Here is a 55,769-nt window from a genome sequence, read left to right on the forward strand (position 1 = left end):
AACATGAGCCTGCGTACCGATTTAGTGGACGGCTACCGGCTGGCCGGCACGGCGGCAGCGCTCAACCAAGTTGCAGCAGCCAGCCTAGGTGGAGCACCGGCGGCCGTGTTCGTCAACCTGGCGACTAACGTGGGCGGGGCGATGCTGCCGCCCGATTCTGACCTGGATTAAGTCTTTCTTTTCACTTTCAACTTTTCTCCATTATGGCACTTACAGCTTATCAACAGCAATTTAAGCGTCGCATGAAGCGCGCCATCAGCCTGCGGGCTAAAGCCGACCAGAAGGCTAGGCGTTATACCAAACTGCTATCGGATGCCATCGGCGCGGCCGAGGACGCGGCCATGCAGATGAACGCGCTGAACCAACTCTACAACGTGGACGTGAGCACCTACACGCTGCTCACGCAGGCGCTGCACGCCAACAGCGGGCAGGAAGTGCTGGAAGACCACCTGGCACAGAGTACGCCCGGCGAGGAGGCCATCATCTTCAACCAGGTGCCGGACGCCAACGGCGGGCAGCCGCTGCCGGCTAACCCGCTGTTTGGGGAACTGATGACGGGTACGCCAATTATTCCGCCGGCTCAGACAATGCTGGTAGGGGCCAAAGTCGTGGCCCCGAAACCGGCGCTCGTACCGGATGCAATTCCTGCTGCCTCGGAAACAACTGAGGCTTAACGACCGCATCTACCTCTGGTACTTCTGAAAAATACCAACCCCTGTCTACAGAGGTTGGTATTTTTTATTTATACCCGACCGGGTACAATATGTTGCTGAAGTCTATATTTACACCCGTTCGGGTACATCTATGGTCAATGCCACCCTCATCCCAAGGCTCTTATTTATATGGCTGAAAGCATTGCATAGTTCATAAAACAGCGGCGGAAAATGCTCCGGCTTACTCAACCTGATATGGCCGCCAAAGCGGGCGTGGGCCTGCGGTTTGTGCGGGAATTAGAACAAGGGAAAGCTACCCTGCAGCTGGACAAGGTCAATCAGGTTCTCGGATTATTTGGCCACGAACTGGGTCCGGTGCCGGTGGACAGGTCACGCTGGAATGATGAACTGTGAGAGACATCCAGCACCTCTGTGAGACAAAGTGACAAGCTGATAAACTTGGGGCTTACTGTCGGTTTCGACGGGCGCGGCGCTCGGCCACTTTCATGAAAAAGGATTCCAACTGAGTGTCGGGGTGGTTGCGCTGCTGCCAAGAGAGCAGCTCGGCGGCCGTGATGCGGTGGCCACGGGGGCTACCAGTACAATCCACGTAGCGCAGGCGGCGGGGGTGGCGAGCGGGCAGCTTGGTGTAATCGCGCAGCGTTTCGGGATGCAGCGCCAGCAGTTTGGCGGCTTGCGGGAAGGAAAACATTACCTCGGGGAGCGGCAACCGGGACAGAATGGTACTCACCTGGTGCTCGATTTCGCGCTGGATTGCCTGCTCTAGCTCTGCTTTCTGGTCTTCAGTGAAGGTGAGGGTAATTTCAGGTATCATGGCCTAACATTTTAAATAAATGCCACAAATCAGAAATACGAAAGTTAATAAGCTAAAGGACTATTGTCAAACACTTGAAAGCTAACACAGGTACGTAACTAACCTATTCTGTCAATTGGTCTACAATGGTTGAAATTGGGGTAGTTTCGCGGCTATGAAGCAAGGCCAACGACTCTGGACCCGCGACGAGCTGTTGCTAGCCATCAACTTGTACTGCAAGCTCACTTTCGGGCAGCTGCACAAGGGCAACCCGGCCATTATCGAGCTGGCGGGACTGGTTGGCCGTACGCCGAGCTCTGTGGCGCTGAAGCTGGTAAACTTCGCAAGCCTCGACCCGAGCCTGGACCGGGCGGGCATGAGCAATGCCAGCCACCTGGACCGGCAGGTATGGCAGGAATTTTACGCCGATTGGGCGGGGCGGGCGCTGGAAAGTGAGCGGCTGCTGGCCGATGCACAGCACCTCACCCTTGAAGACGTGGCGGCGGAATACGAGCCGCTGCCACCGGTACCGGTGGGCCGGGTGAAGGAGCAACTGGTGAACGTGCGGGTGAATCAGCAGTTTTTCCGGCGCACGGTGCTGGCCGCGTATGACAATACCTGCTGCATCACGGGCCTGCGGCAGCCGGCGCTGCTGGTAGCGGGTCATATAAAGCCCTGGGCGGTGGACGTAGCAAACCGACTGAATCCGCGCAATGGGTTGGCGCTAAATGCGCTGCACGACCGGGCATTTGAGCTGGGGCTGTTCACCATCCGGCCCGATGACTACGTGATTGAGGTAGCGCCGACCGTGCGGCAGCATAACCGGCCGGACGCTCAGGCGGCGGGGGAACTGCTGGGACAGTACCACGGGCAGGCGCTGCGGCTGCCACTGCGGCGGCGGTTTCTACCGGACCCCGCGTTTTTGAACTGGCACCGCAGTAAGTGGGTGCCGTAATTTTTGCAACAAGCTGTTGCAAAATTGTCCTTGGTCGAGGCAGGCCTAAATTGTGCAACAAGCTGTTGCACTTTTAACCAATCTGGACAGATGTTGAATTGTGCAGCAAGGTGCTACACAACTCGGCTTACCCTGCTTGCCGTTATTTCCGAACAAGTCAAAGCCCCGTCAGCCAGTAGCTGACGGGGCTTTGACTACCTGCACCGACAACAACTAGCTCAGGTCTTCGATGCGGGCGGTGGGTGCTTCCTGCAGCACGACCTGGATGCCGTCGTCGCGGGACTGGGCGGTGGTGTACTTCTCGCTGCGGCCGATAATTTCACCGTTGGCGGCAACGTGGTTGAAGCCGTACTGGCCGGCGTTGAAGAAGGGTTCGAAGCGTTGGGGCTGGCAATTGGCCTGGACGGACCGGATGCCGTTCTGGCAGCTGGCCTTGGTGGTGTAGCCTTCGCCGGACTGGACAATTTCGCCGTTGCCGGCGCGCAGGTGGTACCAGTACTGGCCGCTGCTGTGGAAGATTTGGAAGGTTGCCATAGCGGGAGTTAAAAGAGAGTTGGTGAAATGAATAGCAGCAAGTTAAGCGGCAAGTGCCAACGGCGCGGGCATGGTAAATGGAATGGACAAGCCGGGGGCTTGCCGGGCGTGGTGACGCAGCAGGGCCGCATACTTTTTGCGACCCTGCTCGATGAGTCCGGGCATGGCCGTTAGCTCAACGCGCCACACTTCGTTTGGGGCTTTCTTCTGCACACCGATAATGAGAAAGCGCGTGGCGCCGAGCACGTCCAGATATAGGGCAGCCTGACGGTCGTAGTCGTACTTCTCGATGGTGGTCAGGAAGTGGGCCCGGTCGGGGCTGCTGGTAGTTTTGAAGTCGATGAGCGTGAGCTGGCGGCCGGCGGGGCTGCGGACCAATAGGTCGGGGCGCAGCTTCACTCCTACCCCGGTGGCCGTGTGGGTGGCCGTGTAGGATTGTTCGGCTTGGCCCCGATAAAGCAGGTCGCGGCAGTAGCGTTGGCGGCGTACCTGGCGGGCCAGCAATTCCAGGTCGGTCCACTTAATACCGCGCTCCTCGGTGCGAACGTAGGTGGCCGGCTCCAGCACGGCAGAATGAAAATGGCTGCCGTAGGCCAGGGCCACGGGGTTGGGCCGGCGCAGCTGGCCCATGATGCCGGCTTTGAGCTCGGACAAGTCGGTGTTGGAAACCTGGGGCAGGGCGCGGTGCTGGGCCTGGGTCAGGGCGGGGTGATGCGTAAGGGCGTGAAACATGAGGGTTAAGAAAAGAGGGTTAGCGGATAAAGGCCAGGCGGTTGGGGTCAGCGGCGCGGTGCAACCAGATATGGGCGCTGCCACAGCCGACCAGGTACGCGGGCTCAGGAAAGAGTTGGCGCACCTGCGGGGCGAAGTCGCGCAAGTCGGGCAACAGGTCGGCAGCGGTTAAGAGCTTGGCCAACTGGGCCAGCAAGGCGGCCTCGGCGTCGTCGCGGGCCGGCTGCTCAAGGGACAGCTGGGGCAATTCGGTGGTGTGGTTCATCGGAAATGGCATTTGATGATAGGTATAGCCGGGTGGCCCCCACGGCGGGTACCATGGGGGCCAGGGCATTAGGCGGCCAGCGGCAATGCCGTAGGCTCAGCGGCGGCCGGCTCGGGGCTGGTGGGGTCGTCCTCGACGGGGACGGTGTAGCCGTGCTGGATGCGCATGTCGGCGTTGCCGGTGTAGGTTTCGGCGCGCCAGATGGGAAAGTCGCGGGCGAAATCGCGGCGGGCGGCTACCTCGGCCGCGTCGGCGGCTTCGTAGCTGAATTGGGCGATGTAGTAGGTAGCCGTCTTGCCGTCCTTGGTGGTCTGCTTCTTCTCGGCGGTGACTTTTACCGTCACGTCGGCCAGGGTCAGGTCGTCGTAAAACAGCGGCTCGATGAGGCGGTACAGGTTTTCGACGCTGTAACCGTGGAAGAGCACGGCGCAGATAGCGCCCTTGTCGTCGGCAAAAAACAGCTCGGCCCACAGCTTGCGGCCCATGTTCAGAATATCGTCCTGGAACACGCGCCAGGCCAGCGGGATGAAGGAAAGCGAATTGCCAAGGGGTACGGTGCCGCCGATGTTGAACTGGCCAGCTTTGGCGTCGAAACGCACTTGGCGCGGGTGGCCGGGCAGGTAGCGAAAGCGCGACACCTGCACGACTTCGCCGGTGGCCTCGTCGGTTTTCTCGATGAGGTAAGCGGGCACGGCTGTAATGGGGCCGCTGAGCACGAACATGGAAGCCTCGGGGGCGGTGGTGGATGCGGTACCGGCTTCGCTGGTGGCGGTACGTTGGGCTTTTACTTTGGTGGACATATGGAAAATGGTTGAGGTTGGAAATGAAAAAGGTGGGGCCTTTTGGCGGCCAGCCCCTGCGCCGTTGGTTTGTTAGCGGAATTGCTTGTCGTGGCACAGAATGGCGCGGCCAACAATGCAGTCGACGCCCCGGGCGGCGGGCTGGTGCTGGTGCCAGACGTAGGTGGCCAGCAGGTTGAGGTAGGCGGGGTTGCGGAACTTGCCTTCGTCGTCGATGATGAGAATCAGCTCCTCGGTGACGCGCACCACGTCGACGGTTTGGCAATCGAGCAGCTGGTACAATTCGGCCAGCTTGAAGCTGCGGCCGTTGGCGGGGCTGACCGGCTGCGGCTGGGCGCTGGCCGGGTCGAGCAAATGGGGCTGGTAGGGAGTAGCGGTTTTTGGCATGGTGGGGCGTGTTTAGTGGGGCCGCCCGGATTGGCGGCACCTGGTGACTTCTTGAAATGGTGCCTAGCGGCCCGCGCCGGGCGGGCGCGGGCCTGGTGGCTAAAAGCGGGGATACTTGGCGCGGGCGGCCTGCAAGGCGGCACCGGCAGGGCTGGCGTGGAAAGCGGCGGCGGCAGCTTGGTAAGTGGCCTGAACCTCGCGGCAGCGGAGGATGGCGGCGCGCAGCTGGGCAAAGCGGCCGGGCTGGGTGCGGTAGTCATCGCGCAGCGCATACTTGGCGGCGCGGGCATCGAAAAAGGCGGAGTGGGCACGGGCCAGCGCATGGCGGGCGGCGACAGTAGCCGGGTCGATGGGCGCGGGCGGCGGGACTACCTGGGGACGAGGTGGCTGCTTGGCCTCCAGCTTGGCCAGGGTGGCGCGCAGGGCAGCCCACTTGGCCGCGACCTGGCCACCAGCCGCACACACAACAGGCGCGGCTGGGGCAATGGCGACGCTAGGCACGGGCAGGAACACCGGCAAACTCATCCTCGGCCTTGATAACCTCCCACACGGCCGCAAAGGCAAAGCCGGGGTGCGCGGCGCGCATGGCACGGAAAGCCCGGCGCAAGGCCTCGAATGGGCAGGGCGATGAGCCGGCGAAGCCGCCCGAGGGCTGGCACTCCGGCCGCTGCTCTAAGCTGAGCATGACGTGCCACGAGGTGCTACCCTTGCCATAGGTGGCGGCAGACTGCGAAATGTAGATGCCCGAGAACGAGCACAGGGCGGGGCCTTTCCAGGCGGCAGCGGCAAGCTGCAAAAGTTGATTGGGTTGCATGGCTGTAAGAGTTAGCCGTGGGGTGCCCGCGCCGTAGGCCTCCGGGTGGGCAAGTAGCCAGGGCCTTCCTGACTACAAACCAAAGATACAAATTTACTTGAACAATGACAACTAATTTGACAAATAAATATGCTTGTTTAACAACTTTATTTGTCGTATATTGTAGTATGGAAAAACACAAAAACAAGGCGGTGGCGGTGGTGGGTAGCCGAGGCGTGAAAAGCTGCGCGGCGCTGACGCAGCGGCTGGCCGAACTGGAGCCGGCGGAAGTAGTGAGCGGGGGCGCGGCCGGCGTGGATGCCCTGGCGGCCAGCTGGGCCCGAGCCCACGGGGTGCCGCTGACGGAACTGCGGCCCGACTATGCCGCCCACGGCCCGACGGCCGCCACCCATGTGCGCAATGCCGAGATAGTGAGGCGGGCCGCGCTGGTGCTGGTGGTGTGGGATGGCCAGAGCAAGGGGACGCTGAGCACACTGCGGGCCGCCCGGCGGCTGGGCCGGCCGGTGGAACTGCTGCCCCTGGACTGAGCTGGCACCAGGCGGGCCAGCTGCCCCCCCCTGCCGGGCACCAGACCAAACACCCTGGATGCCTTGCCTTGGGGGTTTGGGGGCGGGCTGAGGCCCCCAATGGATACTCGGCGGAGCCGGCCTTGTGAGGCGGTAGTGGCCGACCAACGGGAGGCTGCGGAAGCCGAGGAGTATGACCGGGCGTTAGCCGGGGCATGATGGCGGGGGCTTGGGGTACTCCCCAATGAAACCCTCCGCGAAGCGGGCCTTGCTTCTGCCTGCGTGGCCTGAACGCAGACTTTACTGGCGGGTGGCGGGCTTTTAGGCCCGCGGCCTGCTGCCACTGCTAGGGGGTGCGGACCCGTGGCGTGGGGCCTTTTTTTGGCCCTGCGCGGCGGGACTGCGGTGCGGCGGGCTGGCGTTTGGGAGTTGCTTTTGAGGCTGTTGGTCCGGTAGTATCGGTGCGGTGGGGAGAGGGCCGGGACGGCGCTGCAATGACCGGAGCGACCGGAGCGCAGCAAGCGTGGGGAATGAGGAGCGCAGCAAGGCGCAGCGACGAATGAACGTAGCGCCGCGTCGCGTAGGGAGTGCAGGGAATGGAAGCGACGGCTGGCCCCGGGGCGGCTGGCACGGGCGGGGACGACGCGCTGCCTGGCGTGGGCTAATTGGTGCGGAAGGTTGGCCAGGCTGCGCGGCGGCGGGTGCGGCGGGCGGGCGTTTGGGAAGTATCAGGGGTAGCAGGTCCGACGCCCGCAGGAAGTCGGCCCGGGTGACTGGAGTAGCGGTGCGGTGGGTTGAGGCCGGGGCCCGGAGCGCAGTGACGCGGGGGCTGGTGCAGCAGGGCGTAGCGCAGGGGCTGGGCCGGGCGGTGGGTTACGGTAGCGGACGGGTGGCGTGGGGCCTTCTTCTAGGCCCGGCGCGGCCTGGCAGCGTGGGGCGGTGACACTGGAGAATCAGCTGAAACGGCCGTCGAGCTGAGGGATGGTAAGGGCGCGACCAACGGGAGCGGTGCACAGCACGGGAGCGTAGCGCACCCCTGGACAGCCCGACCCCGGCCAGTAGCAGCGCGAAGGGCCGGGGGCAGCCCCACATCATTGAAATACTTCGTTTAATGCAAAAATAACAAACCCAATGTGGTACTGCTTTCGTAAAATATGTTTGACATTAGCTAGCTTTGTACAAATAAATTTTACTTAACCTTTCAACATTATGTTTAGCAGCACGAAAGCAGGACATATCTCGCACATTGTGACCACGGCATTGCTGGGTCAGGTGGTGAGCAGCGGCCTTACGCCGCCCGACCCGTCGAAAATTGAGAACTACGGGCACTTGATAATTCAGGCCCTGGTGGCGCTGGTCACCATCTGGGCGACGGTGCGCAAGGCGCTGCAGAAGCCCGAGGAAGTCGTGAAGGTGCCGGTGGAAGTGGTACCTGTGGAACAGGCTGTTCCCCAACGTGAAAAGAGCAATGGCAACGGAGTTGAATAACCAGGCAGCGGCGCTACCAATGCTCCCGCCGCCGCGGTTGAACGTGGCGCAGCGGCTGCGGCAGGCCACGCGGCTGGCGCAGGTACGGACGGAGCTGGTGGAAGCCTATCAGCTGGCGTTGCGGCGCTGGATGGGTGACCCGGTGTTGATGACGCTGGGGCTGCCCTTCGTGAGCGAAGGGTACCGGTCGCCGGCGGCGCAGGATGAGCTGTACACCCACGGGCGGAGTGCGCCGGGGCCGGTGGTGACCTACAAGCGCGGTGGGGAGTCGAAGCACAACATGTTGCCGAGCCGGGCGCTGGACGTGGCGTTTCTGCTGGCCGATGGGACAGTGTCTTGGTCGGGGCTGCTGCTGAGCAAGTTTGCGCGGCTGATGAAGGCGGCCGATGCGCGGGTGCATTGGGGCGGCGACTGGCCAGGGTTTAAGGACCGACCGCATTTTGAGGTGTAGGGTGGAGATGAAACGAGCGGGCCAGATGGTCCGCTCGTTTCGTTTTATCAGGCCCTGCTTACTTGGCAGCCGGGTACCAGTTACGCAGCCGAACGTCAATTTTCTTATTGCCCGCATTCACCATCTTCTTGAAGGAAGCTACGTCACTCAGGCCATCCTGGCCTCGGTAGTGGTACGGGTAGACAATCCCCGGCTTGAAAGCCAGCACGCCCTGCGCGGCCTGGTTCACGTCCATGGTGTAGGGCAGGTTCATGCACACGAAGGCCACGTCGATGTTCTTCAGGCCGCGCATTTCGGCCGTGTCCTCGGTGTCGCCGGACAGGTACACGTTTTTGCCGCCCAGGTTCAGTAAGTAGCCATTACCGCGGCCTGCGGGATGCGGCGCGTCGGCTGCTTCGGGCAGGTTGTACATCGGAATGGCCGAAACACTCAGGCCCAACGTGTCGAGCTTCTGGCCGTTGCTAAGAATGCGGACCTGCGCTTTATACTCGGCCGGCAACTTTTCCGCTACGGCTTTGGGCACCACCATCAGGGCCTTGCCCACCGAGAGGCCCGCCAGCGTCTTGGGGTCCAGGTGGTCGCCGTGGATGTCGGTGATGAGGATAACATCGGGCGCGGCCAGGCCGGCGTAGGCTTCGGCCCCGCCGTAGGGGTCCACGTAAATGGTTTTGCCGTTCCAGGTAAACACCACGCTGCCGTGCGTGATGGGCTGCACCGTGAGCGGGCCTTTGGTTGTCGGAATCTGGTCGGCGGCCGCGCGCATGGTTGTGGCTGCGGTAGGGGCGGTTTGGGCCGGGGCCTGCACCGCGTAGGCTGCCAGCGCGGCCGTGAGGAGAAGAGTGGATTTCATCATTTTTCTGTCGGTTGAGTAAGTGTTAAAAGCGGATTGTTACGGGCGCAGGAGGCCATGAGGTGGCGGCCGTTACCGAAAACAGTGCCCGTAACCTAGTCGCCCCACACAAGTTCAGGCCAGCTATAAGCCAGGTTGGTCGGTTAGGGCCAACAGAAGACGAGCGGGTTGGCAGAACGTTGGCATTGATACGCAGGCCAGCAAGGTGTTTCATTTCTAAAAGTTGTTATAAATAACATCTTTTAGAAATAGGATGCGGGAAGACTAACCTGAATCGGAGCCGGAATCAGGAAAAAACTTTGCACATGAGCAATGTAATTTGACAGACTAAGTCACATTTTACTAATATTTTTGACAATTATGAAACTAATATTATTAGCAGCACCGTATACTTGCATACTAGAACAGGGCTCAACTATATGAAAAACGTGATTTTACTTGGTGAAGCACGAATAGAAGTGGTGCCATTGGCGGGGAATATAGCGGGATGCGGTAAGCCTGGGGTTTGCGATAAAGTGGAAAACTGTGGGGCGGGTGTTACTGGCAATGAAGATTATACTCACACTTTAATAACTACCGATAAATGGCTAATGCACGAGTATTGATGAATGTCCGGATTATGGAACATCAGGAAGGCGAGCGGACGGTGGAAATCACCCGGCCGAATACGGACGCTTGGCGGGTGGCGCTGCCAGCAGCTTTAGATAACGACGAGCGGCTGACGGAGCTGGTCAACTTTGTGACGACGCAGTACCTGGTGGAAATGCCGGCGGAAAGCATTCGGCTGGGCTGGGAAACCATCTATGCGCTGGTACGCACGGCACTGGCAGAGGCGGCCTGAGCAAACTAGCTTTCTGGTATGAGCCCATTGTGAGTCCTTTCGAAACTGGCCAACAGTGGAAGCAAATGGCTTTGAAACACGCTGCGGGCAAGAATTCGCGGTGCGGAGTTGGCGGCAGACTGGCATGGTGAGCCCATTGTGAGTCCTTTCGAGCAGGCGGCTGGCGTATAATTCCTACTAACCAGCACTTGCTGACTTAACCGGTTGAGAAATGAAAACGCCCGTCGAAGAATACAAAGAGCCAAGAGACTCTAAGCAGATGCTGCAAAGCCTGATACTGGTGAAGACGGCGTTGCGCAGACTGCCGCTGCCCGGGAAAGCCTACGCGCCACTGGTAGGGCTGATACTGGAGCTTAACTGGTCCGAAAAGCCACCGACGGCCAACGCCCTGCAGAAGCAGCTGAAGATTGACGGGAAGCTGTACCGGCGTTGGCTCGATGCGCTATTCACCGACTTTCTGGCTTTGATTGAGGCCGACACGGACGCGCTGCAGTTTACGGACGTGGAGCACGTATTTTTTGTGGATGGCTGGTTTGAGAACATTGAGTTCCGGTGTCGGCTGGCCGTAACCCCGCGGTTTGGCGAGAGCATCGAACTGCCATTTCTGGAAGCGGCGACGGGGTCTACCGCGTTTTATGTCAACCGCATCACGCACGAATACCAGCAGGGCAAAACGGTCATTACTTTGTCTCTGCGTGCGGGCAGGTTCAACTCGTATCTGCATCAAATGGGCCAGCGGGCACGGTATGATGACAAGTTTGAGCGCAAGGCCTGGGGAATGAGTGATACGGAGCTGACGGAGTATTACCGGGCAATGTATCCGGACTCACCGGCCCCTACCCTTGCACCTGGCGGACCTGGCGCGAAGCGAGCTGGTGGGTGGTGAGTTACATTAACGACAAAGTATGTACTGGGTAGCCCACTTCTTACTTTTACTTCGTTTGCTGCTGTATTAGCACCATTCCCTTATTGAAAATCCCTGTTTGTGATGCGTGGTCCTTACCCGGTTAGTGATGTATTGGTGGTGCTGGCGAAGGAGCCGAGTGACTTCTACATTGCGCAGACCCAGCAGTGGTACCGGATTCCGACCAGCAGCCGAATACCAGCCGCGCTGCGACAGGGAACGGTGCGGTTTCTAGCATTTTACTTTCCGAGGGCTTTCAAGAAGCAGCAGTATAGCGTGCGGTACTACGCGGCCGTGACGAAGGTAGAAGTAGTGACACGGGCGGAGTTGTTTCCTGAAGAAACTACCAGCAGCCGCTCGGAGCAGAAGTATCACAAAATTTCGTTTGGGCCGCTACAGGAGCTGGCGCAGCCGATAGTGAGTTATCGAGGACGGCGACTATTATTTGTGCCGACGACCTGGGCGAAGTTTTCGCAGGCAACAGAGGTCAATGACCTGTTCCACGAAAGCCCGTTAGAGGACGTGTTCTGGCAGGAGTTGCGGCGGCAGAATCTACCGGCTGAGCGGCAAGTTCTGCTGCAAACCAACGGCAAGAACTGGGTGTGTGACTTCGTTTTTTATTGCGCGAAGGGCAACGTAGACGTGGAATGCGACGGCGACACGTACCACATGAGCCCGGAGGCGGTGATTTACGACAAAGCGCGAAACAATGAAATCGCTGCGGCAGCTGATTGGGATGTGCTGCGCTTTACCACCCGGCACATCGAGCAGGAAATGCCGTGGGCCATCGGGCTGGTGAAGCAGAAGATTGACCGGCTAGGCGGCCTGCACTACGCGAAGGAAAACGTGGTGCGGTACGTGACGACGCAGAACAACCAACTGGGACTTTTCGATGGATAGTTGCGCCAAGTGTTATGCTGCCTACTCCTTTGAGTTAATAATTAAAGCGGCAGTAAACTGGTGGGGCATCCGGTCGTAGACGACCAGAGCAGGCTGCGAATGCGGCATTAAGTCAAGGCCACACGCTATGGCCACTGCAGATGGCACAGCGGGAAACATGTGGATGGCAGCCGCAAATTTGTGCTTGGTTTCCAGATATGCCAGCCAACGGCGGTAACACTGGCGGAACTCGTCTAAGGAAACCACCGAGAGTATTACATCGGGGTTAGGGTCGGCGCTCACAGGTTGGATAAGAAACACGTGGTATGTTTCATCGATATGAGCGGGCAGCTCTTGGCGGTGAATGGAGCCGCTTACATTGAGGATAACGGCTACCCGCGCCGGGTCGGGGCCATCCTGCAATACTTTCCAGTCGAATTGTTGAACTGTGGATTCTGGCAGCCAGTGCCAATGCTTTTCGTCAACACGCCGCCGTTGAAACAAAGTAGCGCTAACCTTATTGCCTAAGCTAAAACCCAAGTAAGTGAGAACGGGAATCCGTGCAAAGCCAAAGACTGATAGATGGTCAATGTGGCCTCCCTCAACGCCTTGACGAACTGTTGCCAACTGGTCGTTGATTTGTTTGCAAACTCCTTGATAATAAAGCTCCGGGCCATCTTCCGGCTCCCCAAGACGGGTCAGGTCAATTTCTGTTCCCTGGCGGTGAATATCGAGGGCAAAGTCAGCGAAGCGTGGCGGGGTGTGATGAAGGGTTGCGCTGTTGCACTCGGCACGGGTGAGTTGCACCGTGTTGCCCCGTATGCGCCCGACCAAGCGCACAATGCACGTATGGTTGCTATGCGGCAGGCCCGTAACGTAGCGAATGTGCTCTTCTTGCTTCCGCTTGATTTGGCGCAATAATTCAACTGGGAAATCTTGTTGGGCAGCCGGATGGTCAATTTTGTGGTGGTGGGTGGCGCACAGCAGCATGAAATTGTCGACTTCATCCCGCAACTCTTTGGCTAGTGGATAGCTGCTGCGAGGAGAAGCCTCATCTAAGCTCTGACCAACAATATGGGCCATTTCACCCCGATTGAGTGAATAATGACCAAAGTCTGCCGACTCACTCAAGTCATCGTTGCAGAACTGGCACCGGCCACCAGCCCGCAGATAGAGAAGCTGCTTCACTTCAGCGCGGGGCTTCTTACGTTGCGGGGCTTTCTTAGCCGGCAGTTCTGTGGTTTTGTCGGCGGCTGCTTTTAACGATTTCGAAGGACTCATTTCAGGTATTGCCAGGATTTTTGACTGGCCTTAATGGTTTGCGTGGGGTTAGGATGCAGGCCCCCACCCTGCCATTCGTTTGTGGTAAGCCAGTCCTCAAAATAGTAAAGCCAGGTTTTCGCCCATGGTACGAGGGTGCGAGAGAGCCGCTGATGTGGTTGCCATTCGCGCAACCAAGGCGTAAACAGGCACAGACGGATGGTACGCTGGCAGTACAAATGAGGAATGGTGCGGTCGCCGGCCAGCTCGCGTAGCGACGGGCTAACGACATGCACCTGTGGCCACGTGTTGGGCGAAGCGTAGGTAAGCCGAATGACATAGGTGCGGCTCAGCGAGGTAGGGCGTAGCGCCACCAGCCAAGTGAGGCCCTGCTTAGTAAGCTGGCCCTGCCCCTCGGGCCAGTCGCAACGCAAGGAAGCCAACTGCTGCGCCACAGACACACGCTTAATACCTTGGAACATGGCTTCGATTATTTGCCAAAGAAATTATTGCGAGGCACCGTCATGGCGGCAGCAGCTGAAGTAATGATGCGAGTAGGGGCCGGTATGGTCAAGCGGTTCTCAGTGCGTGCCTGGGATATAGCTTGTACGTCCCGAGAAAATACGCGCGTTACTTCAGTACCTCCTAGGGTAAGCTGCAATGACTTGCGCAACTCGTCTCGGCCCCGTAAATCCTTCAGTTTCAATAGGTCGTGCTGTACAGCACGGTGCCAGGCCATGAAGGTGTTGTAATACTCTTCTCCTTGCCATTTATCGGCAAAGTTCTCACCGTCGATGGTAGGGTTCGGCACGTTGTACACGCGCTTTCCCTGCCAATCGTGGCTTACTCCAATAAACTGCGGCATCAGCTCTATGACGGCATTCATCACGTCAAACGCTGATTCGTACTCGGTGAGTCCCACAGCCGTTTTGTAAGCGTGCGCCGCCAGCGTAGTGATGATGATGGAAATGGGCGCAAAGTCGGCCAGACGCGGGTGGCTTTCCCGGTATACGTCGCGGTGACGCTTCATGAACTGTACCGCCCGACGCAGGATGCCACGGGGAGCGTCCTGGGCGGGCACGGGTTCTGTAGTACCAAGCGCAACGAGGTGTCGGCCCTCCGAAAAGGCTTTGTCAAACTGCTTGGTGCGGGGCACCAAAGCTGCTATGGGAGTAAACCAGTTGACGTAACCTTCCGGATTGGACGGCTTCCAGATTTTCAGCTTGCGGTCGGGTACGTAGATGCTACCGTTGGGGCAAGTTGGGTTGCTGACGGCGGGCGTGATGTCCAGGTGGAACTCGTTGGCGTAAATGATACGAACGCAGCGTTTTTTCAATTCCACCATGCCCGCGTAAGTGGCGTGGGCTTTCAGACGCAGGAAAAGAAAGTCGTATATCTGCTGCTGGGTGTAAAGTTGGGGGTGCGCGCCGCGCAACAAGTAGATGAAATCGAGGTCGTACTCCTCGCCGTGAAGCGGCCTCACAGTGGTTCCCAACGCGAACGAGCCTTGAGGAAAGGAATGAGGATTGAGCCGGCTGAGCGTAGGGCAACCGTCCAAGTGAGCGATGACGCTATGGTAGCGTTTCTCCGCTTCCTGGTAGCGGGCTGGGGGAATTTCTAACTCCTTCCCTATCTGGTCGAGGAGTGCGAACAAGTCGTTTTTGCGCGCTGCACGCTGGGCAGGACTTTCGGCGGGAGTGAGGTAATCAAAGTTAGCCATAGCAACGAAGTACTTTTTTGGAAGCAGAATTGAAGTGAGTAGATTAGCCTATGGACCACCAGTTCATGCCGGTGGCCCATACAAAACGGCGTGACAAGCGCTTAACGCTTGTTGCTGATATACTGAATGCTATAGAGCAGCCCAAAGATTGAAGCAAGGGCAATGATGAGAACTTGGTTGTCCTTGCTCAAGGAGCGGAAGCCTTTCCAAGCCATTTTAGCGGGGTTGGCAAAAGCTTCTTGAATGGTCGACGAAACGCGGACGAGGTCGGTGATGGTGGGTTGAACTGTGGGGTACATAAAAATTACAATTAGTTAGCTGACGACTTATGCCAGATAGGTTTGAGATTGGGCCGGTAGAATGAGGCAGCAGGTACCGGCGCGACCAGCCAGGGCACGCGGGCACGAAGGCAGCTCCGCTCCAAAAGGGAGCGGAGCTGCACTTGATGAGATTAGCCCGGAATATTGCGGGGGTCGCGGCCGTGGCTGTCGCTGGCCCGAATCTGCCCGTTGGGGCGATGGATGACCAGCTCACTGCCGTTGCGAGCGGCTTGGGGGCGCGCTACGGCAATGGCCTGCGCCTGAGTGGGCATGATGACGGAGGCGCGCTGCGCGCCGGCTGAGATAACGGCGAAGCCGTTGGGGCGGGGGGTGACGTGGACGTTTTTGCCCATGATAGTTGTCGGGTTTTGAAGGTTTGTTACCCTTGCCAGAAGGGTACACCGAGCCAGACAACCGAACGCGAGGTTAGGAATTGCGTAAAAAGCAAGTACTTTCGCGGACGGAATTGTCCAAGAAGGGGTCACGGAGGTGGCTAAGCCTCCGGTCCCGGTCAGTTGCAGCAAGGTTAGAGGTCGCAATTCTTGCTTGCTGCAGTTGCGCAGAAGAAGCCGGTCGTCACATCCCGTGGCGGGCGGTTTTTGCCTTTAGGGCAGGTTGTAAAAATATCAGGTCATTAGCGGGCAGAAGTGATAAATGGTTTGACAGCAGCTGCGGTTAGCGGCTGCGAGGGCCAGCGTTCAGGTATTGCTGGTAAGTGGTAAAGCCTGGTTTGCTATTCCGTTTTTTTAGCAGCGCCAGGAAGGCATCACACTCAGTTGGGGTCAGATGGCCGTCCTGGATAGCAAAATGCAGAATATCGAGGGTAGTGTAGTACTTGATGCGGTGGGTGGTGCAGTAATCAACGATGTCGCGCAGGTTGCTGCTGGCGATGTAGTCGCCGTGGTAGCGGGCCATAGCCATGCAGGCGCTTTCGCCGGGGCCACGCCGGGCCAGTAGGTTTTCAAATTCGAGCAGCACCTGATTGTCGGAAGAGAAGTCAATGATGGCAATGCTGGAGAGTTTAACCAGCCGTTCGAGGGGCTGGTCGAAGCGGGTAACCTGCTCCAACTCGGCCATTACCTCGCGCAGAATGACCAGGCGGCCGGGGAAAACGGCGTTGAGCAGGCCAGCCCGCTCACCTTTCAGAAAGTGGCTTAGAACATCGGCATCAAGCAGAATGCGGGGTTGAGTGGCAGAAGGTGTTCGGACTGGCATGGAAAGAGTATGGCGCGTTAATCGGGAGTTTCGGTACCGATATAGCTTAAGTCCAGGCCAAAGTCGCGCAGGATGTTGGCGTAGTCCGTTTCGGTAATAAGGTCTTCTTCATAGGCCTGGGAGGCCAGCGGCACATAGTCGCCGATTGACTTCCGGTAGGGAGTAGTGCGGTACAGCTCAGTGGGCGCGCCAAACTGGCGGGCGGTGGCCGCCGGGTTGGCGGCCCACTCCTCCCGCAGGGCACGGGTAATCAGGCCCATTGTTTCGAGGCGCACCAGCAAGGCCTGGCGGGAACACTGAAAATCCTGCTCCAACTTCACCACCGTTTTTAAAGTAAGATGGGGCGTGGGCTCCATCTCACCTGCTTCGTCGGCCGCTACCAGAATATGGGGCTCCGGCATCAGAAGCAGGGCAGCGAACCAGTCGGCAAACAACTCTTCGGGGTCGGTCTGGGAGCCAAAACGGCCAGCTTGGGAAGGGTGCGGCGTGAAGTTGGGCTGGACAAAGAGGTGGTACAGCTCGTGCACCATTGTGAAATTCTGCTTGCCACGGGAGTGGTCGGAATTGACAAGCATGAACGACTTGCCATCGTGACGGATGGCCATGCCGGAGAACAGCCCGTCGAGGGGCTTGAACACGGTGCGCACACCGAGGCGTAGCAACAGCTTTTCCACGTCGATGGGACGACCGCGGCCTAGCTCGTGCTGCTGGCGGAAACGGGCTACTTTCGCCTCCAGCTGCTGAATTTCGACATCTTTAATCTTCACGGCTCAGGAGATTATCTAGGCGCACATAGTTGGATACGATGCGGCGGAAAGAGGCAATTTGTTCGAGGTGGACGAGGCTGATGGGGCCTGCCGAGCGGAATGCAAAGGCAGCATTAAGGGCTTGGATGGTGGGTTCAGTGGACAGCAGGTCGGCTAGGCTGACGCCGAACAGGTCAGAGAGCTTGCGCAGGATGGTGAGGTTAGGTTTGCGGGCCTCTGTTTCGAAATAGGATACCTCCCCGCGGGATACACCGAGATAATCGGCCAATAGCTGCTGGCTTAGGCCCATGTTCTCACGTAGCGTTCTGATGTTAGAACCTAGCCCTGGGACTGTTGCTTGCGTTGTCATGTGATATGTCGCCTCACGGCGGGATATGGGTTGGTTGGTTCCTTGTTACAAACTTAACGATTATTTTCAATAACACGTTTCATTTTGTCACACAGCTTTGTGGCAATGCGGAGCGAGTAGCTGGATTGATGTGATGAAGGCAGTTGCGGGTACATTTGCCTGGCAACTCACTCTGCCCCTATTTTGAATGCCTTGCCCCCCTACCTGGCCCGACTGACCAAATTGAAAGTAGATGTCCGCACAGTGGCGGGGGTCCGTTTGGAATCGCCTTATAAGCCGGCGTTGCTGCTGGCCGTGATTGAAGGCATTGAAGAAAAGGCCATTCAGGATAATCGTATTGCCATTACGCCGGAGCTAATTGCAGGCTTCAAAGCCTATTGCCAGCTACTGAGTCCGGGGCCAGAATATGGAGCTTGCCCATTTCAACTGCCATTTTTTCACTTGCGGAGTAGCGGTTTTTGGCACCTACACGCCTGGCCGGGACGAGAGCTGGTGCTAACGGCTTCGAAGTCGGTGCGAAGCTTCGGGCACTTGCGCGATGTTATTGCCTTCGCCTCATTGGATGCCGACCTATGGGAACTGCTATTGCAACCAGTGGCGCGTGAAGAAATAAGGCAGGCGCTGCTGGTACGCTACTTTCCGTTGACACGACAATACTTCCGGCCACGGGCGGGGTTGGAACGGCTAGACGAGCTCGGCCGGCAGATGCTAGAAGAGCCGGCGGCTGTTTACAACCGCTCGGTGGACATAGCCAATGAAGAAGCCGTGGCCGAACGCAGCGGTGTATTTGTGCGAGAGGTATTGCGGGCTTATCAGTCGACTTGTGCCGTTTCGGGGTTGCAGCTGGTGAGCACCACGGGAGCCGCACCGTTACTCGACGCGTGCCACATCGTGCCGTGGTCGGTGAGCCGTGATGACTCAATCGGCAATGGACTGGCGTTGTGCCCAAACCTGCACCGAGCTTTTGACCGACACCTGTTCTGGGTGGATGATGACTACAGGGTGCGCATGGCCGAGGGCTTTGGAGAGCTAGGAGGACACGACTATGGGGTGCAGCGCTTCAATGGGCAGCAGCTACGGTTGCCAAAGGTGCGGGCATGGTGGCCACGGGTGGAGAACTTTACAGTGCAGCGGACTTAGCTGAAATCATTATTCCCTAGCGAATAGGGATTTAATATAATTCTAGTTAGCTCATGGGGTTGGTTCGCTATCATGCCAGTTTAACACTAGTTCAGGATTTGAAAAGCCCTCCTGCCAAGCCCGGCGGACTTCTGGGAGTAAGTCATCTTCAACCACTTCTTCCCAAACTGTTATAATACTGTGCATTTCTGAAACAGGCTCTATCTGATTTAGTCGAGTCAGCTGTCCTGCTAAGCGTGCAGCTTGTTCGCGAATGCGGGGACGTTGAAAAAGTCTCTCCTTATCAACAAGACTCCGAGCCATACTTCTTTCGCGCCACCCAGGTGCCTGAGTACATTCCGCTAGGGCTTGCAGTGCATCTCCAAGCTGAATGGCATAATTCGGCCAGAAGATACGCGGAGCAGCAATTACTAAGTCAGCGGCCCAATAAACAATTGCCAGTAAGTCTGGCAGTCCAGGCATGCCTAATCGAATAATGAATTCTTGAAGTAATCCTTCGGGCAAAGCAGGTAATTTATCCTGGAATGCGGCGTAAGCCCAACGGCAGAGGGCTTCGGCCCCATCACGGACAGATTCGGCGCTAGCTGGAGCAACTAAAGCTAATCGAATACTGGTAGCGGTGGAGCTCGTATTGCCCAGAATCGGAGTAAGAAACGGTAATGCACTACGAGCAGGCAGCTCATATCTTATTAGTTCCGTTACGCATGTGTGGATGCGAGCAGCTAATTGTTGGTCATCAGCATTCACATGTGGAATGACTACCTCACGGAGGAATTGACCGGCGTAGTGAAATCCCTCGTCAGGATGGTAGCCAAAGGCTTCACCGCGCTTGGTCCTTAGAGTTTCCCGTAGCGTCAACTCTTGATGCCTTATCATCCTTTCTAGCGTTTCAAATAATACGCAAGCCTCTTCCTTTGTCCAATCAATCCATTCACGCGGCGATGATTTACCAACAAGTAATTTTCCACTGGCAGGACGGGTAGCATGCGTTACATTGAAAAGTAATCGGTCAAATGCTGGATTGCCATGATTGCGCTTCTCTGCAGGCTTAGTGGTGAGCTCCCGGTACGCCTCGGCTTGAGTCATCAGCCGCTTCTTCAATCTAACAACAAGGTCAATTGAGGGTGGCGCGGGCAACAGCAGGACGGTCCACAAGGCAGGCCAATTGTCGAATGAAGGTAATCCATCAGGGTCTTCAACCTTATCCCATAGCAATTGACCAAATTCAGCTAACTCACCAGTTGTTAACCAACCCAATTGCTGTAATGCCATTAGCCGGCCAAGTGCTGCTTGTTTTTCATCTTGTTCAGAGGAAGCTAGTAGCTCTAAGCAAACAGCAATTGCTCGTGTAAAGGCGGGAGCGCCCGGACGAGTTTCGGGCAATAAGATTTTAGGAATGCTTTCGAAAGCACCTGAAGCAAACTGAGGCTCAGCGGCAGCACCGACAAGAGGTGCAAGGTGCTGAGCTACCTCTTCTGACTTCATCAGCGAAGTGATGCCTTCAGTAAAATCTGAGTATTGTTCGTGTTTAATGTAAAAATTTTCTCGTTTTAAAAGTTGAGTTGGCCAGTTTTCCCATAGTCCTAATGCTATTTGGATTGCTCTTAGCCGTAGAGGCTCATCAAGACGGAAGGCAGCTCGCCCCACTAAGCGTAGTGCGATGCCTATCTGCTGAGTTTTGTAACGGTCAGTAAAATGCGGCTTCGAGCCGGAACCAGCGGCAGGAAAATTTTGCTCAAGTAAGGCTAAAGCTTTATCTAATAGTGGCAAAAGTTCTGCTGCATCGTAAGCAGCTAACATTGCTTTGTCCAACAATTGTGCTAGCAAATCGTCATTACCACTACGCAGGATAGCCCCCAGTGCTCGGGAAGAATGTAGACCAAAAAGCCAGCGGCTAGCTAGGCCTATTACTTTTCTGCTACTACCTGGAATAGCAAATGGATGCCCGCGTTGCTCTTGCGAATCGAGGATATCAAAAGCTGGCTGGTAGGCAGATATATTTATTCCACCACCACTAGTTTGGGTACGAATGCGAGAGCCGGTATAAGGGTTGATACTCTCGTAAATTGATAGCTGGAACTCTGGTTCAGGCCCCTTCAGTAATTCCTCTACCTGCTCTATATCAGCATATGCATTGCAGCGATAGTCCGTATAAAGCTTGTGTCGAGCCAATTCTTCCCGGGTTATATTCCAAATATCTTCCTTCATTGGTTCATCGTCGCCCTGCCACCATTTTGCGCTCCTTATATCAGTCAGCAGATGCCTAGCCGATTCTTCCACGGATAGCATATCTATCCGTATCGTGCCTCTAGGCTGTTGCAACAGGGCTGTTTCGAGAGCAGAATCAGCATATCGTTCTGCCATATCTAACTCATTGATTTCAGCCCATAATCCCGCCCGACGTAAATCCCACACAGGGTCGTTACTCATATCTGGCCATTTCTTCAACCAACGGCGGGCTTCCTCTCTGTCTAGATGCTCTAAACGTTCGAGGGCAGCTTGCCAGCAACGCCACGCTCCGTAGCGGGGTTGCTTTTGAGCAAGAGGCTCAATCTTATCTAATAACTCATGGAAAGCTTGATGATTATAATTATGGCGTAACTGCTTGAGAAAATAGAAAGCAATGGTAGCCCATTGCTCCTGTTGAACCGGGCTTTCTGGGAGCGGGACGTCAGCAATTATTTTTTTATACAGCTCTTCTTCTGGTTCTTGCTCAACGACAAGCATACCACGGTCGAGACGCCAGACTAACTCGGACAGTACTAGCAATTGCTTATCAACTGGCAGTGTAGCTGCCCAATCAACGATGGTGTAATGCCACGGTTTAGTTCGTTTAATTAGACTTGGACGGTTTCGGCGTGGTAAAACCAGCCAGCCTGGATAGGCTTTGCGAGTTAGTTTCCAACCTTCGATTTGAGTGTAGAGTTCTTGCTGAGCAGCTTCAGAATAACCTTGCTCTAGAACTCCTTCGACCACCTTACGCCGATTCTTTAATCCATAATTTTCTTCGGCAGCATAATCTACAGTGATAATATTAAGCGGAGTTATTCCTTTGGGTAGCTTTATTCTATTTGCAATAACTGGTTCTGGGAAATAGGGCCACTGCAAGGGGAGCTCCAAGCCCTGTCCATTTTCCAAGGAATATAGTAGCCACGCCAATGCATCTTGATTTCGTTGACTTTTGTTGTCTGGATAATTTTCTTCGGGGAATAGAGGCCCCAAATCAATAGCTGTTACTCCCCTTTCGCGTAATACCAAGCGTTGAGCACTGGATATATCGAGCACACCACATAAATAGACACGGGGGCGTAACGTAGTCAATTCGTCGCGTACCCAGCCCAACCAAGACAGGAAATTAGGGTCATCGCCAGAAAAGCCAAGCAGTACAAAGTCATTCTCCATCATGGACTGTTGCACCGTATTGACGAAGGGCGCAAAATTGCGCGGGTAACGACGAAAGTCTTCTTCAGTTATTATGAATGGCTTAGTAACCGGTAGGCTACCATGCAGCTTGACGATGCGAGGCTGAGTAGAGTTCGGCAGGTCAGAAGGCTGAACTACGACATCATAATATCGTCCCTGCTCGCCTGGGCGAGTCCGTTCAAGAAGCGTATCGTAGTTGGTAGTAAATACATCAGCCCACGGTAGCGACAACAATGCCTCATGCAAGGGTCCAGGACTATGGTCATGGTCGGGTACGATGCTGACAATTAAATCATCGAGCGCTGAACGGCCAAAAGTAGCTTCAAATTCAAGGGCTAAAGTGAGCGAACCTGAGCCACTAACAGCACGGTCCAAAGCCTTTTTTCGTTCATCTGGCTTGAGCATAGGTTGCAAGCGGTCAAGCATGTAACCAGTAATTTCACGCCACAATGGAAAAGTGGCTCCGCCCGCCATTTTAGACTTAGCATTTAGGCTGAAACCAGCTCCTACCATTACTGCTGCTCGGCCAATGGGCTTTCGCGCCCAGAGACGGTTTCGCAAGTAGATGAGATGATTCAGGTCAGGCAGAGTACTTACGTCAGGAAAAGGCACCATAGCTATTACAAAGAAAGATGGCCAAAAATAAGCGGGAGCTTGTTAAAGCACTCTATATGCTTTAACAAGCTCCCGCTTATTTTAACAAGTGCATCTAGCATTGACACACTATTCTATTGAAGAGAGCTAACCAATGTACTAAATACGCAGATTATCAACCCACTATAAACATTGTTTTTATATCAAGTTAAGCGAACTTTGCGGAATGTTAATGAAACCCGCCGTTGGCGTGCTACACGTTGTCCCTTGATAATATCTGCTTTAACTGGGCGAATTCCATGTCGCCATTTAAAACGTGCTTCTCCTTGTAGGATAAGTGTACTACCTGGCATGAGTACTTGGTCAAATGTTTGAGTTGAGTCGTCAGCACGAGACAGGTTCATTATGCAAGCAGAACCTAGACTGATGGAAACGACTGTATCATCAAAACATGGTGTACAGTCAATATGGGGGGCAATACCTTGACCTGGCTCATACTCGTTAACAATAACCTGGTCTGGAGGAGCATCAGTAAAATATCCAGCTGCATAGAACTGCTGGGCGTAGTATTCACACCAAGAAGGCAAGGGACCAAGGTACTGTGACCTATCAACACGCCTGCTTTTGTAATCGTAGCGGTAGCCGTAATGTTGGACACGGCGCTTGAGGTCGTCCTGCCAAGGTGACTCATCAATGCACGTAAGGAGTCGGGCCTGAAGACGAGAATCTACATAATCGGACAGATACTGAAGACCTGGGATTGGCTCTGCAGAGTTGAGCGTTAAAACACACTCAGTCGGGTTGAAAAGCGAGAAGTTCATAGGCTACTTCTTCAGGGGTTGGCTCATATACGCTTGCTGGGTTGTTCTTATAACGCACCTCACGTACTGACTGTACTATACTTCGTGTGAATCGAACCTGTTCTTTCCATTGCACATATTTCTGATTTCGGTCAGCACGGTTAGGATTCTGAAAGACAAAGTACATTTTCGACTCTGGGCACAAACCACGCAGCTGATTGATAAACAAAGCCAGCTCAGAGACGTTCAATGACTCACTGGCAAAAAGGTAGGAAGCGTTGAAGATAATCGGGTTGGTGACCTGTACAAAGCCATCAATTATCGGAACTAAGGCGTCAGCCCAAGCCTCGTAGTAGGCGAACTGGCTATTCGGAGCAAATAAGCCACTACGTTCAAACTCCTGGGCCTTTTCAATCATCGCTGGGGCTATATCAATACCCACATAGTTTACGGTTAGCAGATGACCATGTCTTTCTTGGTATAAGTCGGCGAGGGCCAAACCGGAAGTCATCGGTCCACAGCCAAGGTCAACAAAAACGGGACGTGCATCTTTATTCGTCAGCATATCAGGCAGCGAATCAATAATCTGCCCGAACACATAGCGAGTAGTGAAAAAATGTTTGCGCAGATTATAAAAGCAGTATAAAAGCACACGGTCAACAGGCTGAGCAACCGGCCTAACGGTAAGGCATGCCTCACGAAAATCGGCCCGACCGTAGTTCAGAATTCGTTCACGGATATCTGCGTGTGAGTACCCTAAACGGTAATCATTTCCACGGGTACGAGGGTCTGTATCGACTGGAATTGTAATATACTGGCGGAATATTCGCTGTATCGCCTCTGTTGGAAATAATACGGGCGTTGGTACATCATCTGGCTCGATAACAATAGTTAAAGAGCCAGATGCTTTGCCTATGAGCAATGACTCAATGGCTGGATGTGCTAGAAAAGGGTAACTATGAGTATTACTAGGACGTGAAAACAGTTCAGTAAAGGCAATTTCCTCAGTAAGAAAGTTATACTTCCTTAATTGGCTACGCCCTTCTTTCAGGAATTTGTAAGCGACCTGAACAACGGATGAGCTATAATCTTCATCTTCTTCGTACTGAGCCTGGAGTAGCAAGTCCATGACCAATGGGAAGATGGTCGCATAGCCACTACGAATATCGAGCAATCCGTGAATAAGTTCTTGGGCACGAAAGCGCAAGCTAACAGATGCGTTCGGCGGTAGAATTGCTCTAATAGGCGTTATCAAGGCAAAACTACCCGCTCGCTCAAATGTAGTAGCGAATAGAATCAGGGCTTGAGTAACCTCCGCAGGAAACTGCTCTGTACTTTCTAACTCCTCAAATGCAGGACACAGCTTGAAGGCGAAGAAACATTGAGAGATTTCCAGTAATCCTACTGGATTCTCTACATCTACTGCAAACAAGGCTTTTGTTAATTCCTGACCATAATTATCTAAGACAGAATCTAACTTATCAGGGGTGGTACAAGCTTGAAAAAGCGGGACGAAATCAACTAGTTTCATGACTTAGTGTTTCTACCGCGCTTTTCTAGATTGTATCAGCAGTCGTAACGCTTCTTGCTCTGCAGGAGTAAAACCAGACAAAAGCTGTTGCTCAAAGTGCGCAGGAGAAAACCAACGTGTCATTTTAAGAATAATTTCCTCAAGAACTGCTGGGCTCGTTGCACTATTTGTCTGTTGATACTGATTGTCAATTATTTCCGCATCACGGAATCGAGATACAGAAGGCTTCTGGTCACGGATTGTTTTCGAAGGCTGATTATAAGTTGTATTTGCTCTTACAGTTGATTTTCCTAAGCGAAATGCACGCTGCGGAAAAACTACTTGGTCTGAAACATTCGTTTCGCTTGGTCGCAGATACGCTAGCGCATCATTGATTGGTTGGCCCTCAACGCAATATCGAAAAACAGATTCGATAATTATACGGTCAGAGGTTAGGGCTATATCAAAGCGCAAGCGATGTAACGGCTGGGCTGCTTTATCTAATTCAGGCGACTCAATTTTTAAGTTTGGGTCTTGGCGAGTGAATTGAGCATAGCCGTAGTATAGCCCTAGTACTGCTAAAAGCTGGTCAAGCAGCATAGGAGCATTGAATAGACCGCGGTTTGTATACTGAGCAAGATTGATTAAAACAGCCTGTTTATCCTCAGAGCTACGGGCACGCCCTGGCTTATTGCATAGTAAAACTAACGCTGTGAATGGCAATGGCGGTATGTCGCGTTTGATACCGTCGCTACTGGCTATTGCAGTCAATGCCTTTGAAAAATTGCCTTGCCCTTGCTGCAAGTAACCCAATTGCTCTTGCGCAACCTTTAATTGGGGAAGGTCACGAGGAATTTCAGACTGTTGCCGACACTGAGACTCTACTTGTTGCAATAGCCGAATGCCCCATTCATAAGAAGCCGTTTCATCTTGGTAAATAGCTTGCACAATAGCAGCAAATAGCTTTTGTCCTGCTGAAGTTGCTTTTTGTGGGCCCCTCCGCAGGAGCGTGTTCATCACCCAAGCATTACCTTCTTCGGCAGCAATGGCTGCATTAATCTCATGCAATCCAATAAGCAGTTCGGCTGGAAAGTCTTGTACAGATTGTTCAGTATTCGCCCGTAATAAAGGGGCGTGTTTAAGATAACCGAACATTCCAAGCTGACGGTCAAATTGCCGTAGCTGATGTGATACAATTGGGTCTAAATCAGAAGAATCTGATGGACCAAAAAATTCAACTTTTACACTTGGGATGTCTTCCCCTATGACACCAACCAAGGATTTGGGGAAGAAATAATTTTTAAACTGCTCCGCATTCACACGAAATTCGTCAATAGCATCAGTCGAAATAAATAGTACCCTCCTAATTCTAGAGACAGGTATAATTTCGCCAAAACGATAGACAGAACCAACAGTTTGTAGATGCTCTATTTCGTTTGGCCGTAGTAAAAGCTCTACAAGCGCTTCTTTCTCAGAGAAGTCAGTCAAGTGCCCGGTGAGTAGTGGTAAATAGCTGCGATGTTGAGTCAGGAAATCAACGGGCCTAACGGATATATATTCTTGGTCTGGTTCTAAATCAAGCGGGTATATCGCACCACGGCTCAAATAAGTTCCTAAATTAACCGCTTGCATCTGCAAATAGAATGGACCAGTATATACTGGTGGCGCATCATTTGGATTTTCTTGTTTATCCAAGGCAAAATTGCCAGTGATATAATCCAAAAGTCCACCCGAAGTCAGCGTATCATCACGTTCCGCAAGCCCATGGTCTTCTGGGTCTACGGTAGATGGACTTGACAAATCACGATGCTCGCTTGCAGAAACAGTAACTTCACTTGGTTCGCTTGAAACTGTATCGGCAGTTGGCATCAGTGGAGGTATCTCCTTCTCTTGTTCATATGCTTTTATTTCATCAGAATCATCATCTGTAAGTATTGTAGGCAACTTTTCCTCATCTACAGTAGACAAGGGGAATAATTCAGCTGATTTCTCAGACACTCGATTAAATTTATCAATCTCGTGTTTTTTGATTCGTGATTGTAAAGTTGAATTAGACAGTTGTCTCCCCCTCTTATCAAAAGCATCAATATTGCGCTCTTGGCACAAAGCAATTAACTCTGGCTGTAAGGGATTTGGGCCCGAAAATGGTGCGTATGATGAATCAGGCATGGCGGGAATTACTAAAGAATTTAAAGAGGCCGATAAACTTGGTGAACGTAAGTTTCTGGACGAAATCCCTTCATCCATAACGGCTTATCAGGTGTAGAATATAATAAAAAAAGCTTTTGAGTAGCACGAGTACAAGCAACATAATAATGTTGAGGTGTTTCAATTTTTGGTTTACTCATTGCATACTGCATACTAGGCATTATGACAACTTGAAACTCTAACCCCTTAATATACTTGTAAGTAGTTACCACAAAGTTCTGCATTTTCTCAGCTTCTTGGTCACGTTGATAAACGCTCATATCACTGTGGAATTTGCTTATATATAGGTCTGGTCTATCTTGAGCTAAGCGGTCACGAATGCGGCGATGCCAGATATCTACTTCATGTGGATAGTAAAACAAAACAGCAACATTGACAAATTCATTATCAAGCATTAAGTCAATAATGCGTTCAAGAGTATTTTCATCATTGATTGTTTGAATTACTATTGGCCGCTGGTCAGCTCCACCTTTACCTTTTGGCATATGTTCAAGCAGAACCGTTGAACGAGCATCTGGCGGCATGAACTGTCTCGCGAAATCATAAGTCTCAAAAAAATTACGATAATTAAATTGGAGCGGAATTGGCATCAGGTCAAGATGAGCTTCCAAAATTTCGCCTATTACTTCGCTCCTCGTTCCTTTTTCATAGAACATTTGGCCACTGTCCGCACCAACAGCTATCCTTGAAGCAATTGTGGGTAATGCTTCAAATATTGTTTTTGGCAAGTCTTGGCCTTCGTCTACAAGAATCTCATCAACTTTCAACCCTGATTTTTTCATAAGGGCTTCCATTTCAGCTTTAGTATGGGCTTCGGAATTGATTTCAAATGTGTGATAAAGCCAACCATAGATAGTATGAATATGGTCTTTCAGTATTGGGTCGGCGATGCTGATGAGACTATATCGCAGTAAATGTTGATACGTTAGTAAGCGTACTGTCTTTTCTTTAAGCAACTGGCGTGTAGCGCGCATCAATGTTACTGTGGTTTTACCACTACCTGGGGGGCCAGTAACTAGCATATGGCGAGGGCCATTATATTTAATAGCACTGAGCATATTTAATCCACCTGGGGATTTAAGTATGTCTTCTTCAGTTATTGTATTGAATTTAAATGGCATACAAGACAGATAGAATTATGATGCGGATTTGAACAACTATTATTTTGTGGCTCTTGCTTGGGCAAATTTTTGTAAAATACCAGCACTAGGACGGTTTGAAAGCGAAACTAGTTTGTTGGCCAGCGCAATCGGCATGATGGCATTATCATACATATCACAGCGCAGTTTGGCTACGTTGGTGAGAAGAATCTGAAGGTCTTTGATTGAGCTAGCTACTGGCTTGATGGCCAAGGCAGGTACAGGTACAGTCACTACATAAACTGCTTCTTCCGGCGTCTTGAATATTAGTTTCTGGCCATAGTACGAAGTGTATGCGTAGGGCTGAGTGTTGTTTGCTTTGCCAGGGGTGACGTACTTATAGATGTAGTCATTGTCCAACAGCAATACTTGGCCTGGTTTCAATAAGCCCGAAATCTCCTTGGCATGTTCGACAAACGCGCCGCTTTTTTCAAGTCCTACCAAGAACAAGGAATGGTGTTGCGTCTGCACGAACGAAACCAAATCAAGCATTGGCTTGTGCATATTTGCTGTCTGACCGAAGAATCCGAGTGGACCGTCTTTGAAAAAGAATATCTCTTTAAGTAGCGATGGACTATTGGTGAGGATAATGCGGATAAAATGCACTAGAACCAGTTGTTCAACTGCTGTGGTGACGTATCCCATTATCTGGCCAGCCCCAAGCTCATCATCAATAGCTTCGTGCAATCGTAATACATCAATAAGTAGCAACTCCTCCCCACAAAGTGGACAAGGCATTGCAAACGTGGTGGGGTGAAGTTGGGAAGCGACCAAGTCAACACGCTCCTGGCAATGTGGACACTGAGATAGAGTGTAAGTGGAATGCTGCTGAGCAACTGGCATGTATTGCCGAAACACGAACCAATGGAGCGTGTCAAGCATAGTCTTTGCGTCGCCTTCGCGGGGCGCCGCGAAGAAGAGTTGTAATGTGCGGCGAATAGAGTGTGTAATACTAGTCTCAGCAGCTAATACATAGTTTCGCAAGGGCAAGACCAATTTCAAACGTTCCATTTGACGGAGCCGCGCCATATCATCGGGGTCGATGAATGGCGTTGTCTTCAAAGTATATAAGTCGTCGCGCCGGAAGTAGAGCGCACCGAATTGAAAGAAACAAAGGGCAGCCGATGGGTGCCCTGGCTCAACAACGATTTCTTGATACCCGCCGTCGAAAGCCATGAAGCTTTTGACTGGATTCTCTAAGCACTCATGGTAGTCCACCAGGGTATGCTGGGACATATCAATGTCGCCAGGCTTGACACGAGGTGCAACTTTGTTTAGGTAATCCTTGACAGTTTCGTCTTGTATTACATGACGATGGGAGGTCTTAGAAGCACCTTCCATTGGGCGGCGGCCGGCAGAATAACTCATTAGACAGCTGGAGTCTGGTTATCGTCGACAGATGGGGGCGTATCAGAGGTCTCATCTGGCTGCAAAGCAGTTGCGGATGCTTCGGCTTTTTTGCCAAACAGTTTTACCTGTACTGGTACCACGAAAGGATTGGAATAGGTTTTCATTCGTACGAAGCCTTGGTCGCTACTGGCGCTGAACCGGACAAGTCCCTCAGTGAAATCACCGAAATCGTAATATTTACGCAGCTCGCGGGTTTCATCCTCGTTGTTGAGGTGTGCAATGAACCAATTTTGGGTGTTTTTAAGGATATTTGAGCTAATCGATGACACTTCTTGGGTAGCGTATGTCATTCCAAGATTAAGCTTCGCTCCTTCCTTGGCAAGGCGGTTGTAAATCTGCGCTAGGTCTTTGTCGTCCTTTTTTGGAAACAGGTTATGTGCTTCTTCGAAATAGAACTGAATGAAGTTGTTGGGCTCGTTGCTAGTGAAGCGGTCCATGGCATCATCGAAGATGCGACGGCAAAGTCGTTCAGAGTATAAACGTTGTGTTACTTCGTCACCCTGCGAAAGGTCCACAATCACGATTTTACCACTACGTAGCGCATTTAGAACATCTTGCTCAAAGGGCTGCCCACTGGCAGCCGTGTGTAATCTACTCAGTGGGCGAAGCTGAATAAACCCATCATTGTCAACTGCCTTACCAGGACGCTTCTTCTTCGTAAGCATTGTCAGCAGAGCTTTCAGGTCTTCATCGGCCCACTCCTGACCTTCGTCGTTCAGATACTTTTTTAAATATTCGTTTTTTTCATAATTATCCCATACCCATTCGAACCATTGGCATGCTTCTTCGGCGCCGATTCCGTCTTTTGGGTCGAAAGCGTGATTAAGTTTTTCGTGCCCAACAAACTTAATTTTCCCACCAGTGGGAAAGGTAAAACCTGCTCGGAATAAGCAACACCGATAAGCTGCAACCTTGCGGTCATAACGGGTTTTAGCAGAAAAATACAATCCTTTATCTCCGTTATTTACAGGCGGTGTAAAGTCTACAGCCCGAAAGCTATCAATATAGTTACCCTGAGTTCGTAAATGTTCACGAATAAGTCCAAACCCTGCCTCTACTTCTCTGTAGAAATTGACTTTCATCACCTTGAAGCTCGGCCCTTTCTCAATAGTGCTATAACGAACCGTCAAGTCTTTAAAAATCTCGAAAACAGCAGTCCCTTGGTCCTGCAGGTTGGGGTTGGCATATTCACCGTTGATGTCAAAAATTATCTGGCCAACTGGATACTTCGGTTTTCCTAGTGTGAAAGGGTCAGCATCAGAGTAATCTCCATCACCAGTTGTGCCGGCGGCGAGGCGTGCTGGCAGTATGGATGTAGCTAAGCCACTCATGCCCACAGCTGCATCAACCATAACTTTTACCGTGTTCGATTTGCCAGTCCGCGTCATGCCAAACATGGCAGTTCGTTTTCCCAAAAAGTCTTTTGGGGTCACGTAAACAGGCACATTGAGGGCTGCTTCTTGGAAACGTCTAGTTGAGCTGTAGCGGACGTGGCCTAACTCAATATCGGTTGCGGCTCCGGTAATCTCGCCCTTGCGAAAATTGACAATCTTCTCCAATACTTTCGCATTGGGCTTGATGACTTTATAGTGGTGGGCACTCATGAAATTTTCAACGTCAGCACCAAAGCAGGTTTCTGCTTTTTGGTCAGCGTAGAATGTTCCGAGAACACGGCACTCAATACCAGAAAACGAAAATTCGTAGCGAGTAAACTCGTCTACATTAACCTTGCGGCCCTCAGAGGAAAGCCCTTCTTTATAGAACTCTACCATCGAGGCCACCACATCTGAATCGGTAGGAAGCGAAGTAGGGCCAAGGACACGCAATAAGATGGCTTCGCGAACGTCAGTTTCATTGGCGTTAGCATAGTAGGCCAGAAGGAACGAGCCCTGGGGCAGACCACCGGCTTTCATTTTCCAAGCATCGGCTACCAGCAACCGGGCTTTATCATAGTCAATGTAAAATGGGTTGCCGACAAAAACGCCTGTTTTTGGCATTTGAGTAGTTTGGTCTTGCTCGAATAAATCGATGTTGGCCAATTTGGCAATGATAGAAGTAAACCCTGTGGTCATGTGGAAAATGGAAGGAGGTAGAATTATTTAGTGGTTGTTTTTTTTGCAGAAGCAAGGGTATCTTCAAATCGCAGTTTCGCTTGTTGGGCGTAGCTTTCTTGGATTTCAATACCTATCCAACGGCGACCCAACCGCTCGGCGACGGAACCGGTGGTACAACTGCCCGCGAAGGGGTCTAGTATTAAATCACCGGGCTCAGTTAAAAGCTCGGTATAGAATGACACTAGCCCTTCTGGCATCCGGGCTGGATGTGGTATAATCCCTTCGCGGCGGCATGCCTGAGAGAAGGCATCGGATGAGCGGGTGTTAGCAATGCGAAATGCATTGGGTAAGCGGGGCTCATCACCGGGATGAATAGGTTCTACTTCAAACAGATTTTGGGCAATAGACCCGCCGTGGTCAGTCAGAAAGCTGGTTTCGCTTAGAACATGCTCTGATGGACGTTTACCAGCGTTGTAGGACTGGCGTTTTAACAGCCGCTCCATACTGGCGCTGTAGGGACGCAGGGCGCGGCGGTTATCAGCCTTGGGATTGTCGGATTTAGCAAGCCACCAAACGTGAGTGTAAGAATCCGTCATGCGGACCCGGTTGATAGTAACCCACTGTGCGGGGGATGGTAAGCGAGCGGGGTTGTAGCAGACTGATTCTTGGCAGAGGCGTAGGCCAGCATCAGGGTGCTCGGCAAAATCGAGTAGACACCGCAGGGGTAGCAGCGACTGAACTGGCCGCTCAGATTCCCAAGCATTTCCTATTTCAATGACAATAGAGCCGTCTGGAGCTAATAGGTCAGCGAATACGGGAGCCAAGCTAACAAACCAATCTTTGTATGTATCGCCGTTTTTGTTGCCGTAACTCTTCTTCTGATTTAGTGGAAAAGGCGGTGAAGTCATTATAAGATTCACTTTGCCCTTTAACTTTTTGCCTACACTGCCACGTAGCAAGCTTTCGGATTCGCTGAGATATAGCTTTCCGAGTTTAGTGTTAAAAAAAGACTTCATTTTTGGTAGGATAAGGAGCCTTTCAGGCGGTGATGGATGAACGGCGAACCAAAGTAATACATCTGCCTTGTCTGGCAGCTGTCACCGCTCGCATTCCTTTACAAACTATCTATTAAACAATGTTTTACCTTTTGATGCAGTCTGAACCTCTCGCAGTTCATTGCCTTAGCAGAAACTGACCTCATCACAGATATCAGCATTTTCAGGTTGTCTCCAGCTTGGGGCTATTAGCTTCGAACACGGCATGGGAAAAGCCGGCGGGGGTGACTGAACGCAGGTTGGCACGGTTCTTTGAATCGGGCAGGTTGTGCATTTTAGAGCCTAGGATGGGCACCACGGCCTTGGGTTCGGGCAACCGAAAGCCGCCGCCGGTCCAAAAGCAGGTGCGCTTGGTGTAGGCTTCGCTGAGCTGGCACTCGGGAGGCAGGTAGCCGGCGTAGTCGCAGGGGTCAAAACGAAAATCCGGGGGCCGCCAATAAGTGCTGACGGTGCTCACCGGGTTCTCGATGAAGTAGGGGCACTGGCACCAGGCGGCGAGGCGGGCGGACCATTCGAACAGCTGCAGGGCTTTGATGACACTGCTCAGGCCCTTGCGGCGGAAGTGGGCGCGGCCGGAAATGGCAGTATCGGTGCAGGGCGGAAAGAAGGCGGCGAAGGCCACAGGGCCGTATGGCGGCAGCCACTCGCGCACGTCGATGCCGACGCGGATGATGTTGCCCTCGCGGGTTTCGCCGGGCGGGTGCTGCAGGTCGACGCAGTAACAGAGGTAACCAGCGTCGGCCCACGGCTGCACGAGCGTAGTGGTGAGGTCGAAGCAACTGATGACGATGGGGGCAGGCATGACAGATGACGGGAATAGTTATCGGAATCACTTCCTAAAATCACGTAGTAAATTATTGACTCAGCGTGTGTTGAATTCCGGAACTGGTATCGGAATTTTTACTGCCTTCGCAGGTACATTTAGAAGCCAACGGGTATTGCCGTCAGGTCCTGAAAAGTACCGCGGCGGAGGTTGCAGGCGGCTACGACCTCGTCGGTAGCGCCATTGCGATGCTTGGCCACGTCGAATAGAACCGTGTCAGCGGTGGCGGTGCCATCTTCATATTCGGCGATGTTGTAGTATTCACCGCGCCAGAGGAAAACGATGCAGTCAGCGTCCTGCTCCAGGCTGCCGGACTCGCGTAGGTCGCTCAGCAGCGGGCGCTTCTCCCCTCCCCTTTTCTCCACGTCGCGGCTGAGCTGGCTGAGGGCGATGACGGGGGCGTTTAGTTCCTTGGCCAGCTCTTTGAGGCCTCGGCTAATGCTACCGACTTCCTGCTCGCGGTTGCCTTTGGTGTCGCCGCGCATGAATTGGATGTAGTCGACCAATACTAAACGCAGCGGGTGCTGGGCGTGTAGGCGGGTGCATTTGGCGCGCAGCTGCTGGATGGTGAGACCGGGCGTGTCGTCGAGGTGCAAGGTGTGGCCATGGGTGCGCAGGCGCTGGGCCTGCTGGCGAATGTGGGCCACTTGCTCGAGGCCGCCGGGCAGGTTGCCCCGGCGGAGGTCGGAGTTGGAGTAGCCGGGGACTTCGCTGGCCACTAGGCGCTGCATGAGCTGCAGGATGGGCATTTCGAGACTAAATATGGCGGTGTGCTGGCCGTGGTCGAGGGCAGCGGTGCGGGCGAAGTGCAGCATGGCCGCCGTTTTGCCCATCGCGGGGCGGGCGGCCAGGATGATGAGGTCGGAGGGCTGCCAGCCGCCGGTGAGGCCGTCGAGCTGGGCCAGGCCGGTGGGGACGCCGGTGAGCCCGTGTTGGCCCACGGCCTGGGCGAGGTGGGCGAAAGTGGCTTCCTCGGCGGCGGCGGCGGTCTGGCCGGGGCGGGTTTCGAGGCTGCGGTGCAGGGTGGTGAGGTGGGTTTGGGCGTCGGCCAGCAGCTGCAGGGGGTCGCGGGTATCGTCATAGCCGTAGGCGGCCATTTCGGTGCCGGCCTTGATAATGACGCGGCGAGCGTGCTGTTCCTGCAGGGCGCGACAGTGGGTTTCGAGGTGGGCGGCGGAATTGATTTTGTTGGTGAGGCCGGCCACAAAGGCCGGACCGCCGGTGCGGGCCAGCGTGCCGCGGTGGCGCAGCTGTTGGGTGACGGTGAGGATGTCGGCATGGTCGCCAACCTGCACCAAATCGCGGATGGCCAGGTAAATCTGCTGGTGGGCGGTGCAGTAGAAAATCTCCTCGTTAGTAAGGGTGGCCAGCATCGTGCGCTGGGCGTCGGCTTCGAGCAGTGCCGCGCCGAGTACGGCGGCTTCGAGGTCGAGCACCTGCGGAGGGAGTTGAATTTGGCGGGGAGCGGAGGTATTGGGACGTGGGTTCATGAGGATTGGAATTGGTTAGCTCCAGCGGGTGGGGTCGGTGGGTTTGGGGGCGGTGCGGGCCCGGCTCGGGGCCGGGGACTGGCCGGCGGCCTGGAACTGGGCGCGGCGGCGCATCCAGTTGCGGAAGGCGGCGCGCCAGTTGGCCATGGGGGTTTTGCCGCTCACGCGCCAGCCATTGCTTTCGTAGTGGTCGCAGAAGGCGGCGGCTTCGGTTTGGGCGTCGGCGCTGTTGGGGTGCTGCTCGGCGGCGTAAGCCTGCACTTCAGCCAGCGTGGGGAGCGGGGCCCCTTTCTTCGGGACATTGGCCGGCTTGGCAGCTGACTTTTTCGAGGAGCGGGCGGGCACGGCGGCGTTAGCCGCTCCCCTCTCTTCTTTTGAAGATGTAATTGAAGTTGAAGATGAAAATGAAGGGGTTGAATTTTGCTTAACCCCGGTGGTTGGAATTTGCTTGGGGGGTTGGTTGGCACTTTGGTTAAGCAAAAGCGGATTTCCACCCTTTTTGCCAGCGGCGGTGCGGACCTGACGCAGGTTTTCGTCTTTCACCATGCGTCGGCAGTAAAGCGCGCCATCAGACTCGCGGCGGCTGGCTACGCCGTAGTCGAGCAGGGTGGTTAGGATTTGGTTGGCACTTTGGTTATCCAAACCCAGGCGGCGGGCGATGACGGCGTCGGGCATGGGCTGGCCGTTGACGAGGAGCACGCCGCGCTCGTCGCTGTCATGCATCATCAACAGCAGTTCGAACCAGGCCCCGCGCTGCGCGAGGTCGAGGGCCTGGACGCCCTGGTCCTTGTGCCAGTCGCCGGGGTAGAATTGGATAGCCGGGAGCTTCATGCCTGCGGGGACGTGGATACCAAAAGGACATTAGTATCCCCGGCCTGCTCGAACAGGTCGAGCTGGCGGTACTCAGTGCATTTGCCGCGTAGGGCGGCTTCGACTTCGACCAAGGCTTCGGCTAATTCGGTTTCGAGCAGGGGCGCGTACGGGTAGGCAACGTCGGTTTCACCGGCGAAGCTGACGTAGGGGCTGGTCAGGTTGAGCACCTTATTGCCCGTCAGGGTGCGCTGGCCCACGAGCGTAACGCCGCCCTGCCCTTTCCCCATGGAGAAGCCGGTGACGGTGAAGGGCTCGAAGCGGGCAGGTAACTCTTCGGCAACATCGGGCCAGAAGTCGGGCGTTTCGGTCAACTGCTCGGTGAGCAGGCACAGGTGCGGCACCAGGCGGCTGAGGACGTGGGCCAGGTCGGGGTGGATTTGCTCGGCGCAGGTGAGGGCGAAGGCGCGGGGCGGGGCGTCCTGGGTGCGCTGTTCGGTGAATTCGCAGGCCAGGTGCTGGTCCTTGACTCTGGCCTTCTGGATGGTGATGATAGAGGCCGTAACCTCGTGGTCGTCGGGGCGCGTGGGGCCGACGAGGGGAAGTAGCTGGGACATGAGGGCAGGAATTAAGCGGCGGCTTTCAAGGCCGGTGATGCCGTGGGCTCGGGGCCGTCGAGCGGCCGGCGGTTGTAGCGGGACAGGTAGCGGTCGAGCTCCGACTGGCGGAAGCCCCACTCCTTTTCGTTGAGGCGCAGTCCGGCCAGCCGGCCAGCGCGGCGGGCGTTGCGGACGCCCTCGGGTTTGAGGCGCATGTAGTGGGCCGCCTCACGCACGGTATGGATGCGGTCGGGCGGGGGTGGCGGAGCTGAGGCGGGGCAGGCGGCGTCGGCCTCGGTGGCTTTGAGGCGCTGCACGTCGGCCAGCAGCTGCCGCCACTCCTGTTCGGGGACTAGCAGGACTACTTGCATGACTTAGGCAGGGGTTTGAATGGCGTTGGCAAGAGTTTCGAGGTCGGCACGGCGCTTTTTTTCAGCTTCCAGCTCCTCAAAAAAGGCCTCGGCCACATCCATGTTGAAGTAGCGTCCGGAAACGACATTGTACACCTGCTGGCGGGTAAACACCTTACCCTTAGCCTCTAAATTGGCAATGATGCGGGCGGTGTAGTTGCTGCGCTTACCAAACAGGTGGCGCTGTTCTGAAATTTTCTTTGCTATGTGTTCCATTTTGTTTGCCGATTGTTTAACTTTGTTTCCGAGGCATGGCAATTTTACGCCAACAAGTTTGAACTACCAAATAAGTTTTAACATCCAAGTAAAACAAAATGGAACAGGAAAAGCAGATTGGCGACCGGTTATCCGCTATAATTGAGCACTATGGCGACTCTGTTTACGGGGCGGCAAAGAAACTTGGACATGACCGACCAACGAAACTTTACAACTTTATTGGACATAAGTTCAAACCCGGCTTCGACACGCTGGTGGAAGTGCTGGAAAACTATCCGGAAGTGAACCCTGGCTGGCTGCTGCTGGGGAAGGGCGAAATGCTGGAGATTCCCACCGATGCCAAACCGACGCCCGCGAAAGCTAAATCAGCCGCTGAGGCGGCAGTAGGGCAACGCTATGGGGGATTGCACTCTCCGGCGGTCGTTACGCTGGACATGGCCGGCCAAGAAGGCATTATGCTGGTACCAACGCCGGCGCAGGCGGGCTACCAACTGTCGCGGGACAAGCCGCAGGTACTGACTGAGATGGGCCTGGACCTGCTGGCCCTGCCGCAGTTTTCGGGCAAGTCGCACCGGGCCTTTGAGGTGGAAGGCTCCAGCATGGAGCCGACCCTATGGACCAGCGACGTGGTGATTGCACGGTGCGTGGACGACTGGCGATTCGTGAAGCCGCGCCACGTTTACGTGGTGGTGACCGACGACACGCTGATGGTGAAGCGCATTCCCAAACCGATTCAGAACGGCGACCAGGAAGTGGAGCTGCTGTCGGACAATTCATACTTCTCGCCCTATGTTATTCCCCGTGACTCCATCTGGGAAATCTGGGAAGTGCGAGGCATTCTGACCACCCGGGTACCGGCCAACAAGGAAGAAGCTTTCGAGCGGGTGGCGGGCCTACTAGAAGTAATGGCCCGGGACTCCTCCGACATGCGCGGCCGGTTGATGGAAATGATGGACCGGATAATAACGCGGCCGGAGGAGCAGTTGAAGCTGCGGTAGCTTCTCACCTGCCGCTGGCTGGAAAAGGCAGTTCAGGTGGTTATGCGCCCTGCTACGCCACCTGTCTTTTAAGGCCCAAAGTTTATAATTGCGTTACTCGAAGTCAATCAATAGGTTAGCGTTTCGTTTTTGAGGCTGGACGCTACCCCGGCTCCGGGTACATTACATTGCTACGGGAACCCCCGAAAAGCCGTCTCTCACGTCGTGAAGGCACTTTTCGGGGGTTCTTGCGTTTCGGTCTGCTACGCGAGATACACCAACTTACTACTGGAAAAACGCCACTAAGCGCGCCACTGTATTCGCCACTAATCGCCACTGCCATGACCATTACGTTTGAACGGCGTACTGACCAGCCCGACGCCGCGGGCCGCTGCCTTGTTTATGTACGGGCTGCTTTTGACGGACAACGCTTGCGCATGAGCACCGGGGAACGGTGCACCGCCTCCGAGTGGAACGAGGATAAAGGCAAGTTCCGGAAATCTTTTGCCGGTTTTCAGGAAGCCAATGACCGGCTGGATGCGCTGGGCGCCGACATTACGAAGGCCAACCGGGAGCTGCGCACTGCGGGCAAGGTGGTTACTCCTGCCCTACTGAAGGAAGCGCTCAAGCCTAAAGTGGCTGAGGCGGACCTACCACCGGCGCCGCTGATGGCGGACCTATTCGGGGAATACATTGAGGTGCTGCGGGCGCGGGGCTTCCGGTTTCACACCCTGAAGGGCTACAAAACGGCGCACAACACGCTACTCGAATTTGGAGAAACGCTGCCCGAGCGGCTGACGACTGCCAACTATGACGCGGGAATGCACGACGCCTTGCAGGGGCACCTGCGCGATGTGCGCGGGTCGGCCCAGAATACGGTGGCCGGGGTAGTGAAACAGCTCAAGCCTTTCCTGGCGTGGGCGCGGGACGACCGGGGGCAGAAGCTGGCGGTGGAACCGGCCAAGCTGAAAGTGGAATGGGAAGACGTGGAAAAGGTATGGCTGACGGCGGCCGAGCTCGGGCAGTTGGAGAAGGCCTTGCTGCCGGCCAGCCTGGTGGCCGTGCGGGATGCCTTTTTGTTCTGCTGCTACACGGGGCTGCGGTATTCGGACCTGGCGGCGCTGCACGAAGGCAACGTGAAGGAATGGGACGGCGGGCGCGTTCTGCGGCTGACGCAGACCAAGACGCGCACGGGCGTGAGCATCTATCTGACGCCACCGGCGGCCGCGCTACTGGATAAGTACGCCGGGACGCGGGAGAAGCTGTTGCCCTCGACGGCCAACCAAGTGATGAACCGTTACTTGAAGCGCATCAGCCGGCTGGCAGGCGTGGAAGCCCTGGTAGAAGTGGTGGAAACCATTGGCGGGCGGGTGATGAAGCGGCCGCTGCCGAAGTGGGAGCTGGTGACGATGCACACGGCCCGGCACACGTTTGCCACGCAGAGCCTGCTGCGCGGGATGCCCGTGGAAGTGCTGCAGAAGGTGCTGGGGCACTCTAAGATTCAAACCACCATGATTTACGCCAAGGTGGTGGAAGACCTGCAGCACCAGACCATGCGCCGGATTTGGGAAGGGGCTGGCACCGGACCGACGGATAAGTCGGCGGTGCGCTCGGAAGAAGTGTGCGCAGTGGTGCCGGAAGCGGAGCAAGGCGGTGGCCTGAAAGTGAGCCGAAGCAACGCGGCGGCGTAGGCCACCGGCATACAGCGTGTAGGCTTTCTCTATACTCCGTCCATGCTTGAACCATGGGCGGAGGTGGGGAAAGTTATGCGCTATGCCGGGCGTTGGCGGGGTAGTGCTGGGGCGCTGTTTAGTGCGGCGTTGACTTCGGCTTCCGGCAAGCCGGTAAACTGGCAAAACTCGGCCACGGAGACGTAGGCCCGGGCGGGCTTGTGCAGCGCGGTGCGAATGCGTTGGAGCAGCCGCTTGCCGGTGCCGTACTGAGTGCCGGTGAGCTGGGCCGCGTCCTTCGGATAGATGCAAACCTGGGGCATAATGGGGGCAATTGGGGCCAATGGGGCTAAAGGAAATACAACGGCTGAAATCGGGCCGTAGGTTCGGGGCCTGAACAGTAAATTAACTTGCAAGAGGCGCACATAAGCGGTGGTATATCAGCCCGTTGCGACGCCTCACTTCATGACTAAATAAGCGGCGCTACTGGGTGGGCCGTCCCTGGTAGCAGCGCCGAGTAAGCGCAATCGGCCGAAGCTCTTTTCTCACCTTTTTTCTGTAATTCTTATGGCTTCTCAAACAGGTATTTTGGGACTTCAGGGCACCGTGGGTGGCCTGGTGTTCCGCAAAGACGGCTCGGTGAGCCAGAAACCGGCCTCCAACAAAGCGGCTTTCGCCGGCTCGGCCAGCATGGCCCGTACCCGCGAAAACGCGGCCGAATTTGGCCTGGCTGCCAAGTACAGCAAGCTGCTGCGCGACTCGCTGCGGGTGGCCATTGCCTCGGCCAGCGATAGCCGCGTGACCTCGCGCCTGACGCAGAAGATGCGCGCCATCATCGGGCTCGACGACACCAATGACCGGGGCCAGCGCGTGTTCGACGCCTCGAACTTGGCCCCGCTGCTCGGCTTCAACTTCAACGCGGGAGCCGGCATCAGCCAAACCATGTACTTCCAGTATGAGGTGGCTGGCAATGGGTCGAACGTGACGATGAGCATTCCGGCGTTGAACCCGGCAAGCGACATTGCGGCTCCGCAGGGTGCTACCCACTTTGAAGTGGTGTTTGCGGTGTCGGACTTGGACATGGAGGCGCTGACTTACACTAACGGCGTGGTGGCCGCGCCGTTGGGCATCCTGCCCCTGACCAGCGCGCCGCTGGTGAATCAGGCGGTGGTGGCCACCTTCCCGGCCGCGCCGGTGGACGCGCACCTAGTGGTGGGCGTGGTGGGCATCAACTTCTATCAGCAAATCAATGGCAAGTTCTACCCGCTGAACAACAACAGCACGAACCCGTTGGCCATTGAGTACGTGGCCTAAGCCACTGCTGCATGACGCAACGGCCAGCCATTACCGGCTGGCCGTTTTTTCTTTCCTCACTCCTCTCCTTTTCCATGGCACTCACTGGCTATCAGCTGCAATACAAGCGGCGCATGAAGAAAGCTCTGGCCGCGCGGGCCAAAGCCGACCGGCAGGCCCGTTTTCTGGTGGCGCGACTGGTAACGGTACTGGCGCAAGGCGAAACGGCGGCTGACCACATCGGGCGCATCAATACGCTCTACGGCACTGCCATGAGCCTGCGCACGGACCTCATCGACGGCTACCGGCTGGCCGGAACAGCAGCGGCATTAAACCTGGTGGCTTCTGCCAGCCTGGGCGGCGCTCCGGCGGCGGTGTTTGTCAATCTGCCGGCCAATTCGGGTGGGGTCATGCTGGCCCCTGATGCCGACCTGGACTAGGAATTGTTAACAGTCACGCAGCCAGAGAACGGTTGCTGCCAAGTGAACGAAGGCTAAAAAATGGGCATCCGACTTGTCATAGCGCGTGGCCACGCGGCGAAACGGCTTGAGACGGCTGAACAGGCGTTCGACGGGGTGGCGTTGGGCGTAGCGGGCCGCATCGTAGGCCCGCGGGTGGCGGCGCTTGCGCCGGGGCGGACTCACGGCTTGGGCGCCGCGAGCGGCCAGGGCGGCCACCAGCGGGTCGGAATCGTAGCCGCGGTCGGCCACCAGGTACGCCGGGGCCAGTCCTTCGAGCAGCGGCAGCGCCTGCGGCGCGTCGTGGCGCTGGCCGGCCGTGAGGCGGCAGCGGCGCAACCGCCCGCGGGCATCGGCGGCCACGTGCAGCTTGGTGGTCAGCCCGCCGCGGCTGCGTCCGAGGGCTTGCGGGCCGTTTTTTTGCGCGCCCCGCTTGCGTGCTGGTGCGCCCGCGCGGTGGTCGAATCGACCAGCAGCGTGTGCAGGGCGGCCTCGTCCTGCACGGCCTCGAAGACGCGTTGCCACACGCCCGAAGCCGCCCAGCGCTGGAAGCGCGTGTACGTCGTGTGCCAATTGCCCCGCTCTTTCGGCAGGGCCCGCCACCGGGCCCCGTTGCGCGCCAGCCAGAGCACGGCTTCCACAAATTGGCGGTTGTCGCGCCCGCGCCCGCCGCTCGTGCCTTCCCGGCCCGGCAGCAACGGTGCCAGACGCGCCCATTGGGCATCGGTTAGCATCAGTTCCATACTCGAAATTAACAACCACTGTTAACACCTCCTAGTTTAAGCATCATGCTATCAAACCAGCCGATGGTGCAGCTATACCCCATGGCCCACCGAAAGCCCGTTTGTTCTAACAGGCTCAATAACTCATTTTCCTTTGAAGAGAATACATCGCAGGCACTGACAATAAGACCTTCTACGCGTTTCAGGCTATCTTTTCTGTCAAGGAGTAGCCGACGGAAAACGTCCTGGCGAATGTCGCCCACCCGCCCGCGACTGCCGTGCGAGCCAATGTAAATTACCTGCCGCGCTTCCCGGGCTTGCAGCAAGTCATCCAGCGCGGCCCGCAGGCTGGATGCGTCGTAAAAGGTGGCGTAATAGACGGCTACGGTGGGATGAATCTTCTCCAAACCTTCGAAGAAAGGACGCGCAGTCAGGCGGCGGCTGCCCTTGGTTGGCTCTTCCCAAGGGCTTTCAAGCACCAAAAATGCTAAATCGGACATAGCCAGCGCATTGCTAAATCAAGTGCGTGACTTTGATTTTCTTGTACTTCTTGCCCATGCCCAGGGCGGCGGCCGTGGCATTCTTAATGAGTAGCTCGCCCTTACTCAAATCGGAAATAGCCTGCTTGATTTCGTTGAATTCGCTGCCGGATGCTACCCCGAACAAGTCTTTTACAATCTTGTCATTGATGGTCTGCTGCTTCATTAGCAGCGGGTATTGGGCATTGGCGTAGAAGTCGAAATACTCGCTCTTAAAGCTCTCCATGTTCTGGGTGGCCAGAATGATGCTCAATCCTTTGTTACGACCTACGGCAATGAGATTGCGCAGGGGGCGGTTGTCGAAGTCGAGCATATAGTGGGCCTCATCAATGATAGTGAAGTGGCGAAGCTCGACTACTCCCCCACTCACGCGCTGCTTGGGTAGTTCCTCGTAGAGGTTATTGAGCTTGGAAATGGTGAAGTATACAATGGCCTTGGCCACGGCCCCGTCTTTCGGAAAGCCGTCCATCTTGACGATGAAGCTGCGGTGGATGAGGTCGACGTCGTCGATATCGCGGAAAAGCTTGCTGCGGATGAGCTGCTGGAGAATGGAGCGCACCGAATCGATTTTGGCGGCATCTTTGGGCGGCAGCTGGGCGGCGTAGTATTTCTCGATGAGGGGAAATGAGATGGGTAGCCCGGCCGTGTGCTTGTAGGCGGTGATGACGGCCTGGGTGAGGTTGTTGGCCATGTTGGCGCTGATGCTGGCGCGGTCCAGGGCCTTAAAGGCTTCACTTAGCTCGGTAGCGTAGAGGTTGATGGCATTCTGGGGTTTGCCCTCGAAGTTTTTGAAGGGCGAGAAGGGCAACGGGTGCTGCACGGGGTCGAGCAGGCATTCATCGGTTACCTCGAACTGGTCGAGCCAGGCGGCATTGGCGGGGTCGGAGAATTCGCCTTTGTAATCGAACAGCAGAAAGTTGATGGGAAAAGCCGTTTCGACGGTGGCCCCGCGCAGCTGCTGGAGCAATACCGCCAACAGGTTGCTCTTGCCCGAGCCGGTGCTGCCGGCAATCAGAATCTGGGTATTCGTAACATCGGTGCTGTTCAGGGCCAGCGTGGCCGGCATGTCGCCCTCGTAGGAGCCAACGTGCAGGTTCACGGCGGGCACCTGGCCAGCAGCATCGGCGCGCAGGCCGGTGGCAGTATTCAGCAGCCAGGCATCCAGGTGGCTGGGTTGGCTCAGGTATTCAAGGCCGCACAGCATTTCGTAGTTGATGAGGCGGTCGCGCACGGCGGGAGTTTCCCAATCAGTCGCGGCGGGGTAACGCAGCTTCAGCAGGGCCGAAAACAGCGCCTGGTGGTCGCCCCGGGAAAAAACCGTGTCGTGAAACAGACCGGGCAGGCGCGGCAGGTTCACCGCGTCGAGACTGCGGGGGCCGGGCTGGCTCAGGCTGGCCATCAGGGCCAGGCGCTGCACCAGGTTCAGCGTGACGACCACGGGCTTGGCATCGCCCCGGTAATCAGGCAGGTTCAGGCGCTCTTCCAGTTGGGTGCGCAGGGCGGCGGTGGCCGTGCTCACTTCTTCGGCCTGCCGAATGGCCTGAAAGCGAATGGGCGCGGAGGTAACGGGTTGCGTCATCGGGATAGCAGAAAAAGGCGTTAGTCGAGCACCGGGAACTGACCGAAGTAGCCCGGCTGCACGTCGGTGCACTGGTTTTGCTTGTCGCGGGCCAGGGTATAGGTGCGGGCCAGGAAGGGCTGGATGCGCTTGAGGTCTTCGCCCAAGCGGATTTCGCTGTCGGAGCTGAGCAGAATGGTTTGGTGCGACACGCGGGGGAAATAGCTTTCGAGCATGGTAGCCCGGCTGCTTTCGTCGAGCACGCCCATCACGGTGTCAATCATCACGGGCGGGTCGTAGTCGCCGAACTCGTGCAGGGCTTTGAGCAGACACTGCACCACCACTTGCTTCGAGGCCGTGTTGAGTTGGTCGAGGTAGATTTCGTTGCCGGCGGTGTGGTAGAGTCGGAACGTGAGGTCGCGCAGCTCTTCCGACAGCTCCACGCGCTCAATCACGCCGGCGTAGGCTACCAGGTTCATGTTGAGGTCGGCCAGCATCTGGGACTCAATCTGCTTTTTCTTGGTGCGCAGCAGCGTGTTGGCTACTTCGCGGAAGAAAGGCTGGAGCTTTTGCAGCGCATCGAAGCGGGGGTCGGGCTCGTTTTCGACCTGAATATCGAATTGGTGAATGCGGTCGACTAGGCGCTTCAGGGCTTCGCGCAACTCTTTCAACTCACCCTCCTGGTGCTTGATATCGGCTTCGTTCTGCTCATAGGCCTTGAGCACGGTGTAATCGTGCCCGGAAATCTGGGCCTTGAATTCCTCAATCTGACTTTCTTGGCGGTTGAGCGTCGCCAGCGCCTCCTGCAACTCGGGCTGCTGGGCCGCCAGGGGCGGGAACGGATTGGCAAAGCTGGAATGCAGCAGCGTGGTGAGGGCCCGCACCTCGGCCGGGTCGAGAAAGGCGTAGGGATTGGGCGCGGATGGAGTTGGCTGAGCGGTTTGCAAATGGCGCAGAATGGCGCTGGTATTGGGCGCGGCTTCGGTCAAGGCGCGCTGCTCTTGCAGGTAGGCCAGTACCTGCGTCACGAGTCGGTCAAGCAACTCGGGGCCGAGTTGCTGGCCGCGCTGGTCGTCCTGCTGCTGTTGGCTCTGCACGACCAGGGCAATTTCGGCCCGAAAAGCTTGGTGCAGCTGTGGCAAACCCACATGGGTTTCGAGGCTGCGCACGAAGCTTTCCACGCCCTCGCGGTAGGTGCGCTGGCGTTCAAGCGTGCTGGCCATCTGCCCCTGAATGGTTTTAATTTTCTGGTTGAGGGTTTCCTCGGCGTTGAGGCCGCTTTGCAGCTGCTGGTAGGTTTCCTGGTGCTCGACGGAGTAGCGGCGGTTTTGCAGCAGACGGTCGTCGAGCTTGCTGATTTTTTCTTCCAGCGTCAGCTTGTCAGTAGTCAGGCGCTTGTATTCGTCCTTCTCCTTGTCCAGTTCCAACCTGTTGGCGGTGTGTTGCTGCATCAGCAGCTCGGCCCCGTGCGCCAGCTGGTTGTACTTCTGGAAGCCCATCACGTTCTCGATGTTATCCTTGATAACGCGGTTGAGCTGGTCCTGCTTGAGCAGGTTACCCGACTCCATGGCATCGAACAGGAAGTAGCGGCTAAGCTCCTGGGGCAGATTGGCTTTGATGATTTTGTTGACCTCGGCTTCGGCCCGGACCCGGTCCTTAGGGGCCATGGCGGTGCCGTAGGTGAATATAGTGCCGTCCATGTTCAGCGAAACCGACTCGACCGGCTGGCGGCTGGGGTTGAGCATGTAGGTGCGCTTGAGCACGTACTGCTGCTCCTGCTGGAGCACCTTGCCCGCGAAGTGCAACTCCAGCACAATGTGGGTTTTCTCACGGTCGGTGACGCTGGCATTGAGCTGCTGCTCAAAGTCGCGGGCAGTCTTGATTTTCAGGCCGTACAGCCCGCCGTAGATAGCCTCAAACAGGGTGGTTTTGCCGCCGCCGTTGGCCCCACCGATGAGGATGATGGGCCGGTCGTCGGGCACGGTTAAGTCCAGGTCCAGGTTTTGGTAGGTTTTGAAGTGCTGGGCTTTGATGCGTTTGAGGAGCATGGGGCGGGTAGAAATTTATAAGCAATAGATTCGGGAAAGTTTCAGGCGGGCTTATGTACTACTTGCCAACCGGCAGAAGGCGGCACGCTGCTGGCATCGACCAGGGAGCAGCGAAACCCCAGGGGCTTAAGGGCACTTTTTAGTCGGCGCTCAATACCCTGGCGCTGGGTGGCACGTGTACTCAACGCATACTTGTAGCCTTTGTCGTTGGGACCACGCTTTACAGGGATTTGCTCCAAGAAAAGCACCGCTTCTAACTCCGTGGGCAAGTCAAGCAGTTGCTTACTAAAAAGTACCAACTCTGGGTCGCCGGCGCGCACGCCCAGATAGAGGCCGCTCAATGTATGCAGGGTTTTCTGCACAACTTCTAGCGGAAAATGTTCCTCTTCGATTTTCTTCTGCAAGTCGGCGTCGTCTTCTCGGAAGTCTTTTACTTCTATCAGAATAAGTCGCTGAATTGTAGCCATTGGGACAGCGACAATATCTACAGCTTTGATGCTGTTAATCGATTCCAGATTCTGTAAGTAGTAATTACGGGAAACAGGCTTGTCCTTTTCGCCATCGTACTTCACTGCATACCCTTGCGGAAATTGAAATTCAAAGTCGCCTTCAGGGATGTTCTGCATGGGTATCTTCGTTATCGAGTACGCGTTGAAAGCGGGTAGTTTGGGCTATTTCTTCGTCCAAAGCAACCAAGTGATTCAGTGTTTCCAAATCGTCAGTTTGCTCCACTTTGGTGTCACCCGCGTCAGATTGATACAGGCCAAAATAGCGCACGGTTGATTTCATATTGTGCGCCAGAATGTGTAATTCGTTGAGCAGAAACAAGCTATGCGTAGCTAGAATAATCTGGAATCCCTGCCGCCCTAGCTCAGTGAGTACAGCAGCCATTTTTTTGAGCAATGCGGGATTCAGGTTGGCTTCGGGCTCGTCCCAAAATAATGTTGTGCCTTTCGACAGACTACCATTATTTAGTAAGTAGGCAAGCGTAGCAATTTTGCGAATACCTTCCGCTACTAAATCAATTTCAAACCGTCCACCATCTACAATTAAATAGAAATGTCCTTGTTGATTTTTAACGGTTCCATTCATCATTTCTTCGAGCAAAGAAATCATTTCCCGAGCCTGTGTGAGCTTAGGCCCATTTAATAGCGGTTTTGCCAAACGGTCGCACAAGTCAGGGTAAGTCAAGTCAATTGACAGTTGGTAATCATTATATAGACTTTGCAAGCCAGGATAGAGTGAGAGTAACTCCTTTGTGGGAATGAAGACTGGGGCCACTGGCAAAAGCTTGGTTGGCGTATTCCCCTCAAGGCTTACCTCCGTTTTACTTCTGGTTGAAAAGCTGAAATTGATTTTCGCAGACTTTTCTTTGTCAAAATCAACTTCTACCTCTGTACGCGAATTTCCTTGGAGCCTACTAGCCAAGCGGCCAACTGTTACTGACCGGAAAACACCAAGCAAGTCTTCGGCCAGTTGACTCTGCCAAGTATCTTTTGGTAATGCTTGGTCGTTATCTAGCAACAGATTCAGCTTCGCAATCCGTGAGCTTTTAAGCCGATTACTGGTGCGGGCTACCGCATACCCCAACTTCAGCACGTGGCTCTTGCCCGTGCCGTTGGTACCCACCACTACGTTTAGCCCCGGCCCGAACTCGAAGTTGGCCTCGGCGAAAACGGTGAAATTCTTGACGTGCAAGCGTTTTAGCATGGTTCAAATCTAAGGGCTAAATCCGGTCCAGCTGCTCGTTGAGCAGGCGTTGGATGTCCTTGTCTTCCAGTGGCTCGTTGCGGACCTTTTTTTCGTGGTAGGCCTTGAGCACGCCATCGAGCCATTCTTCGGGCAGGCCGGCTTCGTGGGCGAGGCGGTGGATGAGGGCGAGGTCGTCTTTGCGGATGCCGTAGTGGACAAAAGTGGCGTCGAGTCCTTTATTCATATGGGTAACGGTAGCAGTCCATTGGGTGGGAGAAAGTACACGGCGGCGGAGCATGACGGCGGGCGTTATACGGCGGCGGGCACGGCGGCAAACAGGGCCGGGTTCAGCGCCTCCCAGCCGGCCAGGCTGTAGGCTTCCGGCAGAACGTCGGGGCTGTATTTCCACAGCTTGGTTTTCTGGTCACGGATAATGACACCGCCAACAGTAGAGCCAGGCTGCTGGGCGTTGCGCTTGGCAATCCAGGCGTGCAGGGCATTGTGCTTGGCGCGAAGGTGCGGGTCGGAGTCGAGTGTTTTGGTGTCGAACAGGCCGAGGGTGCCGTTGGCAAACTGGATGATGAAATCGACGAAGAAGGGGGCCAGCCGGGTTTCGCCGCGCTCGGTGCGGTGGTAAGCAACCGAGAAATCGGTGCGGGTGCCGGCGCCGTTCTTGTACCACCAGCGCAGGTGCTGGGCATGCTGGGCCTCTTCCAGGAAACGGATGAAATCCATTTCCTCTTTTGAGTCGGCCAAGTTGCCGTCGGGGCGGCGGCGCAGGTAGCTGGGCTGCAGGATGTGCGTGGGCGCGCAGGCGTACTCTTCGTAGAGGTCGTTGTAGTACTCAAACACGGGCACGTCCCACGTCACGGTTTCGACGGTGCGGACGCCGCCCTGCTTCTGGTGCAGGTAGTTGGCGTGGTCGGTCAGAGCCGTGTCAATCAGGGCATCCAGCTCAATTTCGTTTTGCGGGCAGAGCAGGAATTTGGTGGCTTTGATTTCGTCCCATTGCAGGTAGTCTTCGAGCAGCATGAGCAGGGCCATGCGCAGCACGGGCGTGCTGTCGGCGGGGGCATAAATGCCGCAACGCTTGCGGCAAAAGTGCTGGAGCAGCTGCTGGCGCTCGAAGGCCGTTTTGGCAAATTTTTGCCGGTGGCTGGCATCGATGTTGGTCTGGCCGACCTCGGCGTGGATGATGACGTCGCTGGGGATTTCAATGCTGATACTATCGACGTCGGTTTCCATGCCGCGCTGTTGAAGCTTCCCTTCATTAAAGGCATACAGCGTTTCACCATCTGCGCGCAGGTCGCGGCTGATTTCCCAGCGCTTCTCGGCGGCTTCGTACAGAATGCGCCGGAACTGCGAGCTGAGGCGGTTTCGTTTGTCGCGCTGGTTGGCCACATGCTCGGCCTGGAGCAGCAGCGGGGCGTAGTCGGCGCGGCGGTCGGCTTTGTTGAGGGAGAGGTAGTCGGCCGAGTCGGGCTCGATTTTGATGTTGTCCTTGGCCAGGTCGGTGTACACGTAGCCAAGGTTGAGCTCTTCCAGCCGGTAGTGCTGCTGCTCGGGCATGCGCAGAATGCGGCCCACGGTCTGGATGGTGAAGGACTCCTGCTTCAGCTCGCGGAAAATGAGGAGGACGGAGGCGCGGGGGCAGTCCCAGCCGAGAGCAATAGCCTGCTTGAACAACAGCACCTCTACCTTGCTGTTGGGTCGCTCGATGCCGTCGAGGTTGGTTTTCTCGCCAGCCAGCCACACGGCCAGGCGGCCATCGGCCTTGGTGATGCCTTCTACGGTTTCGAGGTGGGCCAGCATGGTGTCGCGCACGGTGCGGTCGAGCACGCTTTCCTTGGCCGTGTCGCTGGGCAGCTGAATAAGCAGCAATGGGTTGATATCTTTGCCGAGGGCGCGGTAGGAATCGGCCAGCTGCTGGCGGCGCTTGAGAGCCAGCTTGAGCAGCACAATGTTGAGGGTATCGCCCTGCTGCAGGGTGGCGTCGAGGTCGGGGTTGAGCACTACGCCGCGCTTTATCATTTCGGCCTGCACCACCTCGCCGCGCTTGATGATGACCTGGGCATCGGACTTGTAGAGCGGGGTGGCCGACACGTCGACTTCGACCACGGCCTGGAGCTGGTTGAGCACCTTCTGGGCTTTGTCGCCCTTGCTGGCGAAGAGGTGGGCTTCGTCGAGGATGACGACGACTTCGGTGCCGGTGAGCCTGGTTTGGGCAATGAGGCTCCTGAGGTTGCGCTGCTGCTCGTTATCCTTCACGAGCAGGTTTTTGTCGGAGCTGATGCTTTGCCAGTTCAGGAAGAGCAGCTCGTTGGGGCGCAGGTGGTTTTCGGTGAGGTCGTCGAACTGGACGGGGTGAATGGCGCGGGTGTCCTGAAAATACTGGCGCAGGGCGCCGTAACTCTGCAGGTGCAGGTGGCCGGGCGCAATCCAGATGAAGGCGAGCTGGCGCACGGGCAGCTCGGCGCGGTCGGGCAGCTCCTCGGCCAGGCGGCTGAGGAACTCGGCCATCACCACGGTTTTGCCGGCCCCGGTGGGGGCTTTGAGCACGAGCTTCTGGCGGCGCTGGTCGCGGGCCAGCAGGTCGTAGGTTTCGTCGAGGAGCTTATCGACGGCTTTGGACTGGTAGTTTCGTAACTGTATCATGGCGGGGAGTCGCCCTCCGGGGTCGCCTCACCTCCCGGCCCCCTCTCAACTGGAGAGGAGGAGACGGGCGAAGGGGAAGCGCAGGGGGCGGCATGAGGGTGGGCTAGAATAAGGTCAGGTTGCCGCGTTTGTCAGTTTTGGGCGCGGCGGCCAGGTCGGCTAGCTCGCCTGCTGGTTGGGCCGGGGCGCTGGGATTGGTGGCCTCGGCAGGCGGCGGCCCGGCGGGGGCTTCTTCGATGGGGCGCATGCTGCCTTCGGGCGGCAGCAGGTGCTGCCAGGCGCGGTAGAGGGCTTCGGGCAGGGCGCTGAGGCGGATGCGGGCAGCTACGGGCGCAAACTCGTCTTCGTAGGCATAGGAAGCGGCCGCAAACACGTAGACCGCGCACCAGGGCCGGCCGGCCGGGGCCTGGGCCGGCACGGGCAGGGCGGCTACGTAGGCGGCGGCTTCTTCCACGGCCAGGTCGTCGTAGACGATGACGGTGGCGCCGGTGGGGCTACCGAAGGCCCGGAACAACCCATCGGCCGGCAGGCCGGGCAGCGGGGTGTAGCAGTTTTCCTTGAGGCAGAGCAGGTCGGTGGCGCGGCGCACCAGCTCGCGCTTGTGGCGCAGGGTGGGCGTGCGCGGCACCGGGGCCACGCAGCGGAAGTAGCGCAGGCTGTTGTGCAGCAGGCCCGGTACGGCCACGCCTTTGGGCGTGGTGTAGCCCCGGATGACGCGGCGGTTGCGCTCGTAGGTCACCTGCTCGCAGATGTTGTTCTCGTTGTTGGTGACCAGGATGCAGCGGCGCGTGCCGCCGTCTTCGGCGTTCAGCGCCATCGTGGCGTGCAACGTGGTGCCGGAACCGGCGAAGAAGTCGAGGACAGTAGCGTTAGATTTTCCGCCTATTCTTAATATTCGCTCTAAAAGTGAAACTGGCTTTGGAGTATCAAAAGAAGAATTAAGTCCAAACGATTTTATCTCATCTTTTGCAGAATGATTATGCCCTACTTCTTCGCTCAACCATAAAGTAGGTGGTGGCATTGAAGCGTCATCTTCTTTCCACTGCTTTACAAATACGTCCCACTTGCCATTTTTATTGAGCCATTCAACATTTCCAAGTGCAACATTTTTATTGTAAGTATCTAAAGACCAACGCCAGCAGCTTTCTACACCATTAGGCTTAATTGGATAAACATCCGTACCGTCAGGCGCTGCAAGTGGATAAAATAATTTGGGACGGTCAGAGCGTAAGGAATTTGACCCTTCCTTGCGTAGCGACCTGCTACGATACGCTTTTCCTGTTTGAGTATCTATACTTTTAAATTGCTTATCTGATTGAGAAAAAGAGAGTTTAATTAATGATGTCTGTTCTGTTTTTCCATAACACAGAATATAATCGTGACTGACACTAAAGCTTTTTGCATCCATTCTTGGACTATAAACTTTCTGCCAAATAACATTTCCAATGAAATTCTCCTCCCCAAACACCTCGTCACAAAGCAGCTTGAGTTGCGCCTGCTCGTTGTCGTCGATGGAAATAAAAATCACCCCCGTTTCCTTGAGCAGGGTTTTGGCCAGCTTCAGGCGCTTGGCCATGAAGGAAAGCCACTTGGAGTGGCGGTAGCCGTCCTCGCGGTCCACGAACCGGTCGTTGTAGATGAAGTCCCGGTTGCCCGTGTTGTAGGGCGGGTCGATGTAGATGACATCCACTTGCGCCTCGTGGGTGTAGCTGAGCACGGTGAGGGCGTGCAGGTTGTCGCCCTCGATGAGCGTGTGCTGCGGGGCGTCGGCCGCGGCGGCGAGCAGGGCGCGGGCGGGCACTTCCTCCAGCACGGGCAGGAACTGGCGCAGGGTTTCTTCCACCGCTTCCGGCTTGTCCTCCCACACCAGTCCGTAGCGGCGCTGCTGGTCGAGGAGTTGCACGAGGGCGGCGCGGTCGGTATCGGAAAAATCGGGGTGGGCGAGCAGGCGGGCGCGAAGGTCGTCGGGCAGGAATGACATGCAGGAGAATAAATAGGAAAGCGGCCACCGGGGCCGCCAGGCAGCAAGGGAATCCGGAAGCGGCGGTTAAAAAAGCATCAGGTTGCCCCGCTTATCAACGATATGGGGGGCCGGCTCCGGCCGCGGCACGATGGGCGGCGCCGCAACGGGCGCGGGGTCGGCGGCGGTTTCGAAGGGCGCGGGCAACAGAGGCACCGCAGCCGGGGCCGCAACTCTTAACTCTTCACTCTCAACTCTTAACTCAGGAAGCAAATGCTGCCAGGCACGGTAGAGGGCTTCGGGTAGGGCGCTGAGGCGGATGCGGGCGGCCACGGCCGCAAACTCGTCTTCGTAGGCGTAGGAGGCAGCCGCAAACACGTAGACCGCGCAGGGTGGGGAGTTAAGCGTTAAGCGTTGAGCGTGAAGAGTTGGTTCGGGCAGGGCGGCCACGAAGGCGGCGGCTTCTTCCACGGCCAGGTCGTCGTACACGATAACCAGGTGGCCGGTGGGGCCGGCGAAGGCCCGGAAATCGGCGCCAGCGGGCGTGGGCAAGGCCTGAAAGCAGTTTTCTTTGAGGCAGAGCAGGTCGGTGGCGCGGCGCACCAGCTCGCGCTTGTGGCGCAGGGTGGGCGTGCGCGGCACCGGGGCCACGCAGCGGAAGTAGCGCAGGCTGTTGTTCGTCAGGCCCGGCACGGCCACGCCTTTGAGGGAGGTGTAGCCCTGGATGACGCGGCGGTTGCGCTCGTAGGTGATTTCCTCGGCAATGTTGTTCTCGTTGTTGGTCACCAGTACGCAACGGCGGCGGCCCCCGTCTTCGGCATTCAGCTGCATGGTGGCGTGCAGGGCGGTGCCGGAGCCGGCGAAGAAGTCGAGCACTACCGCGTCGGGCCGCTGGTAGCTGGCCGCCTGAATGAGCATTTTCAGCAGGTTGACGGGCTTGGAGTAGCTGAAGGGCCGGTCGGTGTGGAAGATGTTTTTCAGCAGCTCGTAAGCATCCTCGTTAGTGGCCCCGATTTCGCGGCCGTCGATGAACGACGGGAAGGCCTTGATGGACTCGTTGTTGGTGCGAATAACGCGGGGCTGCAGGTTGAGGGTATTAATCAGGACTTCGGTGTGGTTGCGGATTTCCTCATCGAGGTAGGCCTGCGACCAGACAAAGGGAGCTTCGAGCACGAAGCTGTTGCGGATGATGCCGCCCTGAACCTGAATGTCGGTGAGCAGGCGGCTGGCACTGGTGCCGTCGCCGTACACGCCCGGCTCGTAGGTGCCATCGGGCAGCTTGGTTTTCACCAGGTTGGCGGGAAAAGTGAGCTGCTTGACCGTGTTGGTGCGCTTGATGATGGGCTGCGACTCGGAGTTATCGGGCAGGCCACCGAAGAGCTTGAGAGGCTGGCTGTTCTTGTAAATCAGCACGTATTCCGTCAATGACACCAGTTCGTTGGCCAGAAACGAGCCTTTGCGCTTCTTGAACCAGCACACGTTGCCCACGAAGTTGTGCTCGCCAAACACTTGGTCGCAGAGCAGCTTCAGCGCGGCTTGCTCGTGGTCGTCAATGGAGATGAAGATGACGCCGGTAGGCTTGAGCAGGGCTTTGGCCAGCTTCAGCCGGCGGTTCATAAACGAGAGCCACTTGCTGTGCCGAAAGCCGTCGTCGGGGTCCACGAAGGAGTCGTTGTAGCTAAAATCCTGGTTGCCGGTATTGTAGGGCGGGTCGATGTAGATAACGTCGACCTTCGCCTCGTGGGTGTAGCCGAGCACGGTGAGGGCGTGCAGGTTGTCGCCCTCGATGAGTGCGTGCTGGGGCGCATCGGCGTCGGCGGCGAGCACGGCGCGGGCAGGCACTTCCTCGAGCACGGGCAGGAACCGGCGCAGGGTTTCTTCCGCCGCCTCCGGCTTGTCTTCCCACACCAGGCCGTAGCTTTGGGCAGTGGGGGCACTTGGCGGTGCGGCCGAAGCGGCGGACAGGGCAGAAATTGGATTCAAAACAGACAACTGATTAATGCCGCCTCGCCCTTGTTTGGCGCGGCCGACTTCCTAGCAAGTTAGCCCCATCTGCGGGAATGGGCAAGGGTTGCGGGCCAGCCGGGTGCTATGTAGCTGAGGACGTGCGGCGTTTGAAATGAGGCTAGCTCATGCGCCAGAAGGGCAGCGTGGGGCAATGCTCATAAAGGTGAGCTACCCGACGCGACACTCGCCGCATCTGGTTTGTGGGTCCTTCATAAAACGCCTCCACGTAGGCACGCAATTCGGCATAAGTATCATCGCCGGGCATTGAAAAATGATAGATAAAATCACCTTCGCCACTTGAAATGAAAGCGGCAATGGGCCTGGTAGTTGTCGGGTAATCTTTATCTTTTGCCGCGCCCAATTCTATTCTAAAATTGCGGCTTGCCGTGGTTATCGTTTTTCTAGCGGGCTCTTCGACAATTGATAAATCGGGTAATACATGCGCCAGATGGATAAAATGGTCTTCTCCCCATACAGTTCCACCAAAAAAATCGGTAAACGACGTTTCATCAAAGTTTGCTTGCTCCCACCGGCCGCCCCAGGGAGTGCCGGGTATTTCGGCTACTAATGCACGGGCATTTACCAGCAAAAAAGAATTGGGCGTAACAGGTGAAGCAACGGCCGCCGCAGCAGCTTGCGCAACTTCCGGCACTTCTATTTCTTCTTCCGTTTCCGGTTCATCCGGCTCAAATCCGGCCGGCACATCCTGCAATTTCGGGGCTGAAAACGGTTTTTTTGTGTCATCGCCCGCAACCGGAGCCCCGATGATGCCGCCTCCCGGCAATTTGGTTTTATACTTCTCCCGTTGTTGTTTTTCAGTAAGCAAGCCGTAGTTGACCACCAGCCAAGCAATGTATTCGTGGTCTAACGGACGCAGGTTTGCATCTTCCGCCGAGAATATATCGGCGAAGTACGTCTGAATCTGGCTTAGCAACTCCGCTCCCGCCGCCTCCGCATTGTCAAACTCAATGGCCAGCGCGCTTTCGACGTTTTGCACCAGCCCCA

General features: G+C 55.8%; 58 protein-coding genes and 1 pseudogene (2 of these 59 running past the window's edge). 15 read left to right on the forward strand and 44 right to left on the reverse strand.

Annotated features, from left to right (window positions below; translation table 11 throughout):
* From I2H31_RS15280 to I2H31_RS15290, 3 genes are all read left to right on the forward strand, one after another.
* Window positions 1–171, forward strand: the final stretch of a protein-coding gene (locus tag I2H31_RS15280) for a hypothetical protein (protein WP_196293906.1). It extends 174 nt beyond the left edge of the window; 171 of the gene's 345 nt are visible here — the last part of the coding sequence; its start codon lies beyond the left edge, outside the window; its stop codon occupies window positions 169–171.
* A gap of 32 nt (window positions 172–203) precedes the next feature.
* Window positions 204–674 carry a hypothetical protein gene (locus tag I2H31_RS15285; RefSeq protein ID WP_196293907.1) on the forward strand — a complete coding sequence of 157 codons (471 nt, stop codon included), beginning with the start codon at window positions 204–206 and terminating at the stop codon, window positions 672–674.
* 192 nt (window positions 675–866) lie between these two features.
* Window positions 867–1,067: a helix-turn-helix transcriptional regulator gene (locus I2H31_RS15290; protein WP_317192232.1), complete on the forward strand. Its 201-nt coding sequence runs from the start codon at window positions 867–869 to the stop codon at window positions 1,065–1,067.
* 52 nt (window positions 1,068–1,119) lie between these two features.
* Here I2H31_RS15290 and I2H31_RS15295 read toward each other — a convergent pair whose 3' ends face one another.
* Complete coding sequence (locus I2H31_RS15295; RefSeq protein ID WP_196293908.1) at window positions 1,120–1,488, reverse strand: hypothetical protein; 369 nt, start codon at window positions 1,486–1,488, stop codon at window positions 1,120–1,122.
* A gap of 154 nt (window positions 1,489–1,642) precedes the next feature.
* Between I2H31_RS15295 and I2H31_RS15300 the strand changes: the two genes are divergently transcribed.
* Entirely contained in the window at window positions 1,643–2,422 is a 780-nt protein-coding gene (locus I2H31_RS15300; RefSeq protein WP_196293909.1) for an HNH endonuclease, read from the forward strand.
* 213 nt (window positions 2,423–2,635) lie between these two features.
* Here I2H31_RS15300 and I2H31_RS15305 read toward each other — a convergent pair whose 3' ends face one another.
* The 7 genes from I2H31_RS15305 to I2H31_RS15335 form a co-directional block, all read right to left on the reverse strand.
* Entirely contained in the window at window positions 2,636–2,956 is a 321-nt protein-coding gene (locus tag I2H31_RS15305; RefSeq protein ID WP_196293910.1) for a YegP family protein, read from the reverse strand.
* Between the two features lie 42 nt (window positions 2,957–2,998).
* The gene (locus I2H31_RS15310; RefSeq protein WP_196293911.1) at window positions 2,999–3,688 is read right to left on the reverse strand and encodes a PD-(D/E)XK nuclease-like domain-containing protein; all 690 of its coding nucleotides are present in this window, start codon (window positions 3,686–3,688) and stop codon (window positions 2,999–3,001) included.
* A gap of 19 nt (window positions 3,689–3,707) precedes the next feature.
* Window positions 3,708–3,953 (reverse strand): hypothetical protein, encoded by a 246-nt coding sequence (locus tag I2H31_RS15315; protein WP_196293912.1) that lies wholly within the window; start codon window positions 3,951–3,953, stop codon window positions 3,708–3,710.
* Window positions 3,954–4,021: 68 nt separating this feature from the next.
* Window positions 4,022–4,753 carry a hypothetical protein gene (locus I2H31_RS15320; protein WP_196293913.1) on the reverse strand — a complete coding sequence of 244 codons (732 nt, stop codon included), beginning with the start codon at window positions 4,751–4,753 and terminating at the stop codon, window positions 4,022–4,024.
* Window positions 4,754–4,825: 72 nt separating this feature from the next.
* The gene (locus tag I2H31_RS15325) at window positions 4,826–5,140 is read right to left on the reverse strand and encodes a DUF3846 domain-containing protein (RefSeq protein ID WP_196293914.1); all 315 of its coding nucleotides are present in this window, start codon (window positions 5,138–5,140) and stop codon (window positions 4,826–4,828) included.
* Between the two features lie 99 nt (window positions 5,141–5,239).
* A complete protein-coding gene (locus tag I2H31_RS15330) occupies window positions 5,240–5,641 on the reverse strand; it encodes a hypothetical protein (RefSeq protein ID WP_196293915.1) in 402 nt (133 codons plus the stop codon).
* Complete coding sequence (locus I2H31_RS15335; protein WP_196293916.1) at window positions 5,634–5,954, reverse strand: hypothetical protein; 321 nt, start codon at window positions 5,952–5,954, stop codon at window positions 5,634–5,636. The genes I2H31_RS15330 and I2H31_RS15335 overlap by 8 nt, the downstream gene beginning before the upstream one ends.
* A gap of 167 nt (window positions 5,955–6,121) precedes the next feature.
* On the opposite strand from I2H31_RS15335, the gene I2H31_RS15340 reads away from it, so the two are divergent.
* The 3 genes from I2H31_RS15340 to I2H31_RS15350 all read left to right on the forward strand — a co-directional run bounded on the left by I2H31_RS15340 (window position 6,122) and on the right by I2H31_RS15350 (window position 8,399).
* Window positions 6,122–6,481, forward strand: coding sequence for an SLOG family protein (locus I2H31_RS15340; RefSeq protein ID WP_196293917.1), 360 nt, complete (start codon window positions 6,122–6,124; stop codon window positions 6,479–6,481).
* 1,188 nt (window positions 6,482–7,669) lie between these two features.
* Window positions 7,670–7,948, forward strand: a complete 279-nt coding sequence (locus tag I2H31_RS15345; RefSeq protein ID WP_196293918.1) for a hypothetical protein — start codon at window positions 7,670–7,672, stop codon at window positions 7,946–7,948.
* Between the two features lie 19 nt (window positions 7,949–7,967).
* Window positions 7,968–8,399 (forward strand): M15 family metallopeptidase, encoded by a 432-nt coding sequence (locus tag I2H31_RS15350; RefSeq protein ID WP_196293919.1) that lies wholly within the window; start codon window positions 7,968–7,970, stop codon window positions 8,397–8,399.
* A gap of 58 nt (window positions 8,400–8,457) precedes the next feature.
* Here the strand turns inward: I2H31_RS15350 and I2H31_RS15355 are convergent, their stop codons facing one another.
* On the reverse strand, window positions 8,458–9,249 hold the full coding sequence (locus tag I2H31_RS15355; protein ID WP_196293975.1) for an MBL fold metallo-hydrolase: 792 nt from the start codon (window positions 9,247–9,249) through the stop codon (window positions 8,458–8,460).
* Between the two features lie 619 nt (window positions 9,250–9,868).
* Here I2H31_RS15355 and I2H31_RS15360 point away from each other — a divergent pair.
* From I2H31_RS15360 to I2H31_RS15370, 3 genes are all read left to right on the forward strand, one after another.
* Complete coding sequence (locus tag I2H31_RS15360) at window positions 9,869–10,090, forward strand: hypothetical protein (protein WP_196293920.1); 222 nt, start codon at window positions 9,869–9,871, stop codon at window positions 10,088–10,090.
* 211 nt (window positions 10,091–10,301) lie between these two features.
* Window positions 10,302–10,976: a hypothetical protein gene (locus I2H31_RS15365; protein ID WP_196293921.1), complete on the forward strand. Its 675-nt coding sequence runs from the start codon at window positions 10,302–10,304 to the stop codon at window positions 10,974–10,976.
* A gap of 102 nt (window positions 10,977–11,078) precedes the next feature.
* Window positions 11,079–11,894, forward strand: a complete 816-nt coding sequence (locus tag I2H31_RS15370) for an endonuclease domain-containing protein (RefSeq protein WP_196293922.1) — start codon at window positions 11,079–11,081, stop codon at window positions 11,892–11,894.
* A gap of 21 nt (window positions 11,895–11,915) precedes the next feature.
* On the opposite strand, the gene I2H31_RS15375 is transcribed toward I2H31_RS15370, so the two are convergent.
* From I2H31_RS15375 to I2H31_RS15410, 8 genes are all read right to left on the reverse strand, one after another.
* Window positions 11,916–13,154, reverse strand: coding sequence for an SAVED domain-containing protein (locus I2H31_RS15375; protein WP_196293923.1), 1,239 nt, complete (start codon window positions 13,152–13,154; stop codon window positions 11,916–11,918).
* The gene (locus I2H31_RS15380) at window positions 13,151–13,615 is read right to left on the reverse strand and encodes a hypothetical protein (protein WP_196293924.1); all 465 of its coding nucleotides are present in this window, start codon (window positions 13,613–13,615) and stop codon (window positions 13,151–13,153) included. The genes I2H31_RS15375 and I2H31_RS15380 overlap by 4 nt, the downstream gene beginning before the upstream one ends.
* 8 nt (window positions 13,616–13,623) lie before the next feature.
* Entirely contained in the window at window positions 13,624–14,853 is a 1,230-nt protein-coding gene (locus I2H31_RS15385; protein WP_196293925.1) for a nucleotidyltransferase domain-containing protein, read from the reverse strand.
* Between the two features lie 101 nt (window positions 14,854–14,954).
* On the reverse strand, window positions 14,955–15,152 hold the full coding sequence (locus I2H31_RS15390; protein WP_196293926.1) for a hypothetical protein: 198 nt from the start codon (window positions 15,150–15,152) through the stop codon (window positions 14,955–14,957).
* A gap of 152 nt (window positions 15,153–15,304) precedes the next feature.
* A complete protein-coding gene (locus I2H31_RS15395; RefSeq protein WP_196293927.1) occupies window positions 15,305–15,526 on the reverse strand; it encodes a DUF2188 domain-containing protein in 222 nt (73 codons plus the stop codon).
* A 322-nt stretch (window positions 15,527–15,848) separates the two neighbouring features.
* Window positions 15,849–16,388 (reverse strand): type II toxin-antitoxin system VapC family toxin, encoded by a 540-nt coding sequence (locus tag I2H31_RS15400; RefSeq protein ID WP_196293928.1) that lies wholly within the window; start codon window positions 16,386–16,388, stop codon window positions 15,849–15,851.
* 17 nt (window positions 16,389–16,405) lie between these two features.
* On the reverse strand, window positions 16,406–17,155 hold the full coding sequence (locus I2H31_RS15405) for an ImmA/IrrE family metallo-endopeptidase (protein ID WP_196293929.1): 750 nt from the start codon (window positions 17,153–17,155) through the stop codon (window positions 16,406–16,408).
* On the reverse strand, window positions 17,145–17,504 hold the full coding sequence (locus I2H31_RS15410; RefSeq protein WP_262895790.1) for a helix-turn-helix domain-containing protein: 360 nt from the start codon (window positions 17,502–17,504) through the stop codon (window positions 17,145–17,147). Before I2H31_RS15410 ends, I2H31_RS15405 begins: the two co-directional genes overlap by 11 nt.
* Window positions 17,505–17,687: 183 nt before the next feature.
* Between I2H31_RS15410 and I2H31_RS15415 the strand changes: the two genes are divergently transcribed.
* Complete coding sequence (locus I2H31_RS15415) at window positions 17,688–18,644, forward strand: HNH endonuclease (protein ID WP_196293931.1); 957 nt, start codon at window positions 17,688–17,690, stop codon at window positions 18,642–18,644.
* Window positions 18,645–18,695: 51 nt separating this feature from the next.
* Here I2H31_RS15415 and I2H31_RS15420 read toward each other — a convergent pair whose 3' ends face one another.
* The 14 genes from I2H31_RS15420 to I2H31_RS15485 all read right to left on the reverse strand — a co-directional run bounded on the left by I2H31_RS15420 (window position 18,696) and on the right by I2H31_RS15485 (window position 37,185).
* The gene (locus I2H31_RS15420; RefSeq protein ID WP_196293932.1) at window positions 18,696–22,682 is read right to left on the reverse strand and encodes an SIR2 family NAD-dependent protein deacylase; all 3,987 of its coding nucleotides are present in this window, start codon (window positions 22,680–22,682) and stop codon (window positions 18,696–18,698) included.
* 182 nt (window positions 22,683–22,864) lie between these two features.
* Window positions 22,865–23,482, reverse strand: a complete 618-nt coding sequence (locus I2H31_RS15425) for an alpha-ketoglutarate-dependent dioxygenase AlkB (RefSeq protein WP_196293933.1) — start codon at window positions 23,480–23,482, stop codon at window positions 22,865–22,867.
* Window positions 23,454–24,992 carry a class I SAM-dependent methyltransferase gene (locus tag I2H31_RS15430; protein ID WP_196293934.1) on the reverse strand — a complete coding sequence of 513 codons (1,539 nt, stop codon included), beginning with the start codon at window positions 24,990–24,992 and terminating at the stop codon, window positions 23,454–23,456. The genes I2H31_RS15425 and I2H31_RS15430 overlap by 29 nt, the downstream gene beginning before the upstream one ends.
* A gap of 12 nt (window positions 24,993–25,004) precedes the next feature.
* Window positions 25,005–27,140 carry a hypothetical protein gene (locus I2H31_RS15435; RefSeq protein WP_196293935.1) on the reverse strand — a complete coding sequence of 712 codons (2,136 nt, stop codon included), beginning with the start codon at window positions 27,138–27,140 and terminating at the stop codon, window positions 25,005–25,007.
* A gap of 20 nt (window positions 27,141–27,160) precedes the next feature.
* Window positions 27,161–28,300 carry an AAA family ATPase gene (locus tag I2H31_RS15440; RefSeq protein ID WP_196293936.1) on the reverse strand — a complete coding sequence of 380 codons (1,140 nt, stop codon included), beginning with the start codon at window positions 28,298–28,300 and terminating at the stop codon, window positions 27,161–27,163.
* Window positions 28,301–28,339: 39 nt separating this feature from the next.
* Window positions 28,340–29,686, reverse strand: coding sequence for a DNA double-strand break repair nuclease NurA (locus I2H31_RS15445; RefSeq protein WP_196293937.1), 1,347 nt, complete (start codon window positions 29,684–29,686; stop codon window positions 28,340–28,342).
* Window positions 29,686–31,800, reverse strand: coding sequence for an ATP-binding protein (locus I2H31_RS15450; protein ID WP_196293938.1), 2,115 nt, complete (start codon window positions 31,798–31,800; stop codon window positions 29,686–29,688). Before I2H31_RS15450 ends, I2H31_RS15445 begins: the two co-directional genes overlap by 1 nt.
* A 23-nt stretch (window positions 31,801–31,823) precedes the next feature.
* Window positions 31,824–32,798, reverse strand: a complete 975-nt coding sequence (locus tag I2H31_RS15455; RefSeq protein ID WP_196293939.1) for a DNA-methyltransferase — start codon at window positions 32,796–32,798, stop codon at window positions 31,824–31,826.
* Window positions 32,799–33,000: 202 nt separating this feature from the next.
* Window positions 33,001–33,639 carry a hypothetical protein gene (locus I2H31_RS15460; protein ID WP_196293940.1) on the reverse strand — a complete coding sequence of 213 codons (639 nt, stop codon included), beginning with the start codon at window positions 33,637–33,639 and terminating at the stop codon, window positions 33,001–33,003.
* A gap of 119 nt (window positions 33,640–33,758) precedes the next feature.
* The gene (dnaB, locus tag I2H31_RS15465; protein ID WP_196293941.1) at window positions 33,759–35,150 is read right to left on the reverse strand and encodes a replicative DNA helicase; all 1,392 of its coding nucleotides are present in this window, start codon (window positions 35,148–35,150) and stop codon (window positions 33,759–33,761) included.
* A gap of 15 nt (window positions 35,151–35,165) precedes the next feature.
* Window positions 35,166–35,981, reverse strand: a complete 816-nt coding sequence (locus I2H31_RS15470) for a hypothetical protein (protein ID WP_196293942.1) — start codon at window positions 35,979–35,981, stop codon at window positions 35,166–35,168.
* Window positions 35,978–36,577, reverse strand: coding sequence for a hypothetical protein (locus I2H31_RS15475; RefSeq protein WP_196293943.1), 600 nt, complete (start codon window positions 36,575–36,577; stop codon window positions 35,978–35,980). Before I2H31_RS15475 ends, I2H31_RS15470 begins: the two co-directional genes overlap by 4 nt.
* An 11-nt stretch (window positions 36,578–36,588) precedes the next feature.
* Window positions 36,589–36,930: a helix-turn-helix domain-containing protein gene (locus I2H31_RS15480; RefSeq protein WP_196293944.1), complete on the reverse strand. Its 342-nt coding sequence runs from the start codon at window positions 36,928–36,930 to the stop codon at window positions 36,589–36,591.
* A 3-nt stretch (window positions 36,931–36,933) separates the two neighbouring features.
* Window positions 36,934–37,185: a hypothetical protein gene (locus I2H31_RS15485; protein ID WP_196293945.1), complete on the reverse strand. Its 252-nt coding sequence runs from the start codon at window positions 37,183–37,185 to the stop codon at window positions 36,934–36,936.
* A gap of 98 nt (window positions 37,186–37,283) precedes the next feature.
* Between I2H31_RS15485 and I2H31_RS15490 the strand changes: the two genes are divergently transcribed.
* Both I2H31_RS15490 and I2H31_RS15495 read left to right on the forward strand, forming a co-directional pair.
* The gene (locus I2H31_RS15490) at window positions 37,284–38,183 is read left to right on the forward strand and encodes a S24 family peptidase (RefSeq protein ID WP_196293946.1); all 900 of its coding nucleotides are present in this window, start codon (window positions 37,284–37,286) and stop codon (window positions 38,181–38,183) included.
* Between the two features lie 320 nt (window positions 38,184–38,503).
* The gene (locus I2H31_RS15495) at window positions 38,504–39,853 is read left to right on the forward strand and encodes a site-specific integrase (protein ID WP_196293947.1); all 1,350 of its coding nucleotides are present in this window, start codon (window positions 38,504–38,506) and stop codon (window positions 39,851–39,853) included.
* Between the two features lie 80 nt (window positions 39,854–39,933).
* Here the strand turns inward: I2H31_RS15495 and I2H31_RS15500 are convergent, their stop codons facing one another.
* Window positions 39,934–40,155 (reverse strand): hypothetical protein, encoded by a 222-nt coding sequence (locus I2H31_RS15500; protein WP_196293948.1) that lies wholly within the window; start codon window positions 40,153–40,155, stop codon window positions 39,934–39,936.
* Window positions 40,156–40,399: 244 nt separating this feature from the next.
* On the opposite strand from I2H31_RS15500, the gene I2H31_RS15505 reads away from it, so the two are divergent.
* Window positions 40,400–41,146, forward strand: coding sequence for a hypothetical protein (locus I2H31_RS15505; RefSeq protein WP_196293949.1), 747 nt, complete (start codon window positions 40,400–40,402; stop codon window positions 41,144–41,146).
* A gap of 74 nt (window positions 41,147–41,220) precedes the next feature.
* Entirely contained in the window at window positions 41,221–41,565 is a 345-nt protein-coding gene (locus tag I2H31_RS15510) for a hypothetical protein (RefSeq protein ID WP_196293950.1), read from the forward strand.
* Between the two features lie 6 nt (window positions 41,566–41,571).
* Here the strand turns inward: I2H31_RS15510 and I2H31_RS15515 are convergent.
* From I2H31_RS15515 to I2H31_RS15565, 12 genes and pseudogenes are all read right to left on the reverse strand, one after another.
* A protein-coding gene (locus I2H31_RS15515; protein ID WP_230687827.1) for an IS5 family transposase occupies window positions 41,572–42,326 on the reverse strand; the annotation gives its coding sequence in 2 pieces (ribosomal slippage) (window positions 41,572–41,996 and window positions 41,996–42,326; 756 coding nt in all).
* Between the two features lie 8 nt (window positions 42,327–42,334).
* Complete coding sequence (locus I2H31_RS15520; protein ID WP_196293951.1) at window positions 42,335–42,805, reverse strand: hypothetical protein; 471 nt, start codon at window positions 42,803–42,805, stop codon at window positions 42,335–42,337.
* A 13-nt stretch (window positions 42,806–42,818) separates the two neighbouring features.
* Complete coding sequence (locus tag I2H31_RS15525) at window positions 42,819–44,423, reverse strand: ATP-binding protein (protein ID WP_196293952.1); 1,605 nt, start codon at window positions 44,421–44,423, stop codon at window positions 42,819–42,821.
* A 20-nt stretch (window positions 44,424–44,443) separates the two neighbouring features.
* Window positions 44,444–46,450, reverse strand: a complete 2,007-nt coding sequence (locus I2H31_RS15530) for an AAA family ATPase (RefSeq protein ID WP_196293953.1) — start codon at window positions 46,448–46,450, stop codon at window positions 44,444–44,446.
* Between the two features lie 41 nt (window positions 46,451–46,491).
* Window positions 46,492–47,076, reverse strand: coding sequence for a hypothetical protein (locus I2H31_RS15535; RefSeq protein ID WP_196293954.1), 585 nt, complete (start codon window positions 47,074–47,076; stop codon window positions 46,492–46,494).
* Window positions 47,060–48,160, reverse strand: a complete 1,101-nt coding sequence (locus tag I2H31_RS15540) for an AAA family ATPase (RefSeq protein WP_196293955.1) — start codon at window positions 48,158–48,160, stop codon at window positions 47,060–47,062. Before I2H31_RS15540 ends, I2H31_RS15535 begins: the two co-directional genes overlap by 17 nt.
* Window positions 48,161–48,176: 16 nt before the next feature.
* The gene (locus tag I2H31_RS15545) at window positions 48,177–48,386 is read right to left on the reverse strand and encodes a hypothetical protein (RefSeq protein ID WP_196293956.1); all 210 of its coding nucleotides are present in this window, start codon (window positions 48,384–48,386) and stop codon (window positions 48,177–48,179) included.
* Window positions 48,387–48,451: 65 nt separating this feature from the next.
* Window positions 48,452–50,797 carry a DEAD/DEAH box helicase family protein gene (locus I2H31_RS15550; RefSeq protein WP_196293957.1) on the reverse strand — a complete coding sequence of 782 codons (2,346 nt, stop codon included), beginning with the start codon at window positions 50,795–50,797 and terminating at the stop codon, window positions 48,452–48,454.
* Window positions 50,798–50,900: 103 nt separating this feature from the next.
* Entirely contained in the window at window positions 50,901–51,614 is a 714-nt protein-coding gene (locus I2H31_RS25820; protein ID WP_394368965.1) for a hypothetical protein, read from the reverse strand.
* A 42-nt stretch (window positions 51,615–51,656) separates the two neighbouring features.
* Window positions 51,657–52,778, reverse strand: a pseudogene (locus I2H31_RS25825) (site-specific DNA-methyltransferase); the annotation flags it as partial.
* Between the two features lie 66 nt (window positions 52,779–52,844).
* A complete protein-coding gene (locus I2H31_RS15560) occupies window positions 52,845–54,740 on the reverse strand; it encodes a site-specific DNA-methyltransferase (RefSeq protein WP_196293959.1) in 1,896 nt (631 codons plus the stop codon).
* Between the two features lie 142 nt (window positions 54,741–54,882).
* Window positions 54,883–55,769, reverse strand: the 3' portion of a protein-coding gene (locus tag I2H31_RS15565) for a phospholipase D-like domain-containing protein (RefSeq protein WP_196293960.1). 376 nt of this gene lie beyond the right edge of the window; the window shows 887 of its 1,263 coding nt (coding positions 377–1,263); the start codon falls outside the window, past its right edge; its stop codon occupies window positions 54,883–54,885.

Source organism: Hymenobacter ruricola, from assembly GCF_015694525.1.
Taxonomy (GTDB): domain Bacteria; phylum Bacteroidota; class Bacteroidia; order Cytophagales; family Hymenobacteraceae; genus Hymenobacter; species Hymenobacter ruricola.

Bases quoted from the DNA above. Each gene is read 5' to 3' on its own strand.
- I2H31_RS15460 (WP_196293940.1), bottom strand. From the start codon at position 33,639: ATGCCTGCCCCCATCGTCATCAGTTGCTTCGACCTCACCACTACGCTC.
- I2H31_RS15485 (WP_196293945.1), bottom strand. From the start codon at position 37,185: ATGGAACACATAGCAAAGAAAATTTCAGAACAGCGCCACCTGTTTGGT.
- I2H31_RS15450 (WP_196293938.1), bottom strand. From the start codon at position 31,800: ATGACCACAGGGTTTACTTCTATCATTGCCAAATTGGCCAACATCGAT.
- I2H31_RS15315 (WP_196293912.1), bottom strand. From the start codon at position 3,953: ATGAACCACACCACCGAATTGCCCCAGCTGTCCCTTGAGCAGCCGGCC.
- I2H31_RS15340 (WP_196293917.1), top strand. From the start codon at position 6,122: ATGGAAAAACACAAAAACAAGGCGGTGGCGGTGGTGGGTAGCCGAGGC.
- I2H31_RS15545 (WP_196293956.1), bottom strand. From the start codon at position 48,386: ATGAATAAAGGACTCGACGCCACTTTTGTCCACTACGGCATCCGCAAA.
- I2H31_RS15410 (WP_262895790.1), bottom strand. From the start codon at position 17,504: ATGACAACGCAAGCAACAGTCCCAGGGCTAGGTTCTAACATCAGAACG.
- I2H31_RS15395 (WP_196293927.1), bottom strand. From the start codon at position 15,526: ATGGGCAAAAACGTCCACGTCACCCCCCGCCCCAACGGCTTCGCCGTT.
- I2H31_RS15495 (WP_196293947.1), top strand. From the start codon at position 38,504: ATGACCATTACGTTTGAACGGCGTACTGACCAGCCCGACGCCGCGGGC.
- I2H31_RS15540 (WP_196293955.1), bottom strand. From the start codon at position 48,160: ATGCTAAAACGCTTGCACGTCAAGAATTTCACCGTTTTCGCCGAGGCC.
- I2H31_RS15510 (WP_196293950.1), top strand. From the start codon at position 41,221: ATGGCACTCACTGGCTATCAGCTGCAATACAAGCGGCGCATGAAGAAA.
- I2H31_RS15305 (WP_196293910.1), bottom strand. From the start codon at position 2,956: ATGGCAACCTTCCAAATCTTCCACAGCAGCGGCCAGTACTGGTACCAC.
- I2H31_RS15325 (WP_196293914.1), bottom strand. From the start codon at position 5,140: ATGCCAAAAACCGCTACTCCCTACCAGCCCCATTTGCTCGACCCGGCC.
- I2H31_RS15425 (WP_196293933.1), bottom strand. From the start codon at position 23,482: ATGAACTTCTCGCTTTTCAACCCGACTGAGTGTGTTTTAACGCTCAAC.
- I2H31_RS15390 (WP_196293926.1), bottom strand. From the start codon at position 15,152: ATGTACCCCACAGTTCAACCCACCATCACCGACCTCGTCCGCGTTTCG.
- I2H31_RS15475 (WP_196293943.1), bottom strand. From the start codon at position 36,577: ATGTCCCAGCTACTTCCCCTCGTCGGCCCCACGCGCCCCGACGACCAC.
- I2H31_RS15420 (WP_196293932.1), bottom strand. From the start codon at position 22,682: ATGGTGCCTTTTCCTGACGTAAGTACTCTGCCTGACCTGAATCATCTC.
- I2H31_RS15350 (WP_196293919.1), top strand. From the start codon at position 7,968: ATGCTCCCGCCGCCGCGGTTGAACGTGGCGCAGCGGCTGCGGCAGGCC.
- I2H31_RS15345 (WP_196293918.1), top strand. From the start codon at position 7,670: ATGTTTAGCAGCACGAAAGCAGGACATATCTCGCACATTGTGACCACG.
- I2H31_RS15320 (WP_196293913.1), bottom strand. From the start codon at position 4,753: ATGTCCACCAAAGTAAAAGCCCAACGTACCGCCACCAGCGAAGCCGGT.
- I2H31_RS15435 (WP_196293935.1), bottom strand. From the start codon at position 27,140: ATGCCTGATTCATCATACGCACCATTTTCGGGCCCAAATCCCTTACAG.
- I2H31_RS15505 (WP_196293949.1), top strand. From the start codon at position 40,400: ATGGCTTCTCAAACAGGTATTTTGGGACTTCAGGGCACCGTGGGTGGC.
- I2H31_RS15550 (WP_196293957.1), bottom strand. From the start codon at position 50,797: ATGATACAGTTACGAAACTACCAGTCCAAAGCCGTCGATAAGCTCCTC.
- dnaB (WP_196293941.1), bottom strand. From the start codon at position 35,150: ATGAACCCACGTCCCAATACCTCCGCTCCCCGCCAAATTCAACTCCCT.
- I2H31_RS15385 (WP_196293925.1), bottom strand. From the start codon at position 14,853: ATGGCTAACTTTGATTACCTCACTCCCGCCGAAAGTCCTGCCCAGCGT.
- I2H31_RS15355 (WP_196293975.1), bottom strand. From the start codon at position 9,249: ATGAAATCCACTCTTCTCCTCACGGCCGCGCTGGCAGCCTACGCGGTG.
- I2H31_RS25820 (WP_394368965.1), bottom strand. From the start codon at position 51,614: ATGGCGCTGAACGCCGAAGACGGCGGCACGCGCCGCTGCATCCTGGTC.
- I2H31_RS15335 (WP_196293916.1), bottom strand. From the start codon at position 5,954: ATGCAACCCAATCAACTTTTGCAGCTTGCCGCTGCCGCCTGGAAAGGC.
- I2H31_RS15360 (WP_196293920.1), top strand. From the start codon at position 9,869: ATGGAACATCAGGAAGGCGAGCGGACGGTGGAAATCACCCGGCCGAAT.
- I2H31_RS15370 (WP_196293922.1), top strand. From the start codon at position 11,079: ATGCGTGGTCCTTACCCGGTTAGTGATGTATTGGTGGTGCTGGCGAAG.
- I2H31_RS15480 (WP_196293944.1), bottom strand. From the start codon at position 36,930: ATGCAAGTAGTCCTGCTAGTCCCCGAACAGGAGTGGCGGCAGCTGCTG.
- I2H31_RS15525 (WP_196293952.1), bottom strand. From the start codon at position 44,423: ATGACGCAACCCGTTACCTCCGCGCCCATTCGCTTTCAGGCCATTCGG.
- I2H31_RS15380 (WP_196293924.1), bottom strand. From the start codon at position 13,615: ATGTTCCAAGGTATTAAGCGTGTGTCTGTGGCGCAGCAGTTGGCTTCC.
- I2H31_RS15490 (WP_196293946.1), top strand. From the start codon at position 37,284: ATGGAACAGGAAAAGCAGATTGGCGACCGGTTATCCGCTATAATTGAG.
- I2H31_RS15300 (WP_196293909.1), top strand. From the start codon at position 1,643: ATGAAGCAAGGCCAACGACTCTGGACCCGCGACGAGCTGTTGCTAGCC.
- I2H31_RS15445 (WP_196293937.1), bottom strand. From the start codon at position 29,686: ATGAGTTATTCTGCCGGCCGCCGCCCAATGGAAGGTGCTTCTAAGACC.
- I2H31_RS15430 (WP_196293934.1), bottom strand. From the start codon at position 24,992: ATGAAACTAGTTGATTTCGTCCCGCTTTTTCAAGCTTGTACCACCCCT.
- I2H31_RS15375 (WP_196293923.1), bottom strand. From the start codon at position 13,154: ATGAGTCCTTCGAAATCGTTAAAAGCAGCCGCCGACAAAACCACAGAA.
- I2H31_RS15535 (WP_196293954.1), bottom strand. From the start codon at position 47,076: ATGCAGAACATCCCTGAAGGCGACTTTGAATTTCAATTTCCGCAAGGG.
- I2H31_RS15500 (WP_196293948.1), bottom strand. From the start codon at position 40,155: ATGCCCCAGGTTTGCATCTATCCGAAGGACGCGGCCCAGCTCACCGGC.
- I2H31_RS15295 (WP_196293908.1), bottom strand. From the start codon at position 1,488: ATGATACCTGAAATTACCCTCACCTTCACTGAAGACCAGAAAGCAGAG.
- I2H31_RS15310 (WP_196293911.1), bottom strand. From the start codon at position 3,688: ATGTTTCACGCCCTTACGCATCACCCCGCCCTGACCCAGGCCCAGCAC.
- I2H31_RS15530 (WP_196293953.1), bottom strand. From the start codon at position 46,450: ATGCTCCTCAAACGCATCAAAGCCCAGCACTTCAAAACCTACCAAAAC.
- I2H31_RS15285 (WP_196293907.1), top strand. From the start codon at position 204: ATGGCACTTACAGCTTATCAACAGCAATTTAAGCGTCGCATGAAGCGC.
- I2H31_RS15400 (WP_196293928.1), bottom strand. From the start codon at position 16,388: ATGCCAGTCCGAACACCTTCTGCCACTCAACCCCGCATTCTGCTTGAT.
- I2H31_RS15455 (WP_196293939.1), bottom strand. From the start codon at position 32,798: ATGAAGTCTTTTTTTAACACTAAACTCGGAAAGCTATATCTCAGCGAA.
- I2H31_RS15470 (WP_196293942.1), bottom strand. From the start codon at position 35,981: ATGAAGCTCCCGGCTATCCAATTCTACCCCGGCGACTGGCACAAGGAC.
- I2H31_RS15440 (WP_196293936.1), bottom strand. From the start codon at position 28,300: ATGCCATTTAAATTCAATACAATAACTGAAGAAGACATACTTAAATCC.
- I2H31_RS15365 (WP_196293921.1), top strand. From the start codon at position 10,302: ATGAAAACGCCCGTCGAAGAATACAAAGAGCCAAGAGACTCTAAGCAG.
- I2H31_RS15520 (WP_196293951.1), bottom strand. From the start codon at position 42,805: ATGTCCGATTTAGCATTTTTGGTGCTTGAAAGCCCTTGGGAAGAGCCA.